Origin of the sequence: Hafnia sp. (genome assembly GCF_036648275.1) — a bacterium.
Taxonomy (GTDB): domain Bacteria; phylum Pseudomonadota; class Gammaproteobacteria; order Enterobacterales; family Enterobacteriaceae; genus Hafnia; species Hafnia alvei.
In genome coordinates, this window is the sequence record NZ_JAVXIQ010000003.1 from 115,343 (window position 1) to 173,013 (window position 57,671).

A 57,671-nucleotide genomic window follows, 5' to 3' on the forward strand; every position below is an offset into this window, starting at 1 on the left:
AACCGGTTAAGCAGTTAAATACCGTGGTTTTTCCCGCTCCGTTCGGCCCAATAAGAGAGACGATTTCCCCCTCATTAAGCATCAGCGCAACGTTATTCACCGCCAGCAATCCGCCAAAGCGCATGCATAAATTATTCACTAGCAACAGAGGTTTTGCGCTCATGCTTGGCCTCCTTTGCGTGGGGCGAATTTCAGCTGTGGACGTTTCATTGGCAGTAATCCTTGCGGCCGCCAAATCATCATCAGCACCATCAGCGCACCGAGCAACAGCATGCTGTATTCATTTAAATCACGCATCAGTTCACGAGACACCACCAAGATCACCGCAGCCAGAATCACCGCAAACTGCGATCCCATCCCGCCTAATACCACAATCGCCAGCACAAAGGCCGACTCCACGAAGGTGAACGATTCAGGGCTAACAAACCCCTGCCGCGCCGCAAATAAGGTTCCCGCAAAACCAGCAAACGCCGCGCTGATAGTAAACGCCGTAAGCTTGATCCGCGTTGGGCTCAGGCCTAATGAACGACAGGCAATTTCATCTTCACGCAGCGCTTCCCACGCTCGCCCAAGCGGCATTCGCAGCAGTCGGTTGATCACAAACAACGTGATGACCACCAGCAGCAATGCCACGAGATACAAGAAGATAATGCGATCGCTTGGATCATATTTCAGGCCAAAGAATTCATGGAATGACCCCCAGCCACCGTCGCGCACGCTACGGTTAAATTCCAGCCCGAAGAAAGTCGGTTTTGGGATCTGGCTGATGCCGTTTGGGCCACCGGTAATCTCCGTGTTGTTAAGCAGCAAAATACGTACAATTTCGCCGAAGCCTAACGTAACAATCGCTAAATAGTCGCCGCGCAGCCGCAATACAGGAAATCCCAGCAGCAGGCCAAAGGCCGCGGCAACGATCCCAGCAATTGGCAGGCTTTCCCAAAATCCAATGCCATAATAGTGATTGAGCAGCGCGTAGGTATAAGCGCCGATGGCATAAAAGCCACCGTACCCTAACACCAGCAAGCCAGACAGCCCGACCACGACATTCAGACCCAGCCCCAACATGACGTAGATAAGCGTCAGCGTGGCAATATCCACGGTGCCACGTGATACCACGAACGGCCAAACCACCGCAGCGATGAGGATCAGCGCCAATACCAGTTTTTGCTTTGGCGTAGAGCCATCCAAGCTTGGCAACACTAAAGAAGGGCCAGAAACTTTCTTGAGGCCTTGTTGGATCATCGGGCGCATCAATTGGAAGAAAAAGACCACCACGCAGCCTGCACCAATCCATTCCCAGCGCACAGAATCCGCCAGATTAACCACCAAATGGGTGCCATCTAGGCCAAGCTGAACGCCCATAATAAATGACGCTAGAACAAACATCGTGACGGTGGAAATAATCGCGTTAACCAGATTGAGCTGTTTCATACTTTCTCAACCTCCGGGCGCCCCAAGATGCCGGTAGGCATCACCAGCAGCACCACAATCAGCAAGGCAAAAGACACTACGTCTTTATATTCCGTACTCAGATACGCCGAGGTTAGCGCTTCCGCCACGCCTAAAATCAGGCCGCCAATCATCGCGCCAGGAATACTGCCAATGCCTCCCAACACCGCCGCAGTAAAGGCTTTCATGCCCGCCATAAACCCAATATATGGGTTAATAACGCCGTAAAATTGCCCCAGCAATACGCCAGCCACAGCCGCCATAGCGGCGCCAATCACAAAGGTCAGAGAGATAACGCGATCGGTGCTGATGCCCAACAGGCTCGCCATTTTGAGATCTTCGGCGCAGGCTCGGCAGGCACGCCCCATACGGGAATAACGAATGAATAACGTCAGCGCCAGCATGGCGAGGAACGTCACTATCCAGATAATGATTTGCATGGTGGAAATGCTGGCGGCAAAGCCGTTGCTTTCCCCTAGCGTCCATTGGCCAGTCACCAAGCGCGGCAGCGCCAGATCGCGCGAACCCTGCGTAAGGCTGACATAGTTTTGTAAGAAGATGGACATCCCAATCGCGGAGATCAGCGCAATGAGGCGTTTTGACGAGCGAACGGGCTTATAAGCCACGCGCTCAATGCTCCAGCCATAGGCACTGGTGATGACGACCGCCACAATGAATGCCGCGCCAATCAATAACCAACTGGCATCAATGCCGAGCATCATCAGCGCTGCAATCACAATAAAGGAGACATAGCTGCCGATCATATAAACCTCGCCATGCGCGAAGTTGATCATGCCGATAATGCCGTAAACCATAGTGTAACCAATGGCGATCAGCGCATAGGTGCTCCCCAGCGTTACGCCGTTGAACATCTGCTGAATGAAATAAAGGAACTGTTCTGACATACCCTATCCTTATAATGCAAGGGGGTGGCATCGATGTTCTACGCCTCTTCTTCGCAGGGAAGAGTTGGGGTTTAACAGGTAACGACTTCTGGTAACTGCTTCTAGTAATTTAGTTCAGCTATCTTCTTTCTCCCCTCCCCGCCGCCGCTTTGCCGGAACAAAACACCGTTCGGCTCCCTCCCCTGACAAGGGGAGGGTTGGGGTGGGGTTAGCGATCAGAACTTACTTCACCGCGGTGGATGAACCATCAGCGTGCCATTCAAAGATGCCGAACTCGAAGCCTTTCAGGTCGCCTTTGTCATCCCAGCTCAATGGTCCCATCACGGTATCAACCGGTTGAGCTTTGAGATTTTTGATGATGTCAGCAGGCTCTTCGCTTTTGCTGCGCTCCATGCCGGTAGTCAGCGATTGCAGCGCGGCATAGGTGGTCCACACAAACGGGCCAGTTGGGTCCAGTTTTTTGGCTTTCAGCGAGTCCACAATAGCTTTGTTAGCCGGAACCTGATCGTAGCGCTGTGGCAGAGTGACCAGCATGCCTTCGGAAGCATCCCCCGCGATGTTAGACAGCGAAGAGTTACCCACGCCCTCTGGCCCCATAAACTTAGCCTTCAGGCCTGCTTGCTTAGCCTGACGCAAAATCTGCCCCATCTCTGGGTAATAGCCACCGAAGTAAACAAAATCGACGTTCTCTTTCTTCAGTTTTGCCACTAGCGTGGAGAAATCTTTGTCACCTGCCGTCACACCTTCAAACAGCACGGGCTTCACATTGGATTTTTCCAACGCATCTTTAACCGAACGAGCCAGACCTTCACCATATTGCTGTTTGTCATGCACTACGGCGATACGCTGCGGTTTAATGGTGTTGAGAATATATTTCGCCGCCGTTGGCCCCTGATCGGAATCCAGCCCGGTAGTACGCATAATCAGCTTATAGCCGCGAGTGGTGAGATCGGCATTGGTCGCAGCTGGGGTTATCATCAACACGCCTTCATCTTCATAGATATCCGAAGCGGGCTGAGTGGAAGAAGAACACAGATGGCCGATAACATAGCGAATGCCATCGTTAATCACCTTGTTTGCCACCGCTACCGCTTGTTTTGGATCGCAGGCATCGTCATATTCCACACCGACCAATTTGTCGCCGTTCACGCCGCCTTTGGCGTTGATATCAGCAATCGCCTGCTTAGCACCGGTAAATTCCATATCGCCATATTGCGCCACTGGGCCAGACATCGCGCCCACGATGGCAATTTTGATGTCCTTCGCCATCACGCTGCTGCTCATCGCTAACGCCATACAACCCGCCAGAAAAACCTTACCCTTATTAATACTCATCCGCTCATCCCCGCCTGTTGTTATGTTTGTTGTGTTTGCTTTGATGTGTTATCACGCAACATATTATTAACATTAAACACTTTTATGCATAAGAAATAATGAATTATGTGATTTCACAGCAATATTTTCTAATAAGACTTTATTTTTCATATCATTAAACAGGAGAATTATTCTGCAAATCAAATCAGAAGACTAGAAACAAGCGGTGTAAACAGCACAAAAACCGGAGTGTTAAGGCGATATTTATCACTAGGTAAGCACGTTCATCTGTTAAACAATTCATTTACTAATTTTTTACTCTGAAAATAGCAGATCGATAAAAATAATCCGCTCAGATTTTGTACACCAAAAGTTACACCGCCAATGGATGCAGATCACTTACAATGCTTATCAATTATTCTCGGCAGAAGATAAAACATGAAACTCACCATTGAACGCTTAGTAGAATTAAATTCAGACGACATCCGTGACTTGGGAAAAGTGTGGCCAGAACAGCAGCCAGAAGCATGGCAAGCTTGGCTCGAAGCGGGAAATGCCCTCTTCGCCGCCCGTTTCAATGACCGTCTATTGGGTGCCGTAAAGGTATTTGCCGATAAAACCAAAGGTTTCGCCACGCTGCACGACCTGCGCGTACGTGAAGTGACGCGCCGCCGCGGCGTAGGTTTATATCTGATTGAAGATACTCTGCGTCAGTTGCCCGATATCAACGTCTGGCAATTGGCTGCAAGCGAGGTCCCAAGCGAGAACCGCGAAGAGATGGATGCTTTCATGAAGGCGTGTGGGTTTAACTTCTGTGAGCTGAGCAGCGGTGAACAGGGTTGGCAGAGTTAGGATGAAGATAATAAACAAAAAAGGCGATGCCAAGCATCGCCTTTTGTCGGACTGTCGTGCGTTTAAAGCTTAGGCTTCAATTGCTGCACGCAGTTTTTTCATTGCGTTCTTTTCAAGCTGACGCACACGTTCTGCAGACACACCGTATTGATCGGCCAGTTCTTGCAGCGTTGCTTTGTTGTCGTCGTCTAACCAGCGGGCACGGATAATGTGCTGGCTACGCTCATCCAAGCCTTCCATCGCCAAGCTCAGTTTGTCGGCGGCGTGGCTATCCCAGTTGTCATCTTCGATATCGTTGGCGAAATCAGAAGATTTATCCTGTAAGAACAGCACTGGCGCAGCAGGTGAGCTGTCATCGTCATCGTTAGACATGTCAAAAGCCATGTCCTGCGCGGCCATACGCGATTCCATTTCCAGCACGTCTTTTTCAGACACGCCCAGCTCGCGAGCAACCAGTTCCACTTCGTCCTGATTGAACCAGCCTAAACGCTGCTTGGTTTTACGCAGGTTGAAGAACAGCTTACGCTGGGCTTTGGTGGTCGCAACCTTCACGATGCGCCAGTTACGCAGCACATACTCGTGAATTTCAGCTTTGATCCAGTGAACCGCAAAGGACACCAGTCGTACGCCCATTTCTGGGTTAAAACGACGCACAGCTTTCATCAGGCCGATGTTACCTTCCTGAATCAGGTCTGCCTGCGGCAACCCGTAGCCGGCATAGTTACGGGCAACATGAACAACAAAGCGCAGGTGCGACAGAATCAGCTGTTTTGCTGCATCCAGGTCACCCTCGTAATGCAGTCGTTCACCCAGTTCTTTCTCTTCCTCTGCTGTCAGCATCGGATAGGTGTTGGCCGCACGAACGTAAGCTTCCAAGCTACCTTGAGGAACTAAGGTTAAAGTTTGCATCTCTTTGGTCATTCAAACCCTCTCAATATTCAATCCAGCCGTACTAGTAACGCCGTAGCAATTCTAACGATATAACAGCGCGGACACTAACACGATTCTGCAAAATTTGACCGTGAGTTACCCCACAAGTTCAATGTTGCGTGCATAAATTTAGCACAATTCTACAACAAATATGAACTCATTGGGAACGTGATGGGGGGAGTATAGGATGGAGAACCGGTATCGGGTTTAACCAGAATGGCTCTTCCCCCGTCAGCAACTCAACGAGGGAAGAGTATAACACTATTTCACTATTGTGGTGTAAATCGGCGTAAATGTTGGACGGTGGCCAGCCACGCGGCAATCCAGCCAATCATGGCGGAAACCAGCACCAACAACAGGCACTCGTCCCAACCTAAACCGTGCAGCACAAATGTGGTGCCAAATACCGAGGCGACTTTGGCAACCGCGGAGCCCAGTTGCCAGACCATCGCCTGAGACAAAATCAGCGATAGAATTGCACCACTAAAGCCTAACAGCGCACCGCCATTAAGGAAGGGCCGGAGAATAAATCCGTCGGTCGCCCCAATCAGCTTCATCACATTGATGGTGTCGCGACGGCTGAATATGCTCAGACGCACGCTGTTACCAATCACCAAGAACACGGCCACAATCATCAAAATACCGATCATCGCCGCGACCTGCCCGACCAGCCCCGTTAGCGCAGCCAAACGCGCAAACCAACTGTCGTCCATGCGAACTTCATCAACCCCTTTCACGGCCGCCACGCGATCGCGCAGGGTGTTGAGAGTATCGCTGCTTTCAAAATTCATTTTTGGCGTAATGATAGCTACGGCAGGAAGCGGGTTTTCTTCCAGCATATCAAGCGCGCCGCCAAAGCCGGACCAGTTGCGGAATTCGCCCAGCGCTTCTTCTCGCGAGAGGTAGTTAACTTTATCCACGCCCTCTTCGCCTTTCAGCACCGTCATCACTTGTTCGGCAGCGTCGTCATCGAGCGCTTTATCCAGATAAACCGTCAGCTGCGGCGTTGGATACCACTGTGAAGCCGCTTCGCTGACGTTTTTGTAGACCAGATAACACACGCTGGGCAGCGTCAGTGAAATAGCAATGACCATCACCGTAAGCAGGGTCGCCAACGGCTGGCGCATCATATCAGCCAGCGTGTTAACCCATGCATAGCGCCACTGTTCACGCCAACCGCCACGCAGCGCCTTGGCTTTGTCCGGCATTTTCGCGCGCGAGGCCGAACGATTTGGAGCCTTAGCCATGCGAAATACCTCCGTCCATACGTCCCTGACTGAGCGTCAACATACGGTAGCGACGGCGCGCAATCAGCCCCATGTCATGGGTTGCCATCAGCACCGTAACGCCCACTCGGTTGAACTCTTCGAACAGGCGCAAAATACCTTCTGACAGAGCCTCATCCAAGTTACCGGTTGGCTCATCCGCTAACAGCACGGCAGGCTTGTTAACCACCGCACGGGCGATCCCAACGCGCTGCTGTTCCCCGCCGGAAAGCTGGATCGGGAAGTTTTTGGCTTTGTCCAATAACCCCACTTTATCCAGCGCAGCAGAGACACGGCGGCGAATATCTTCGCTGCTGGCACCTGAAATAATCAGCGGCATCGACACGTTGTCGTACACCGTTCGATCCATCAACAGATGATGGTCTTGGAAAATCATGCCAATCTGGCGACGCAGAAACGGAACTTCTGAGTTCCGTAAGCGGCTGATGTCATGACCACCAAAAAGAATATGTCCTGCGCTCGGGCGCTCAATGCCACATATCAGTTTAAGCAGGGTACTTTTCCCTGCGCCTGAGTGACCGGTGAGAAACGCCATCTCGCCCTGACGTAGATGGAAATCTACGCCTTGCAGAGCCTGACGCCCGCCCAGATACGCTTTACTGACCTGTTCGAAGCGAATCATCCGTATTAATCCTCACGGGCAAAAAGTGCCTCAATAAAATCGTCGGCCTTGAATGGCCGTAAATCTTCGATACCTTCACCAACCCCGATATAACGGATTGGAATGCCAAACTGATCGGCCACGGCGAAGATCACCCCGCCTTTAGCGGTGCCATCCAGCTTGGTTAACGTAATACCGGTCAAGCCAACCGCTTCGTTAAACAGTTTTGCCTGACTCACCGCGTTTTGTCCGGTGCTCGCATCAATCGTCAGCATAACCTCATGCGGCGCATCTTCGTCTAACTTTTTCATTACACGAACGATTTTCTTTAACTCTTCCATCAAGTGCGACTTGTTCTGCAAGCGTCCTGCGGTATCTGCCAGCAACACATCGATATTACGTGCTTTAGCGGCTTGAATCGCATCAAAGATGACGGAAGCAGAATCAGCACCGGTATGCTGTGCAACCACGGGAATATTGTTTCGCTCACCCCAGACCTGCAACTGTTCAACCGCCGCCGCACGGAAGGTATCGCCCGCCGCGAGCATTACCGATTTGCCTTCGGCTTGGAACTGGCGAGCCAGCTTACCAATCGTGGTGGTTTTACCCACGCCGTTAACGCCAACCATCAAGATAACAAACGGCGTATGACCACTGACGTCTAGCGGTTTATCGACGGTGCTTAAAATCTCACCCATCTCTTCTTTCAGTTTGCCATACAGCGACTCAGCATCTTTGAGCTCTTTGCGGCTAGCGTGTTCCGTCAGAGATTTGATAATTTTGTTGGTGGTTTCAACGCCCACGTCGGCAATCAGTAGCTGCTCTTCCAGCTCTTCAAACAGATCGTCGTCGATTTTCTTACCACGGAACAAGCCGAAAAATCCGGAACCCAGATTTTGCTTGGTTTTCAGCAGACTGCGTTTGAGGCGAGCAAAGAAACCTTCTTTCGTTGGGCGTTCCTGCTCATGTTGAACAACCGCCACGGCTTCTGGCTCTGCTTCAACCTGAGATTCATCCTCATCGATGTCATCAATGTCTGTTTCGTCAGTATCTGTTTCATCAACGACGTCGGTATCCAGATCGACAACTTCTTCCGAGCGCGCAATCTCAGCGATTACGTCGATGGCTTCAGGCTCAGGCTCGGAAACGGATTCCCCCACCACTGGCTCATGTTTAATCGCATCATCTTCAGCGATTTCCTGCTCAACCAGCTCTTCGATGTACGGCTCATCAATTACCGGCTCTTGATGAACATGCGGATGTGCTGCTTCAGTCAGCGTAATCACTTGTTCGGCAAACACTTCCGCATCATGTTCGAGATGCTCACCGCCGTGGTGATTATCGTGCTTGTTCACCAGTGGTTCACTGGCATGAATAATATTTTCAGCGGTTGTCTGAGCGGAAACTGGCGTGTGCTCAGGTTCGATCTGTTCCGGTTCAGCGATAGCTTCCAGCGCAGGTGCTTCTTCGTGATGCGCCTGAGTAAGCTCTACAATTTGCTCAGCAAAAACTTCGGCACCTTGCGCATCGGGACGATGCTCGTGGCTTGATGCTAAATGCTCCGTCGTTTCAACCAGTTCATCAGCTAATACTTTAGCTGGCGCTTCTCGCTGGGCATGCTGCTCCGCCAACGGCAGATTTTCAGCGGCATGCTCTGGTGCAACGGTGGCATCCCATTCGCCGGGAGTTTCCACTGAAGCCGCATAGTCAGATTCACGCTCAGGCAGTTTGTCATCCAGCGATTCTGGCGTAGTTGTCTGCTCTGATGGCGCATCAGCTTGATGTTGTTCTGTTTCTTCTACCACTGGTGGTGTTTGTTGTTCGTCTTCTTGCGCCTTTTCCGGCTGCTCTTCCTGACGACCAAACCCTAACCAGGAGAAAAAACCACGTTTTTTATCTTTTGCCATAGTGCGACGACTCTCCCGCCTGAAATTCAAAATTGTTGATAAACTGCAATTGAACAAGTTTATCACTTAACCCCTTATCGCAACATGCATGCCGATGGGTTTCAAGTGGCATTTCCATCAATAAACGGTTACCTTGCACGGCAACAATGAAGATTGGCCTGTAATGGCACCGTCTAATACTGCAACCCAAACAAAAAATACCGCATTCATGGCAAAAAAACCTGCATCCCAATCCAGCGGACAAATCCGCATCATTGGCGGCCTATGGCGTGGCCGAAAACTTCCTGTGCCAGACAGCCCCGGCCTGCGCCCCACCACGGATCGCGTGCGTGAAACGCTGTTTAACTGGCTGGCTCCCGAGCTGAATGGCGCTCGCTGTCTCGATTGTTTTGCCGGCAGCGGTGCTTTGGGCTTTGAAGCCGTTTCTCGCTATGCCGAGCACGCTACGCTGCTTGAAGCCGACCGCACGGTGGCTGCGCAGCTCAAAAAAAATGTCGCGCTGATTGGTACCGACAAAATCACGGTGCAAAACACCGATGCGCTAAAATGGTTATCACAGCCGGGTACGCCCTATCAGGTGGTTTTTCTCGATCCTCCCTTTAGAAAAGGGCTGTTGGAAGAAACGATTACGCTGTTAGAAGCGCATGGTTGGCTCGCGGATGAAGCCTTTATTTACGTTGAGGCCGAAGCGGAAAGTGCTGCGGCTGACGTCCCTGCAAACTGGACATTGCATCGCGAAAAAGTGGCGGGTCAGGTCGCTTATCGTTTATATACGCGCAGCGCGTCATAATTCGAGGAAATCACAATGGGAATTAATATTGGCCGCTTGCTCATGCTGTGCGTATGGGGATTTATGCTGGTTAACATCATCCATCCTTACACCCGCCCGCTGAATATTTTTATGAACGTAGCGCTGGTGTTTATGGTGTTGATGCATGGCTTGCAGGTCACGATGCTGAAAACTACGTTAACCAAAGACCAACCTAAGATCGGCAAATGGCAGGAAGTCCGTATTTTCCTGTTTGGCGTTTTTGAGCTGCTGGCTTGGCAGAAAAAGAATACTCCGCCGAAGAAATAACGACTGGCTGAATAATCCTCCCCAACAGGGGAGGTTTTGGCTATTGCGCCTGTTGTTCAAAACTCACAAAGCGCGTGCCCTGCGTGCTGAGTGTACCGCGCGAACCTTTATCTATCTGATGATAGGTTTTTTCCGGCACAACAAATTTCAGCTCACTCCCCCCCATTATTGGCTGGAAATAAACCTCATAACGCATATCTTCCCCCGCTATCACTTCACGCTGGCGTGAACGTCGGTTAGGCGCAGGAAATTCGCGCTTAGCGCTCACTTCAACCTGTTGAGTGCTCAGAGGTGCGGCATCGTTGATAGCATTTTGACGGCGTTGCTGCATGAAACGTTGAGCCGCAAATACCACAATAACAGCGACGATCACGACAAATATCAGCGGTGGTTTACTCATGGTTTTTTGCCGGAAAGATAAGGGAAGACGGTGACATTATCGCCTAAATCAGAGATTCGTGCGCTGCCGCGTTCGGTGACGGCATCAATGCGAATAACGGCCTGAATAGGAATATAGCTGCGCTCTACGCCAGAGAATTCGTTCTTCAACCTCTCCTCTGAGGGATCGACCAACACGGCGCTTTGGGTATCAAAAACAAAATCGGCGATTTCGAGAAAACCAAACAAATTGCTTTGTACAATTTCACGCACATAAAGCTGATAGTTTTTACCGTTGTTCATAAACTGAATTCGGTACAAAGGCGCTTGACCAGACATGACGTTCCTCATCACTGCCAATGGGCAATTTCAAATTCAATAACTTTATGGCGGCCACAACGCCTGCTCAGCAGCATATGCGCTATGGATACAGCGGGTTAACATAACATGAAGTTGTTTACACTTCATCCGCACCGATAGCAGGTAAAGTGATTGTCGTCGCCCGCGGTGATCCCCTACACTCAGAAGATAAGTGACTATCTATTTATTCTTATTCTTGATGTGACGTCAGCATCATAAGAATCAGAAAATTAACCTGCTAATTAAAAAAAGGATAAATGATGAGTTGGGCTTTTCTTGCAGTCTTATTTTCTGGTTGGCTATTTGTTGATGCCAGCTATCGTGGCCCGCGCTGGCAACGTTGGGTCTTCAAACCCGTCACCCTACTGTTACTGCTTTTGCTGGCATGGAGTGCGCCCAATATTCAGGCCAGCGGCTATCTGATTCTACTTGGCCTGCTCGCCACACTTGCCGCCGATGCGCTGTTATTGCTGCCACGCGAGCGAGTGCTGTACGCCATTGGCGCGTTTTTCTTATCACATCTTCTGTACACCATCAGCTTCGCCAGTGCCTTAACGGTCTCGTTCTATCTGCCTATGTTGGCGGTATTAATCGTTATCGGGATTGCTTTGATAGCCACCATTTGGACGCGTTTAGACGATATGCGCTGGCCGGTTGTGACCTATATCGCGATGACGCTATTGATGGTGTGGATGGCGGGCGATCAATACTTTGCTCGCGGTACTGATTATGGTTTCTCACTGTTGGTGGGGGCATCGCTGTTGCTGCTGTCGAACGTGGTATGGCTGGTCAATAGCTATCGCTTCACTTTCCGCGCTGCCGACGCCATTATTGCCGCCAGCTATTTTGCCGGTCATTTCTTGATTGTGCGTTCGTTGTATTTGTAGGATCCGCTGATAATCCTCAGATAGATATAGAAACGGGGCAATTCGCCCCGTTCGCCTATTGATCACGCTAGAAACTAGATTTTTGCCGCCGCGAGATATTTCGCCATCTCATCTGCTGGCACCATGCCCCCACCCGTTGCCCATACCAAGTGAGTCGCATTTTGCATTTTCTGTGTGTCTAATCCGTGGCTCTGTAGATATTGAGCATCCCCACAGACTCGTGCTGCTCCCGGCATTCCCGCCAGCGCCGAAGGTTCTAGCTGAATACCTTGCTGCTGATTTAAAAGTCCCAACAGGTTATACATTTCCTGATCGCTTAAGGTATATAAACCATCAAGCAGGCGCTCCATCGCTCGCCCAACAAAGCCGGATGCACGGCCAACGGCTAAACCATCGGCGGCGGTGATGTTGTCGATCCCAATATCCTGAACTGAAATTTCATCATGCAGACCCGTATGAACTCCCAGAAGCATACACGGTGAATGTGTGGGCTCCGCAAAGAAGCAATGCACGTTGTCGCCAAAGGCTAATTTCAGGCCAAATGCGACTCCGCCAGGGCCACCACCTACGCCGCACGGCAGATAAACAAACAACGGATGTTCAGCATCTACGTGAATATTCATTTGGCTAAACTGTTGGCGTAAACGCCCACCGGCAACGGCATAACCTAAAAATAGCGTGCGTGAATTTTCATCATCAATAAAGAAACAATGAGGATCTGATTCCGCCTCTTTGCGTCCTTGAGCAACGGCCACGCCATAATCCTGCGCATACTCCACCACATTCACGCCGTGCTCACGCAGTTTTTGCTTTTTCCACGCCCGCGCATCAGCCGACATATGCACACTAACGCTGAAGCCAAGTTTGGCGCTCATAATGCCGATCGACATACCTAAATTACCGGTAGAGCCTACCGCAATGCTGTATTGGCTAAAGAATTGGCGAAACTTATCAGAGTACAGCACGCTGTAGTCATCTTCTTCTGACAGCATTCCCGCTTCAATGGCCAGTTTTTCAGCATGAGTAAGCACTTCGTAAATCCCGCCACGCGCTTTGATCGACCCAGAGATAGGCAAATGACTGTCTTTTTTCAGCATCAGCTGACCAGCAATTTTTTGCTGATAGCGCTGTTCCAGCGCAGCCTGCATCTCAGGAATCGCAACAACTTCAGACTCAATAATACCGTGCGTTTTTTGCGTTTCTGGGAACGCTAAGCAAAGGTAAGGGGCAAATCGCTGAAGGCGCGCCTCCGCCTGCGTAACGTCATCCTGCGTTAAACCAACGTAAGGAAGCCCCTCCGCCAACGTGGTGGTATTTGGGTTGAACCACGTAACTTCATCTAAGCTAATCAGCTGTTTAACCAATGGATATTGTTCAACCAAATGTTCAATTTCAAACGTATTCATAAATAGTATCTTCTCGATTAAACGATATAAGAGAGTAGGAAAGTCGTACCTAAAGCGATCAGCGACGCGATGAAAGTCGCCACTGTGTAATATTTAAATGTCTCACTCAGCGTTGCACCACAGTATTGCTTAACCAGCCAAAACAGGGAGTCGGTGACGATGGTGCAACCAATCGCGCCAGAGCCAATGGCGAGCGTGATAATTTCAGGGCTCACGTTGGGATAAAGCGGCAATACCGGCGCAACAATCGCCGTGGCTCCCATCATGGCCACCGTGGCAGAACCCACTGCGGCATGAAGGATGATCGCCACCAGCCAAGCCAACAAAATCGGATGCATATGCATATTGGAGAGCAGCACAGCCAAAGTGTCAGCAAGGCCACTGGCTTTAAGAATGCCGTTAAATGCCCCACCCGCACCGATAATCAGCAAAATGTTAGCAATTGAAGAGAAACCATCTTCCGTTTTGCTCAGCAGTTTACCCATGCTCATATGCTGGCGGATGCCTAATACGTAATAGGCAACGAAGGCGGCGATAAACATCGCAGTAATCGGATTACCAATGAATTCAAAGAAGTTATATAGCGCCGAACCCTTGGTCATATTGAGTTCGGCCGCCGTCTTGATCAGCATCAGTACAATTGGCAGCAGCACGGTAAATAACGTGGCGCCCAGCGATGGCAGATCCTCTTCTCGGCGCACTTCCAGCTCAGAAAACGCGGCGGGGACGTGTTTAAACGGAAGGCGATGACCGACAAACTTCAAAAATAACGGGCCACCGATCAGCGAAGCCACCAGCCCCACCAACAGACCATATACAATGACGGTACCAATATCCGCGCCTAACGCATTCGTTACATACAAGGCCGCCGGATGCGGAGGGACAACGCAATGCACCGCCATTAGCGCGGTACACAGCGGGATCGCCAACTTTAGCAAAGAAGTATTGGTCTTTTTAGCAATTGAAAATGCCAGAGGGATCAGCAATACCACGCCCACTTCCACAAACAGCGTAATACCGCAAACCAAGCCAACTAAAACCATAATGACGTCTGGTGATAACCAACGGCATTTTTGCAACGTAATGCCGATACGCTCAGCGGCACCGGAAACCTCCATCATTTTGCCCAGAATAGTTCCCAGACCAATCACGGCGGCTAAAAAGCCTAAGGTTCCACCGATCCCACCTTCAATGGCATTCACCATTTCCAACGGGTTCATTCCCATTAACACGCCGACATAAAAACTGGCCAGCAGTAGTGCTAAAAATGGGTGAATCTTAAATTTAACGATGGTTAATATAATTATTATGATGCTTGTTAATAGCGTTCCAACGACCCAAATTTGCGAGCTCATTTCCAACCTCACCCTGTAATAAATCACCTGTCTATTGGATAAGAAGTGAACATCGCTGACAAACGATCAAATTCAGCCTTCACATGAGCCAGATTGAATCAAATGGGTGATATTGGTCAAAACAGAGAGGAATTATCGCGATTGAATCACATTAACTCATCTGTGAGCACGCTAAAACGCTCCGCTAGCGTATGCTGATGCTCTGTCCAAACGAGGTCGCTATGTTCGAGCATTCAAAATACATCGCACGTAACAAACTGCTTAATGGCTATCAGCTATCAAAGCTCTATACCTTTGAAGTTGCGGCCAGACATGAGTCTTTTGCGCTCGCGGCTGAAGAGTTATCGATAAGCCCCAGCGCCGTTAGCCATCGCATCAATCAGCTTGAAGAAGAGTTGGGATTTAAGCTATTCCAGCGATTTCATCGCCGCATTGGGCTAACGCCCGAAGGAGAGCGGGTATTTTGGGCGCTAAAATCCTCTCTCAGCTATCTCAATCAAGAAATTCTTGAGATAAAAAGCCAAGAGCTGTCGGGAACGCTGACGGTTTATTCTCGCCCATCAATCGCACAATGTTGGCTAGTGCCGAAACTGGCTGATTTTGCTAAACAATATCCGGCGATCAGCTTAAACATTTTAACCGGCAACGAGATGGTTAACTTCAACGGCGCGGGAATCGATCTGGCGATTTATTTTGATGATAAACCACCAGAAACCCTGTCATGTCAGCACCTGATGAATGAATCAATGATACCGGTGTGTAGCCCCGAATATGCCAAACAGCACGATCTCGTCGGGAAACCATTTAATCTGCGCCAAAGCACGTTGCTGCACGATCGTCAGGCATGGAGTTACGACTCCAACGAAAGTGAATGGCATTCATGGGCACGGAATTTTAACGTTGATATCGCTGAAGATCAGCGAAGTATGGGGTTTGATCGTTCCGATCTGGCGGTAATCGCTGCAATGAACCATGTGGGTATTGCGATGGGACGTAAAAATCTGGTGAATAAGCGGCTTGAGAGCCAAGAGTTAATTGCGCCATTCCCAGAGTTTGAAATGCAGTGCGAGCAACGCTACTACATCTCAACTCTTTCGGAGCGCCAGTGGCCAAAGATCAACGCTTTTATTCAATGGCTTAAAACGATGGCTGGCAATACTGAGGGTTAAATACTAGGGGTTAAACCCCGAGCAATCTTCGATTCATATCTTCAATTTTGCCGTTGAGAACCCGCATTTGGAGCGTTTTACTCCAGCTGGCCGAGATCCCTGCCGCACGCATCAGACGGCGATACTCTTCTTCATCAAACGGCATATGGAAGCAGATGGAAATCGCTTCTGCCACGCTGATATCGCTGTTACGTGACACAAGTTCCAGCGGCTGATCTTCACTGACCACGCCTTCGCCAACGATGCGATACAGCCAGCCGCAGCGGCCAGTTTGTTGCATCTGCACGGAGAATTCATCGATATCCATGTGATAGTTGAGTTTATAGCACGGCGAACGCGGCTGAGTGACCTGAATCAGCGCCTCTCCCCAACGGTAGATATCACCGATAAAAACATTCTCTTCGGTCATCCCTTCAGTGGAAATATTTTCGCCTAAGGCCGGAGCGCAAAATTGCTCAGCCTGCTGGGGATACTGCTGTTGCCAAAACTGATAATGCTCACGCGGATACTGACACAGCGCCCGATCGGGACCGCCATGGACTTTCTTCTCTGCCTGCTCATCACCTTCCAACCCAAGGCGATTAAGCATCACGCCTCCGGAAATCTGACGCTTGCCAATTGCACTCGGCTTGCTGCCTTCATAAGGAATGATGGTACCGGTGTAAATCGTTGGATAGTGCATGCAGAGCTCCCCAAAGCAGATTCATCAAGAAAATGATAATACCCTTACTATACCGTTCCCATGGGGTTTAAAAACAAAAAAAGCGTGGGTTTCCCCACGCTCCGATCACAGCTGTCTCACGATGGACAATGACTACAGCCGATTACTTTTTCGCTTCAGTAAAACGTTTTGCAGCTTCGTCCCAGTTCACCACGCTCCAGAACGCTTTGATGTAGTCTGGACGACGGTTCTGATATTTCAGGTAGTAAGCATGTTCCCAAACGTCCAGACCCGCAATTGGGTAACCGGAAGCACCAGAAACCGCTTCGCCCATCAGCGGGCTATCTTGGTTTGCAGTAGAAACCACGGCCAGTTTGCCATCTACTTTCAGCACCAGCCACGCCCAGCCGGAGCCAAAGCGCGTTGCCGCTGCTTTTTCAAATTCTTCTTTAAATTTATCAACGCTGCCGAAATCGCGTTCGATAGCCGCTTTCAGATCGCCTTTCAGTTCAGTACCAAGCTTTAAACCTTTCCAGAAGAAGCTATGATTTGCATGACCGCCTGCGTTGTTACGCAGCGCAGTACGTTTTTCAGCAGGGACTTTATCAAGCTGAGCAATCAGCTCTTCGGCGGTTAATTTAGCTAATTCTGGCAGAGACTCCAGTGCGGCGTTCGCGTTGTTGACGTAGGCCTGATGGTGCTTGCTGTGATGGATTTCCATCGTTTGCTTATCGAAGTGAGGCTCTAATGCGTCGTAGGCATAAGGTAGGGATGGCAGGGTATAGCTCATATTCATCTTCTCCAGATTTCAAAGGAGCAAAACATCCGCTCCGGTTAAGCAGTCTGGTCATTATAGTTAATTAAATGATATTGAAAATGATTATCAATCGCTTATAAGCGGTAAGGGTATGATAAAAACTGGCAGAAAAAGAGCGCATATTCAGCCCTAGCAAGGCTCTCAGCCCGATGTTCGCGTTCAATTTTAGCACCATCGTTAATATCAATAGTTGCGATTGCCAGCACCAATGACCACACGATGTGGTGGTAACGAGTTAAAAGTGAGCAAAAAAACTGTGACTTCTTTTGCAACTCTTAACTGCTATCTTAAACATTGTGCAATTGCACAATGTTTACCGGTATCCGCCTCGGTATGCTCGGAATATTCTACTTAACATATACGGAGCGCAGCATGGCGACCTATCACCTCGATACCCGACTTGCTCAGGATATCGTGGACCGCACCATGAAAATTATCGATAGCAACGTTAACGTCATGGACGCACGGGGCAGAATAATAGGGAGTGGCGCTCAAGAACGCATTGGTGAATTGCACGAAGGTGCATTGCTGGCTATATCGCAGGAAAGAATTGTTGATATTGATGAAAACATGACCCGCCACCTGCACGGCGTTCGCCCCGGCGTGAATCTTCCTTTGCATTTCGACGGTGAAATTGTTGGCGTTATTGGGCTCACCGGCGATCCCTCTGAGCTGAGGCGATATGGCGAACTGGTGTGCATGACCGCAGAAATGATGCTGGAGCAAGCGCATCTGATGCACATGCTGGCACAAGACACTCGCCTGCGCGAAGAGTTAGTGCTTAACCTGATTCGCGCCGAAAAGCTCTCTCCCGCGCTTCAGGAATGGGCTCAGCGCCTAGGGATAGATCTCAATCAGCCACGCGTTGTGGTGGTGGTGGAAGTGGATAGCGGCCAACTTGGCGTTGATAGTGCCATCGTCGATCTTCAGCAGTTGCAGACATTACTCACTACCGCCGAACACGATAATCTTGCGGCGATCGTATCGCTTAATCAGATGGTGGTTCTCAGACCTGCATTTAGCTCGCTCGGGCGCTGGGAGCCAGAAAGTCAGCGCAACCAAATTAATCTTTTGCTCAAAAAATTAGCCAAAAATAGCCAGCTGAAAATCAGAATCGCATTGGGCAACTACTTCCCAGATGAAAGCGGCATTGCTCGCTCATACCGCACGGCCTACACCACGATGATGGTGGGCAAACAGCGCACGCCAGAACAACGCAGTTATTTTTATCAAGACCTGATCCTACCCGTTTTACTCGATAGCCTGCGTGGCGGGTGGCAAGCCAAAGAGCTGGTTCGCCCACTGTCACGGCTTCGAGCCATCGATAGCAACGGCGTACTAAGAAAAACACTTACCGTATGGTTTATGAATAACGTTCAGCCAAGCGCAACCGCCAAGGCACTGTTTATTCATCGAAACACCTTGGAATATCGCTTACACCGCATTTCTGAACTTACGGGGCTCGATCTCAATAGCTTTGACGATCGCTTGCTGATTTATATCTCATTACAGCTAGACAGCGGCTTCCTTTACCCTGCTGGCGATTCAGACTCAATTAGTCACTTCCCTCAAGCAGGACAATAAAAAAAGAGCAATACGATCCAACGTATTGCTCTTTCATGAGCTCATGTCTCTAAAGCTTATTACATGCGAGCGATCTTCAGCAGCCTGCCAATATTTTCACAGGTTCGTTCAACGTTGGGGCAGCCATTCTTAAGCAGCGAATCAATGTTTTCTGCGCCTGGCACGATACCAAAAATGGCATCAATACCTTCGTTATAAAGCTCACTCACGCCTTCACCGATATAGCCAGCCAGAGCAATAACCGGTACTCCCTGTGCTTTAGCCGCCTGAGCAACACCATAAGGTGTTTTGCCAAACTTGGTTTGAAAGTCGATGCCACCTTCGCCAGTAAAGCAGTAATCAGCACCCACCAGCTTTTCACTTAAGCCAGAGTATTGGGTCACGATATCAATGCCACGCGCCATTTTGCAGTGGGTGAATGCCATCAAACCGGCGCCCAAACCTCCAGCCGCACCCGCCCCCGGTACGTCTTTCACTTTGCGTCCCAGCTGTGCATCGATCACATCAGCATAATGAGCCAACGCGCTATCCAGAATCGCCACGGTTTCTGGTGTGGCACCCTTTTGCGGGCCAAACGTTTTTGATGCGCCCGTATCGCCACACAGCGGATTGGTCACGTCGCTGGCAACCAAAAACTCTACGTCAGCAAGTCGCGGATCTATGCCATTCAGATCGATTTTGCATAGCGAGCCTAACGCACCACCGCCCGCAGGCAGTGGTAAACCGTTTTTATCTAAGAAGCGAACCCCGAGCGCAGCAGCCATGCCTGCCCCGCCGTCATTAGTAGCGCTGCCGCCGATACCCAAAATGATCTTGTTAATCCCTTTATCAAGACAGGCTTTAATCAGTTCGCCGGTTCCGTAGGTCGTCGCCGTTAGCGGATTCTTGGTTTCTTTGGTAGTGAATTGAATGCCGCTCGCCGACGCCATTTCGATAACCGCCGTTTGCTGGCTCCAAATAATCCCGAATTGTGCATCAACTGGCGAACCTAACGGCCCAGTGACCGTCTGGTGATAAATTTCGCCATCGGTGGCATCAATCAACGATTGAACCGTTCCCTCACCGCCGTCAGCCATCGGAACATGGATGAACTCAGCGTCAGGGAATACGACTTTGAGCCCCGCCTCCATTGCCTTACACACTTCTTTAGCGGTCATGCTTTCTTTAAACGAATCTGGAGCCAAAACAAACTTCATTCTTTTCATGGTTATTCCCTTAGATGAATCCATACATAATTGTTGCCACAATCGTCATTGTTCCGCCCACCATCGCCTCATAAGGGATTAACGCCATACGCTGTCTGATCGACATATGCATGCTGTCAGCGGTGACATGGAAATAGTTGCCTTGTGGTAAAGAGTCAATGACGGTGGCCCCCGTATGAACCATCACCGCAGAGGCCAATGGAGATAGCCCTACCTGCGAAATGGCGGTCCCGAAGGTACCTGTTGCTAAAATGACGCCGGTTGACGTTGAAGCCGTGGCGGCAGCCATGAGTATCCCTGATATTGGCGCTAAGAAAGTGCCTGAAATGCCTGAAATATCGATTAATTTAACAACTTCCATTGAAAGGTTTGACGCACCAATTAGCCCGGCAATTGCACCCGCGCCAATCAGAATTAATACCGTCGCCGTCATTTTTTCAACGCCAGAGGTTGTATAAGATATTATTTTATTTTTTTGTCCCATCGCGATCATGCCAACAATACCGGCAAACGGCAGAACATATAATGCATCAAGCTTAAAGTGAGATAACGCGTCAATATTAAGAATAGAACCAATCGGGTTAACCATCAGTAATACAATCGCAATCACCGGCGTAATAATGGCTTTATTCAACGGTGGTCTTGTTTGGTCGTCACCCTCTGTTTTAGACGAAATTAAATTAGCTTCTTTATCTGTGACCATCACCCCACGATGTTTAATCATAGAAGCGACAATAACGGTCATCGCGAGGCCAAAGAGTGCAGGAATAAAGCCGCCAATCATCACATCGCTCAGGCTAATATGAAAACCGTTTGCTGCGGCAATGGTATTTGGGTTTGGCGAGATAATATTCCCTGCCTTACCACCACCGGAAAGCGCCAACAGCAGCGCCAGCTTTGAGATCCCCATTTTATTGCCCACTTCCAGCGCAATAGGCGCCACGATAAGTACAGCAACAGGGATAAAGACGCCAACGGCGGTGATTACCATCGTTGCTAGGGCAAGCGCAAGAATCGCTTTTTTCTCACCCATTTTTTTAACGATAGCCTGCGCAATAGTACCCGCCGCGCCCGACTGCATCATCACGCCCGCTAACACTCCCGCGGCTAATACGCGAATAACCGTACCCATCACGCTTTGAGTACCGGTAATAATAATGCTTATAGTCTTACTTAAATCAGCGCCACCAATTATACAGCCAACAATGGCGCCGAAAAATAATGAATATACCGGATTGAATTTTTTTAGAATAAGAAATATTGCAACGAACAGCCCTATTAGGGCGCCATACCAACTCAGTAGGTCTTCCATTTTTATTCCCCAAGATGTTCTATTTTCACCCTAGATAATTCGAGTTGTAGGAAGGCGGCAAGTGAGCGAATCCTCAGTCGCTTACTCAAGTAAGTGACTGAGGTGAACGAGCGTAGCCAACGCACATACAACTTGAAGTATCACGGGTATATATATGTATTTTATAAGAGTAATATTCACCAATATATTGGTGCTTTAATAGTAAGGGATTAATCAACCTGAAGGTATGTGCTATTGCCTAGAAGATAGAGAGCAAAAGTTTTATTTTTTGGATAAGTGCACAACGCAAAGTGACGGCGATCGTACTTTTGGCCTATCGAGATAAAAAAGATATTCTTAACGGTTTCTAAACCCGCCTACGCAAGGACTCAAAAGGCAGCAACATAGCGATAGTTAACATACAAGACTACAGCCATATAAATAGCATCGATTAATCTGCCCAATCCTGCAGAAAGTAACGATAACTAAAATCATCAAGCAGGCTTACTTCCTTGTCTCGGCGTTGATAGTGTTGCAGTTCGCGCAAACGCCCTTTTTTTCTTTCTGGTAAGTTTAGCCCGTAGTGCTCAATGGTCACTTGTGCACGTCGCTGATGGTTTGAATCTACTGCCGCAGAGGGCTCAATGGCACCAGTGCTGTAATTGAGCATAAAATAGCCATCAAATTGGTAGGCCATATCATCGGCGATAAGCAAATCAGGATCAAACCGCTCGCGTTTTTGGCTTTGGCATTGATCACAACAAGGGTAAAGATTTTCCCACTTATAGGCTAAATCTGGATAAAGGCTTTTAGGTTTAAAATGTTCAATGGTCTTGCGGCTTTGTTCGCCAATTCCACCACCGTCACAAAACGCACAATGGCCGACATTCATTGTGAATAATATGTCTAATGTCGTGTCATATTTAAAACCCGCATACCAATAAAACTTATGCTTAGGGTTATTTTCTTTGGCTTGACGGTGTTGAACAGTAAGTGACTCCCAACATAAGGCTAAGTAGTCTGGGCACTCACTGCGGGTAAATTTATACATATTTGGCTCTTAGCCTTTCTTAGCAAGCCGCGTTATTTGACGCAGTTCCATACTCACGATGGTTGCAACTTCAGAGCCTTTGCTGCTTAATTCTGCCGCCAACGCAACGAGCTGGCTATCATCTTGTGGATTGGATAAATAGGCCTTTTTTAGCTGATAGAATTTTTCAAGCAACGCTTCAGTTTCAACGTCAAATTGCTCTTCAATGCCAAACACTTCATCTAAAATCAGCTGATAGCTTTTACCTGCGGCAGACGGGGTTGGCGTTATCACCTCTGCCGATGCAGGATCTCTACATACCGTTCTCTGAGGATCTGGCAGGCGGTAAACAAAGGCATCCTCAACGGAGCCCACTACAAAAGGTGAGTGAGTTGAGACAAACACTTGTGCATTTGGTAGCAGTCTTTGAATGGCAGGAAGGATTCGGCGCTGCCATTTAGGGTGTAGATGAATATCAACCTCGTCAAGGAATAAGATAATAGGCTGAGAAAAAATATCGCGATTTTCTTGCCAAGGAATAGCGTCCAGCCTGCGAGCTAAATCGGCAACCCAACTTATAATAGACTTCAGTCCATCAGGAAGAACCTCAAAACTAACTTGCTCATCCCCAATAAGCATTTCAATATCTAAAGATTGAACCTGTAGTTTAAAATCAATATCTAAATCGCAAATGTCTTTTAAAAAACCCCTCACTTTAGTGATTGCACCATCATATAAAAGTGCAACATTAGAAGCGTCATTAATTGATGAAAGAACGCTCTTCATTCGATTTCTTGCAACCCAATTTAAAAACCCCTCCGTATTTACAGGATTGAAAAAAGATAAAGAATTTTCAAATGGTGATAATTCAATATCTTGTGAAATATCTATTTTATTTTGAACATGACTATGCTGATAGCCGGAGTATGCAAATACAGAAAACGGAAATGTTATCATCTTATCAGATGTAAAATTCCGGATTGAGTGATGCCTTTCCTTTATTACTTCATGATTGGAGCCAATCCAGACACTGTAATCGGTACCGACAAAATCCTCATCAAAGTGTCTGCCAATATAAGAACCTTGCTCCTCATTGAACAGATAATTTATCCTGCCCTGAGATGAACGAAATCGCTTAACAATGGGAGATTGCCCAGTAAAGTGTCCTTCAAACACCGCCGCCAACGCATACAGCAGAGTACTTTTCCCACAGCCATTTGGACCGGTGAAAATATGGATTTCCGCTTTCTCAGCGTCTTTTTCTTCGCTTTTGATCTGTGGAAAATCAAAATGGGTATGCTCAAACACGCCAACATCGCGCAGTGTTATGCTTTCTAATCGGTATTGTTGACGCATCTGATGTTCCTTGCCGTGTTTGAGTATAAACGCTGCTTATTTTATACAGCAATTGCCTTCAAAGCACCGCTCTAGCGTGACTTCTGCGCAGCGCTTCGCAAACTACCGCAGCCGCTGCGGGTGAGTAAATACCGTCCCACGTCCCGGTTTGCTAAAACCAACCAGCGTGAGATTGCATTTTTCGGCAACATCGATCGCCAGCGTAGTGGCTGCCGATACGGCAAACAAAATTTCGACGCCGCACATCGCCGCTTTTTGTACCATTTCATAGCTTGCTCGGCTGGAAACCAGTACCGCGCCTTGCGTCCACGGCTGCTTAGCACGTATGCCCAGTAGTTTATCAAGCGCCACATGGCGACCAATATCCTCGCAGCCTCCGAGCAATTCACCTTGCGGATCAATCCACGCCGCAGCATGAGTACAGCCGGTGAGGTCACCGATTTGTTGCACGCTACGCAGCTGGCGCAATGCCTGATCCAAATTTTGTAGATCAAACGTTTGAGTGAACGGTAACGGCTCTAGCGGACGAACGACATCGGTGATCTGCTCGACGCCACACACACCGCAACCGGTTCGCCCAGCCATCGAACGCCGACGCTCTTTGAGCGCCATAAAACAGCGGCTTGAAAGCTCAATTTGCACTTCTACTCCGTTACAGGCAGGCACCACGTCCATACCGTAGATATCCTGCGGAGTACGAATAATGCCTTCTGAAAGCGAAAATCCGAGCGCAAAAGCCTCAAAATCCTTCGGCGACGCCATCATCACCACGTGAGAGATGCCGTTATACACCAGCGCAACCGGGACTTCCTCCGCCACCCAATCAGGCTGAGAAGTGTGCAGTTGCCCACGTTGTTGCACCATTGTCTGACGAACGCCATTAACTGGATTATTATTTAAAAAACTCATCTTATTCACGTCTTTGATACCTACCTGTAACAACCACAGGATTCATGTGGTAGTATTTAAGCACAAAGCGACTCCGCTCGCCGCTAAGAGTGAGCAAGTCCGTTAAGTTCTTATGACTCTAAACCTGCCATATCGAAAAATTGCGCGCGGGTTTAACGATGAATTTGCAAACAAACCAAATAAAACACACTTTTTGAAGCAATGTGATAGGAAGGAGATCACCATGCAGGTCAGCAGAAGACAGTTCTTTAAGATCTGCGCTGGCGGTATGGCAGGCACCACGGCTGCGGCGCTGGGCTTTGCTCCAGCGGTAGCGCTCGCGGAAACTCGGCAGTACAAACTGCTACGAGCACGCGAAACCCGTAATACCTGTACATACTGTTCTGTCGGCTGTGGGCTATTGATGTACAGCCTCGGCGACGGCGCAAAAAACGCAAAAGAAAGCATTTTCCACATTGAAGGGGACCCGGACCATCCGGTAAACCGTGGCGCTCTGTGCCCGAAAGGCGCAGGTCTGGTGGATTTCATCCACAGTGAATCTCGTCTGAAATACCCTGAATACCGCGCTCCCGGCTCTGATAAATGGCAACGCCTCACTTGGGACGATGCTTTTGAGCGCATCGCCAAGCTGATGAAAGCCGACCGTGACGCCAACTTTATTCCCACTAACGATCAGGGAACCACGGTTAACCGCTGGCTCTCAACCGGTATGCTCTGCGCCTCTGCATCGAGCAACGAAACAGGTTTATTAACCCAAAAATTTAGTCGCGCCCTCGGCATGCTTGCCGTGGATAACCAAGCGCGCGTCTGACACGGACCAACGGTAGCAAGTCTTGCTCCAACATTTGGTCGCGGTGCGATGACAAACCATTGGGTTGATATTAAAAACGCCAACCTGATCGTCGTTATGGGTGGCAACGCCGCCGAAGCGCATCCCGTAGGGTTCCGCTGGGCGATGGAAGCCAAGATCCATAACAAAGCCAAGCTGATTGTTATCGATCCACGCTTTACCCGAACTGCCTCGGTGGCAGACTTTTACACGCCGATCCGCTCTGGTACCGACATTGCCTTCCTGTCGGGCGTATTGCTGTATCTGATAACCAACAACAAAATTAACGCTGAATACGTTAAGAACTACACCAACGCCAGCCTGCTGGTGCGCGAAGACTATGCCTTCGACGACGGTTTATTCAGTGGCTATAACGAAGAAAAACGTACCTACGACAAAACGACCTGGAACTATCAGCTCGACGAAAACGGCTTCGCCAAACGCGATGACACACTGCAAGATCCGCGCTGTGTGTGGAATATGCTGCGTGAACACGTCAGCCGCTATACGCCGGAAGTGGTGGAAAACGTCTGCGGCACGCCAAAAGCCGATTTCCTCACCGTTTGCGAATATATCGCTGAAACCAGCGCCGTCGATAAAACAGCCTCGTTCCTGTATGCCTTGGGCTGGACCCAGCACTCCGTCGGTGCGCAAAACATTCGCACCATGGCGATGATCCAGCTGCTGCTGGGCAACATGGGGATGGCCGGTGGTGGCGTTAACGCCCTGCGCGGTCACTCCAACATTCAGGGTCTAACCGACTTAGGATTGCTGTCCACCAGCCTGCCGGGCTATCTCAATTTGCCGTCAGAAAAACAGGCCGATCTGCAAACCTATCTTGCTGCGACAACGCCAAAACCAACGTTACCGGGTCAGGTGAACTACTGGGGCAATACGCCTAAGTTCTTCGTTAGCCTGATGAAATCTTTCTACGGTGATAAAGCGCAGAAAGAAAACAACTGGGGCTTTGATTGGCTGCCGAAGTGGGACAAAGGCTACGACGTTCTGCAGTATTTCGAGATGATGTCGCAGGGCAAAGTGAATGGCTATCTATGCCAAGGCTTTAACCCTGTGGCTTCGTTCCCGAACAAAAACAAAGTGGTGAAATCACTCTCCAAGCTGAAATTCTTGGTGACGATTGACCCTCTGAATACGGAAACCTCGACCTTCTGGCAAAACCATGACGAATTCAACGACGTTGATCCGTCACAGATTCAGACAGAAGTCTTCCGCTTGCCTTCAACCTGCTTTGCCGAGGAAAACGGTTCGATCGTGAACTCTGGCCGCTGGCTGCAATGGCACTGGAAAGGAGCCGACGCCCCAGGTGAGGCGTTAAATGACGGTGAAATTCTGGCCGGTATTTTCCTTCGTCTGCGTGAAATGTACGCCAAAGACGGCGGCGCCGTGCCTGAGCAAGTGCTTAATATGACGTGGGATTACCTCACGCCAGAAAATCCTGCGCCGGAAGAAGTGGCAAGGGAAAGCAACGGTAAAGCGCTGGCTGATTTGATTGACCCAGCTACCGGTGCCGTTCTGGTGAAAAAAGGCCAACAGCTTAGTTCTTTTGCTCAGCTGCGTGACGACGGCACCACCTCAAGCGGCTGCTGGATCTTCGCCGGAAGCTGGACGCCAGAAGGTAACCAGATGGCGCGCCGTGACAATAGCGATCCGTCCGGTTTAGGCAATACTTTAGGTTGGGCATGGGCATGGCCGCTGAACCGCCGCATTCTGTATAACCGCGCTTCAGCCGATCCATCGGGTAAACCGTGGGATCCAAAACGTCAGTTGCTGGAGTGGGACGGCGCAAAATGGTCAGGCATTGATATTCCTGACTACAGCACCGCCGCGCCAAACAGCGGTGTCGGCCCGTTCATCATGCAACCGGAAGGTATGGGACGACTGTTTGCGATTGATAAAATGGCCGAGGGCCCATTCCCTGAACACTATGAACCGTTTGAAACGCCGCTGGGAACCAACCCACTGCATCCAAACGTGGTGTCTAACCCTGCTGCTCGCGTGTTTAAAGACGATCTGGCTGCCATGGGTAAAGCCGATAAGTTCCCCTACGTGGGCACCACTTATCGTCTGACCGAGCATTTCCACTACTGGACTAAACATGCCCTGCTGAACGCCATTCTTCAGCCTGAGCAGTTTGTCGAAATCGGTGAAACGCTGGCAGAGAAAAAAGGTATCAAGCATGGCGATACTGTGAAAGTCAGCTCCAACCGTGGCTACATCAAAGCCAAGGCGGTGGTGACCAAACGTATACGCACGCTGAAGGTGGACGGCAAAGATATCGATACCATCGGTATTCCAATCCACTGGGGCTACCAAGGCGTGGCAAAGAAAGGCTTTATCGCCAATACCCTGACACCGTTTGTCGGTGATGCCAACACGCAAACGCCAGAGTTCAAGGCGTTCCTGGTCAATGTGGAAAAGGTGTAACGGAGACGCATTATGGCTTATCAATCTCAGGACATAATCCGGCGCTCTGCCACCAATTCCCTGACGCCGCCTCCCGAGGCGCGTAACCATCAGGAAGAAGTGGCAAAGCTGATAGATGTGACCACCTGTATAGGCTGCAAAGCCTGTCAGGTGGGCTGTTCCGAATGGAACGACATCCGTGATGAAGTTGGTCATAACGTCGGGGTGTACGATAACCCCGCCGATTTAACCGCTAAATCTTGGACGGTGATGCGTTTTTCCGAAGTTGAGGAAAACGGCAAGCTGGAATGGCTTATCCGCAAAGATGGCTGCATGCACTGCGCCGATCCGGGCTGCCTAAAAGCCTGCCCATCGGAAGGCGCAATCATTCAGTATGCCAACGGCATTGTCGATTTCCAGTCAGAGCACTGCATCGGCTGTGGTTACTGCATCGCAGGCTGCCCGTTTGACGTACCGCGCATGAACAAAGAAGACAACAGGGTGTACAAATGTACCCTATGCGTCGACCGCGTGACCGTGGGACAAGAGCCCGCCTGCGTGAAAACCTGCCCAACCGGCGCCATTCATTTTGGCACCAAAGAAGCGATGAAGAATCTTGCCGCAGAGCGTGTTGCCGAGCTGCAAACCCGCGGCTTTGCAAATGCAGGGCTGTACGATCCTGCTGGCGTCGGCGGTACTCACGTAATGTACGTATTGCACCACGCCGACAAGCCAGAGCTCTACCATGGTCTGCCGAAAGATCCGACCATCAGCCCAACCGTACAGTTCTGGAAAGGTGTTTGGAAACCGCTGGCCGCCATTGGCTTTGCAGCCACGTTTGCCGCCAGTATCTTCCACTACGTAGGCGTTGGCCCTAACCGCGTTCACGACGAGGAAGAAAACGAGGTGGATGGCAAAGTCGACGATATCCCGCCAGATACCGAACAGCACGATAAGGAGGAGCGCAAATGAAGAAGGAAAAGCCGATTCAGCGTTACTCAGCGCCAGAGCGGATTAACCACTGGGTGGTGGCGTTCTGCTTTATTGTGGTATCCATCAGCGGCTTGGGGTTCTTTTTCCCCTCGTTTAACTGGCTGATGAATGTCTTTGGTACGCCGCAGCTCGCACGCATCCTGCATCCCTTCTTTGGGGTGGTGATGTTCGCTTCGTTCCTGATCATGTTCTTCCGTTATTGGAAACATAACCTGATCAATCGCGAAGACATCACATGGGCAAAAAACATTCATAAGATCGCGATGAATGAAGAAGTGGGTGATACCGGTCGCTATAACTTTGGGCAGAAGTGTGTGTTCTGGGCCGCCATCGGTAGCCTGCTCCTCCTTTTGGCCAGCGGCATCGTGATTTGGCGTCCTTATTTCGCCGATGCGTTCTCCATTCCAGTGATCCGTTTGGCGCTGATGGTGCATTCATTCGCCGCAGTGCTGCTGATTATTGTTATTATGGTACATATCTATGCGGCGCTGTGGGTGAAAGGTACGATCACCGCGATGGTCGAAGGCTGGGTACCTGCTGCATGGGCCAAAAAACATCATCCGCGCTGGTATCGAGAAGTGAAAGCCAAAGAGCAAGAGCGGAAGTAACCTTATCTCCTCCATACGCCAGCGTCGTTTTGCGCAGGCATCTCCCCCTGATAAGGGGGAGAACGAGAGGAGGTCTTAACACTGGATCAATTTCATGAGCATTAAAATCGTCCCGAAAGAACAGCTAGGTGCAGAACGCGAAAAATCAGGTGGTTTAGACAATATTCCTCCCGTGCTGTTTGCTAACCTCAAGAGCCTCTATTCCCGCCGCGCGGAACGTCTGCGTCAACTTGCGGAAAATAATCCTCTGGGCGACTACCTGAATTTTGCAGCGGCGATTGCTGATGCTCAGCAAAAAGCATTGCACGACAATCCATTAACCATCGATTTAACCCAAACGCTAACTAACGCAGCCGCCATGGGCAAACCGCCTCTGGACACGAGCATTTTCCCACGCACTCATCACTGGCACACCCTGTTGCAGGCGCTGATTGCCGAACTGATGCCTGATGCGCCAGAGCATGTTCAGCCGGTGCTGGAGAACCTATCTAAGACATCTGACTCTGAGCTGGAAATCATGGCGAAGGATCTGTTTGCGGGTAACTACGGCGTCGTCGGCAGCGATAAAGCCCCATTCATCTGGGCTGCGTTATCTTTATACTGGGCGCAAATGGCAACCCAAATTCCGGGCAAAGCCAAAGCCGAATATGGCGAACATCGCCAATTCTGTCCGGTATGCGGCAGCATGCCGGTAGCCAGCGTCATTCACATGGGCACCACTAACGGCTTGCGTTATTTGCACTGCAATCTGTGCGAAAGCGAATGGCACGTAGTACGCGTAAAATGCACCAACTGCGAACAAACGCGCGATCTGAACTACTGGTCACTCGACAGCGAAAATGCCGCCGTTAAAGCAGAAAGCTGTGGAGATTGCGGGACTTACCTGAAAATGGTTTATCAGGAAAAAGACCCGAAAGTTGAGCCTGTAGCCGACGACTTAGCAACGCTAGTGCTCGATGCAAAAATGGAAGAAGAAGGCTTCGGGCGCAGCAGCATTAACCCGTTCCTGTTCCCAGGGGAATAAACCCCACCCGTTCTATTTCTTCATAAAAAAACCCGCCGATGCATGGCGGGTTTTTTATTGCAGAGGAGCACGATTGATGTTTTCCCAACTTAAAAATCAGCTCTCTAAATACATCTTCCGCAGATAATGCGGTACTGCATCGTCAACGTTGCTGCCAATCACTTCCAGATTTGGCAACGCGTCTTTCAGGCGCTGATGAGAATCGCGCATGATGCAGCCTTTACCCGCCATCGACAGCATTTCCATGTCGTTCATGCCGTCGCCGAAAGCGATACAATCTTTAAGCGTATAACCCAAGAGCTTTGCCACATATTCCAGCGCGTGGCCTTTTGATACGCCACCCGCCATCACTTCCAAGCAGGTTGGCAGTGAGAAGCTGACGTTTACACGGTCGCCCCAGCGTGCATTGATAGCTTCTTCCAACGGCAGCAGTTTTTCATGAGTATCGCTGGTGAAGTAGACTTTACAGATGCCGTCGGTAGGTAAAAATGCCGGTTCAAATAGCTGATAGTGGAAAACAGACTCTTGGAAAAACTCTTTCTGCTCAGGGCTTTCACGGTTCATAAACCAATCATCATTACGATAGACGTTGGTCAGAATGTCTGGGTCGTTATGCACGATGTTATAAAGATCGCGGGCGATATCTTCATCCACGTTATGGCTGAAAATCAGTTCACCGGCGGTGTTATGTACACGCGCACCGTTTGACGTGATCATGAAAGCGCTGATACCTAAACTGTCTCTAACCTGTGCAATATCAATATGATGACGGCCTGTGGCAAACACAAAGTTTACCCCTAGCTGGGTCAGCTGTTGCAAAGTTTCACGGGCAAACGGAGTCAATGTATGTGCAGGTGACAGCAGGGTGCCGTCCATATCAGAAGCAACAATGTGGTACATAAAGTTTGTTCTAACCTCAGCTGGGGTTGGCGGCAGTTTCTGCCGACGAATCGGAGTGAAGAGCGTAAAAATGCAAAATGGCATTTAACGCCTCAGTGCGCATTGCGTCCCGTTCAAACAGGATCTCATGGCGTGCGCCCTTAATAATATGGGGAGCCCCACCGTAAGGTGGATTCCCCGCTTTCGTGAGTGACTGACAAAAAGCAAAATGCGATGCGTTTGCAACGACCCGATCATCACCCGCTTGTAATAACAGCAGCGGCGCGGTGATATTTTCAGCGCTGGCGATGGCACGCTCTCCCGCCTGAATACTTTCGCGCACCCAGTGGTAAGTCGGCCCGCCGACCTGTAATTCAGGATAATCAGCGTAATAGCGTAAAAAACGGCGATATCGAACCCGACTATGAGTGAGTTCATTAACAATAAAAGGCAATGGACGCCAATGCCCGGTGCCTAATGCGTAATTATCCCGCATTTTAGGATAACGTTCTGCCCAGTCCGCAATTCGCTTGGCAGCCCATAATGGCATGGGCAATTTTATCCCTGTCATGGGCGCACACAGTGCGGCGGCGGTAACGCCCTGCGGCTTACGAGCCAAAAACAGCCCGAGTATCGCACCGCCCATGGAGTGGGCCAGCGCAAAACGCTGTTTGTAGGGTTTAGATAAAATTTCTTGCTGCCACAGAATCTCTAAATCATCGACGTAATCATCGAAACGGACAACGTGACCGCGGTGATGGTCGTCCAACATTCGCCCTGATTTTCCCTGACCACGATGATCAATAATCACCACGTCATAGCCGCTGTGAAACAGATCGTAGGCGAGTTCGGGATACTTCATGTAGCTTTCGATGCGCCCTGGAGAAACCAGTACCACACGGGAATGCTGTTTTGACGTAAAGCGGACAAACCGAATCGAAACATCGTCCACGCCCATAAAAACCTCTTCCTGACGCTGTTGCCAGAAATCGAGTAATGGACCGGTGGTAAATGCGGCGAATTCGTTCTCGCGCTGTAACCAGCTTTGGTTCAGAGGAGGCATAGGAGCCGTTATTGTCCTTTGGTAATTTTGTGAGCAATCGCACAAGAAATAGCTGTTTCGTATTGTGGCATAAAAGCGTTCGTTCAGGGAGTGATAACCATATTGTCGGCGGAACATGAACCAAAAAGGTGATTATTAGTTACACACATGAATACATTCTCCCATATCGAATAAATTCACTTGCGCATCGTCACACATTTTGTAAGTTTGGTTAATGGGGCAAGCCCCACCGCACAGACAGGCGGCTTTAATTTCTTAATATAAAAACTCCAAGGCAGGACTACATATGAAAAACGTTGGTTTTATCGGTTGGCGCGGGATGGTCGGCTCTGTGCTCATGCAACGCATGATTGAAGAACGCGATTTTGACGCCATTCGCCCGGTTTTTTTCTCCACATCTCAGCACGGTGAACCTGCGCCAACCTTTACTGGTCAGCAAGGTACCTTGCAAGATGCGTATGATATCGACGCGTTGAAGGCGTTGGACATTATCATCACCTGCCAGGGCGGCGATTACACCAACGAGATTTACCCTAAGCTGCGCGCCAGCGGCTGGCAAGGTTACTGGATTGATGCCGCGTCTTCGCTGCGCATGAATGAAGACTCAGTCATTATCCTCGATCCGGTTAACCGCGATGTGATTCATGATGCGCTCAACAAAGGTATTAAAACCTTCGCGGGCGGTAACTGCACCGTAAGCCTGATGCTGATGTCTCTGGGCGGCCTATTTGCCAATAATTTGGTCGATTGGGTATCCGTGGCGACTTATCAGGCAGCCTCCGGCGGCGGTGCGCGCCATATGCGTGAGCTGCTCAGCCAAATGGGTATGCTGCATAACAGCGTTGCCAAAGAGCTACAAAACCCAGCTTCCGCCATTTTAGATATCGAACGCAAAGTCACTGAACTAAGCCGCAGCGGCACGCTGCCAACCGATAATTTCGGCGTACCGCTAGCGGGTAGTCTGATCCCTTGGATCGACAAAGCGCTGGATAACGGTCAAAGCAAAGAAGAGTGGAAAGGTCAGGCTGAAACCAACAAGATTTTGGCCACCAAAGAGATCATTCCCGTCGATGGTTTATGCGTGCGCGTTGGTGCTCTGCGTTGTCATAGCCAAGCTTTCACGATCAAGCTCAAACAAGATGTCTCCCTGCCTGAAATCGAGCAAATGCTGGCCAGCCACAACGACTGGGTGAAAGTGGTTCCGAATGACCGCGAGCTTAGCATGCGAGAGTTAACGCCTGCCGCCGTCACCGGTACGCTGTCAACGCCAGTCGGGCGCTTACGTAAGCTGAACATGGGGCCACAGTACCTTTCTGCATTTACCGTTGGCGATCAGCTGCTATGGGGCGCCGCGGAACCTCTGCGTCGCATGCTGAAGTTTGTACTGTAAATGATTAGCCCTCTCCTTCGTTGGAGAGGGTTTCCATTCCGTCACTATCACGCCTCGACCACCACCTTCGGCACGCGAATCACAATACGGGTAAATTTATCAGCCTCTCTTTCCACGCTCACACCAAACCTATCGCCATAGCGAGCTTTGATCCTACGATCGACCAGGTTCATGCCTAAACCATCGCCGCGTGGTTTGGACTGATAGAGACCCGCATTATCTTCAACGCTAATCAGAATATCGTCGCCCTCTCTCCAGCTATGCAAGCGAACCTCGCCCACACCGAACAGCTGCGACGTGCCATGCTTAATCGCATTCTCCACAATCGGCTGCAACGAAAACGCGGGTAAACGTATGTGCAGTAAGGACTCATCGATATCAAAATCAATCATTAGGTGATCGGAGAAACGCGCTTTCTCTATTTCCAAATAAGCTTTTACATGTTCAATTTCATCACCCAGCGTCACTTCGTCGCTGCTGCGTTTTAGATTTTTGCGGAAAAACGTCGACAGTGAAAGCACCAGCTTGCGCGCATGGTCGGGGTCACGCCGGATCACCGCTGATAAGGTATTCAGCGCGTTAAATAGAAAATGGGGATTCACCTGCGCATGCAGCAGCTTAATCTCAGACTGAGCTAATAATTGCTTCTGCTGCTCATATTTGCCCGCCAATATCTGTGCCGAAAGCAAATGAGCAATACCTTCACCCAATGTACGGTTAATACTGGAGAACAACTTATTCTTTGGCTCATACAGTTTGATGCTGCCTACCACGCGGTTATCTTCACCGCGCAGCGGGATCACCAGCGTCGAGCCAAGCTTACAGTTCGGCGTAACCGAACACTGATACGCCACTTCGTTGCCATCGGCATAGACCACCTGATCAAGCTCAATGGCGCGATGCGTGTGATGGGAGGTAATGGGCGACCCCACTAGATGGTGATCGTCACCAATGCCTATAAATGCCAACAGCTTTTCACGATCGGTGATCGCCACTGCGCCAACCCCTAATTCTTCATACAGCACCTTGGCAACTTTCATGCTGTTTTGCGGGTTAAAACCTTGCCGCATGACACCTTCAGCTCGAGCCGCAATTTGTAGGGCTTTGGAGGAGAACGCCGAAGTGTACTTTTCAAAGATCGCCCGCCGATCGAGCAAGATCTGCATAAACATGGCCGCACCAACGGTGTTGGTGATCATCATCGGCAAAGCGATATTTTCCACCAGCTCTTCGGCCTCCCAGAACGGGCGCGCCACGATCAAAATGATCAGCATTTGGAAACACTCAGCCAAAAATGTAATTGCAGCAATCACCAGCGGTTGGAACAGCAGATCTAACCGATTATTTTTCAGCATATAGCGATGTAACAACCCACCGACCAAGCCTTCCACCACCGTGGAAATCATACAGGCCATTGCCGTCATGCCGCCCATCGAATAACGATGTAGGCCACCGGTCAATCCCACCAGAAAGCCCACCGATGGCCCACCAAGAACCCCACCTAAAACGGCGCCTATGGCACGAGTATTGGCAATCGAATCATCGATGTGCAGGCCAAAATAGGTACCCATGATGCAAAACATCGAAAAGGTGAGATAACACACCAACTTATGCGGTAAACGAATAGTGACCTGCATCAGCGGGATAAACAGCGGGGTTTTACTCAACAAATAGGCGATAACCAGATACACGCACATCTGTTGAAGCAGGGAGAGAATTAAATCGATCTGGCTGACACCCATGGAAAATATCCTTCATTCACATGGCAGGTTTCACATGGTAAATAGTGTAACTGATCGAGGAGCAGCGACCGTGCTTTTATCCCCAAAAATCATAGGCGATACTCGAAGCACTGCCGAATTTAGGCAAAAAAAAAGCCAGCACCCGAGCTGGCTAAAAAAACACTGGAAGCAATGTGAGCAATGTCGTGCCTTCTCGAAAGGACTCCTTGGATAGCGTGAGTCAAATATGAGCTACTTGACTGACGTTTCTCTAAGGTTGTCTTCCCTAGAACGCACGGCAATGATAATCATTATCAATATCACTTGTAAAGCGTTTTTTTATCTATTAATAACCCTACTAAAATAGTTTTTATCCTTTATATTGAATGGGTTATTTGCTAACTCGTTGACAGGAAAAACAAATGGCCGAGATTATAATTCGCGCAGCAACGCCAAAAGATGTCGAAGAATTGCACAAATTACATACTTATCCGCAGGTCTACGCCCAAACGCTACAGCTTCCGTATGCCACGACAGAAGTTTGGGAAAAACGACTTAATCAAACGCCGGCTGGCACCTATCATCTCGTGGCGGTGCATGAAAATGACATCGTGGGATGTGTGAGTTTAGACGCCTATCAGCGGCCACGTATGCGCCACAGCGGAACATTTGGCATCAGCGTTAGACATGATTTTCAAGGGCGCAGCGTGGGAAGCAAATTGATGACAGCGATGCTGGAACTTGCCGACAAATGGCTGGATTTAAAAAGAATTGAGCTTACGGTGTTTACCGACAACGTCGGCGCCATCGCGCTATATAAAAAATTTGGTTTTGAAATGGAAGGCACCAGCCGTAGCTACGCTTATCGTGATGGTGATTACGTTGATGCATTCCATATGGCGAGACTACGCGTGCTCCTGTAGCAACCCTTCCTTGTGGCTGACCAGATAACGACAGAAATTGGCGTGGTTGGTTAGCCCAAGCTTGCGCATTGCGCTACGCTTATGACCACTAATCGTTTTCTCACTCACCTTCAATTTACGCGCAATTTCTCCGAGCGTTTGTCCCTGCTGCAAACAACTCATTACCCTTTCTTCGCTACGCGTTATCTTAACATCGGCTTGTTTTCCTCGCTTTTCAAGGAAGCCTCTAATGGCATCGCTATGATCAATCACGCCCGATAATAAACGAGCCAAAATCGCCTCACGCAGCGACGAAATTGGTTCCTGCTTAGACAGTAATGTATAAGTGTTATGTGAGATGACTCTCGACAAAACATAAGGATCTTCCGAGCGCGTTAAGACGATCACTGGAAGTTTAGGAAAAGCCGCCTTCAGAAAATGCAACGTATCTAATGCGCCTGATAAGCCATATTCAAAAGGAACAATTTCGATAATTAATGCATCAAATGGTTTTAGCGTGTGCTCAAGAACAAACTGAGAACATAGATTGAAGGGCTGACATTTGATATCCATGCCATCCATGCAACTATATATTCCCATCGCATCAACATGAGAGGTTTCAACTAATGCAATTCTTAACATTTTATCCCTAATGATAATTATATGAGGAAAAATCTTCAAATTATCCTGCAAATTTGCAATGCAATGTATAAATTCCTAAAGCAGTGAAAATAATTATTCACAAACCTTAAAGAAAACTATAACACTCTAAGTTGTTATCAATACATGAACATTTCTGGTATGTTTTGTATATAATTTCATCGCTTTTTGCGAAACAAAAAACCAAAAATTTATAAAAAACCAGAATTATCACCTACTAAAATGAAGTTTAGCATATTGAAAAAGTTATTTTATGGCTGTATTTTACTCAATCAAATAATAGGTTATACAATTAACAAATAGCATTGACATCATGACTTTGCGCTTAATCTAGATATAATGAATCTGGGACACTAACCTAAATTTTTACACACAGAGCAAATACCTCAATCGTGGTAATTGCCATCAATATAAAAAAGAGAAATATGCAAAAAAACAATTTAGCAAAAGAACTATTTCTTTATAGTTCAGTTATACAAACACTGCCTAATTTTAGGCAGTCCATCGGGCGGCATTATGATTTGATGTTATCAATGTGTAACACTCATCCTTTATTCTATAAAACGATGTTTAAAGACACGCGTTTCAATATCGCTATAACGATATTATGCTTTTATTTTACGCGTAAAGACCCCACATTATCCGATGTTAAGAACTACTGTGTTAGCCACGGCCTTGGTAGTCATAACAGCCTAGAATCATTGATGTTTTTCCTTCGCGTTGGTGGAAGGCTTAATGTTAAAAAAAGCGAAAAAGACAAACGAATTTTATTGTTCAGCCCAACGGAAAAAGGTTTGGATGAGACTCGTCGTTATTTAGCAAATTCTCTCGCTATTTTTCCCGATCTTCTACCGGATTATCGATTAAAAAAAGATCACCTTGAAAATTATGAGGGATTAAAAAATTTCTTCATCCGCTGTGCTGACCTGATGTTCAATGATGTCATAGTGAGCAATATTCTTCCTGACTCTCAAGTGTTTTTATTAAAAGATGCAGGACATATGATCTTTATACGTCTTTACATCGAATCGTTAAAACAAAAGGAAAATCATGGCGTCACTGCCAATATATCCTATAGCCAAATTGCCAAAGAAACTTCTGTTTCACGTACTCACTTACGTAGGATTGTTGATGCCGCAGCCAAGAAAAATCTCATGACGCCTCATGAGAATATGACGCTGACATTGCATGATTCTTTCATTACATTAGCAGAAGAATACATGGGATTATATTTTGCCTTTGTGCTGTATTGTTTAGATATCGACCCTACAAATTCTGTATTAATGTAGAGCGATTACAACCATATATATTTAAAGCTAATCACATCTAAAATAGCGCCGATGAAAAATTGTCACCTAAATGATTAGTTGATTATCTGGTTGTAATCCCAGTAGTTCCCTTCATCGTTTATTAGCGAGAAGGATATCTTCTTGCTCGTATTTTCTATGCCCGAAGGCAACGTAATTTGATGATGGCTTTTGGGCGGTAACGTTCCTATATCTAAAGGAATATTATTTATTGTCACACCAATAAGACTTAAATAAAACTCGGTTGGATTTTCAATTGTTAGGCTCTCGTTTTGCCGCATAAATGTGATCTTTTGACCAATCGACTTCTCTGGCTTACCCAGTCCTTTTGGGCGTAAAAAGAGCTTCATTTGAGTACGTAGCGCAATCGTAATTTTCTGCACAGAGTCCCCGGCCAAACGTGGAGGGATCTCATAAATATTCAGCCAAAACATCGATTCACGATCCTTTGGAAGCTGATTGTTCATCACCATTAAGCGTAAATTCGTCATCTCTTCGGGTTGCAGCTTAAATACAGCGGGCAATACCAAAACAGGGGAAGCGCTTTTATCCGGCGTTGCCTGTGGATCTCCATCGTCAGACCAAGCCTGAACGACCACGGGATAGGTATTTTTATTCACCAGCTGTAGCGACGCTTCTGTTTCGCCATCGTTAAACACAACGCGAGTCGCCTCTGCGTTCACCGCCGCCTGCACATTGGCTACGCCGAGCAGAGCAAAAATAATGCAGCCAATGCTACTGAATGCGGATAAGAATCTGTGCATGCGCTTGATAGCTCCCTGCGGTGAGTTCATCCGAGCCAAATTTCTCTAGCTGCGCCATAAAGGTTTCGGTGTAGCTATCAATTCCCTGAGCCGTATTTGAATCCACTTTTGTTTGATCACCGCCAAGAATCGGTGACCAGCCGGTCGTTTTAGTGGTATCGGTGGTTAAAAATTGCATCGGTTGGTTATTGCGGTAGATCTTCACCCCCACACCACGGGCATGACCCGGTGTACCATACTGTTCATCCAGCAAATAGTTCGCTGCACCTGACGTTATCAGCCCATATTTGGTTGCAGCCGCAACACTGGCCGGCGGGGCTAAAAACCCTAATGCTATCTGGCCAGTTTTCAAACCCGAAGTTGCGGCAGACTGGCATTTGAAATCCAGCGTAAACGGCGACTGGCTCACTTCACCCGTCTGTAGCGCACTGATATTGATCGCGGGCAATGTCACCACCGGTGTGAAATTACTGACCTTACAGGTCGCCCCACGGCGGAACGTCACGTATTGATACAACCCAATCGATGCAGGCCAAGTGCCATACCAACCGGGGAAGCTAGTCTGTGAATCCGCGCCATCAGCGGGGCCGGTAATCCCAGGACCACGAAATGCGATATACGCATTAGGCTGGGTATAGGCATATAAATAACTAGCTGAGTTATTAGTGCCAGCACGGGCATAGTTCAGACGAAAAACCTCAGTTTGTACCGCACTAAAATTTTTCGCTTTAATCAGCAAACGTCCTTGGCTATCGGTATCAAGCCCGGTAAGCAGACGTGATTTCCATATTTTGTCGTAGAATTGGCCGGTTTCCATATTGGTAAACCGAATCGCAACGTTGCGTACATAGGTGGCATAAGCCTTCGGTGCGACACCGGTAATGCTGCCGTCATCATATAGACCGGCATAAGCCGCATCACCGTTAGTGGCATACATCTCAAATATTTGGGTCGCATCTGCCGCATCGCAGCGAAATAACACCCGCTCGCTCTCATAGCCTGAGTTAATCGCGTAGGAGGTAAACGGAGCGACGCTAGAGGCTAACAGCGTGCCATCGGGCTGGAAGTCATTGCTGGTGCTGATGTCCACCACGCTAGGTAAGCCTAAAGATCCGTTGTTGTAATCTAAGCTACCAGGCCATGAACTCGCCACGCCATCACTGGAGCTGCTCAGCTGCGATTGGGCCGTTATTTTTATACAAGTAGCAAACGCAGATGAAGATATCATCAGCAGGAAAAGCGTTGATATTGCGCTAGTATTGGCTTTCATCCTGAACATTTCCTTCCCCTTAATGTACACATTGCCCAGAAACAGAAACCAACTCCTGCTCTTCAGACGACTCTGGTAAGACGTAGCTCACGCGACACATCTCTTCTGCACTCTCGCCCCAACGCACGGTTAACGTGCCTTGACGCTCACGCACGCGAGCATAAATCAGGCTCGCTTGACCAGACATCCCTACTACGTGATTTTGGTCATCCACCACGTTTGCGCCCATTGGCAGAGCATCCGTGCCATTGATTTTGGCTTTGATTAACACGCCATAACCACTCAGCGTATCGAAAGAGGCCTTCACGGCAGCACCCGCATAAGGGATCACGCGGCTTTGCGTGCTCTTAAGTTCGGTATGCTTGTTGATCCCTTTAGGATCAAGGCTGATCGTGTTGTAACGATAAGGCGTCAGCGATGGAATAATGGCGTAGCCATTGCCGTCTATTCGCGCGCCCTGCCCATTTTTCACCAATGCGCCTTTAGCGCCTTTGGCTTCAACCAAACCAAACGTCTCGCTCAGATAAGGTCCAACCGTAACGCCACCTCGATGGATCACGGCAGCGCCGCGTCCCCCGACACCCCATTGGGTGTATTCGCTCGAGGCGGAATAACTGCCGTTAAGCGTACCGAACGCAGAGTTCTTTTGCAGATTCGCGCCCCAGTTATTAGTGCTACCCGCTTGGTTTTCGCGGTTTTGCTGATATCCGGCATATACAGAATAATTCAGCGTTCCTTGCTCATCTAACATGCCAGAAAGGGATGTTTGCGCTGAGTTACCGGAGCTATCAGCATGGCTGAGCGACGTCGAAACGTAGTTTTCACGTCCGCCAAACGAAAGCGGGATTGAGAACGTTAATGTAATCAGGTTCTCAGTATTGCCCACGTAGGAAGAGGAATACCTGCGCTCAGAATCATCATCACCACCAATATCCATCTGGTTACGGTATACCGACTGCTGACGGCTGATCGCCAAGTTGTAGCTAATGCTTTTCCAACTGTTGGAATAACCCAGTTGAAGCTGCGTATTACGCGATTGATTATCGTAGTAATCCATCACCGATCCCGACAAATACAAGCTGCCGTAATCACCCAGCGTCTGGTTGATCATCGCGGTAAACTGATTACGCTGATTCAAGGTATCTGACTTAAACACATTGTTTGAGTCATGTTTTTTACTTGCTCGCTCGCCTAATACATCACTCAGCTCGCGATAGCCTTCCGTGGAATAGCGATAACCCGCCAGCGCAACGTTAGTGCCGGTGTAATCAAATGTTCGGCTATATGAAGCCTGCACTCGCCACCCTGACTGGCTTTGTTCATCATCAATTTTGGCATGCGACCATGTGGTGTTCACGCCAAATGCGCCTAACCAATGGCTCCATACGCCACCGGCCAAAATAGCCTGATAGTCATCTGCAACACGCAAGCCGAGGTTGCCGGTAAGGCTATTGGAAACCCCGCGCTCATAGGTGAAATCACCAAACAGATTCTGCGTACCGCCGTAATCACGCGCTTTACCGATGAGAGCGTTATAGCGACCAACGCCAGGACGCATCGAATCAGGTACCGCAGAGAATGGCACGGTAAACGTTGAGCTACGCCCATTCGCTTCGATAACTTCAACCTTCAAGTCACCCTCATAGTGGGTGCTGCTCAAATCATCAATAACAAAAGGCCCCTGAGGGACATTGGTTTCGTAGATAGTACGGCCATTTTGGCTCACCACTACGCGCGCGTTGGTCTGCGCTGTTCCCCGGATCTCAGGCGCATAGCCGCGCCGCGACTGTGGCCACATACGCTGGTCGGTTTCCAGCTTGACGCCGTTAAATGCCATGCTGCCAAACAACGAGCCACCGCTATAGCTTTGGCCAATCATCAAGTTGCTGTTCAATGCCGCAATCGGCCTTTGCAGGTAAGTTTGCAGCGATTGCCACTGATAATGGGATTGGCTCGGCGACTGGCTATACGTTGCCGATGATTGCTGGCGTAGCTGCCATAAACCTAGGTTGATACCCGACTTCAAGCCAAGAAAACCATACTGACTGGTTCCACCAGAGCCTGAGCGATAGTGACTTTGATAATAGTTAGTGCTGTAGTTGAGGAACATTAACGATTCACCAGCATCCCAACTTTCCACGGGAACTGCGTCACGCGGTGAGCGCGCTAGCAAAGCCTGAGGAATATAGAGATCCAAACGCAGCCGAGGCTGGTCAAAAGCCCAACTGGCTCCCTTTAGCAGCTGTTCAGGCGCCTGACATACCGCTTTTTGTTGTGGATCGGCGGCTTTATCGACGGGCGGCAGCGAACTTTCGTTAACACCTGATTCCAAATAAAAATCGCGGCTAAGGCAAGGTTCGCTCTTTTCTTGAGCTGAGTTGTTAACAAAGTCAACGCTGTCTCGCTGCATAAAACGGCCATTCAGATAAATATCGACTGAATATTTTCCCGCAGCGGTATTATTATCCGTATTAAAACGCTTTAGTCCCTTAGCAAATCCACCACCTAAAAACAATGACTCATCAAAGGTATATTGGCTATTATCTGTCGCCCACGAATAAACGCTCATCGGGAATAATGCACAGGTAATCCACGAAGCTAATTTACGATTATTCATCTAAATACCCTCTCATTCCATGAGATGAATGAGGAATCCATCATAGTTGGTAACGGTGCGTTATTTTCGCTCCCTGATCGTTAATATAATTAATCGTTAACTCAGGATTTTTTGTTCTGCTTGGCACCGGCCATGCTTCAGTACTAAACGGGGCGATCATTTTATTGCCGAGTTGAATCACTTTATTTTCTGACAAAATGCTGGCCCCTGAAATAGACAGGTAATAGCCACTCATATTTTCTAATTCCAGCAAGTAAGAGTTTCCACGCTGAACTATTTTTGGTTTTACGTTTTGAGCAATCTCTGCAGGTGATGTCGTTATTCCAGTCGGGCGATAAAAAACCTTCACTCTGTTACGCAGCATTATCAACATTTGATTACTGCTGCTTTTTGCTTCTCTTGGTGGAATTTGTAAAAAATTAAGGTAATAGACAGACTCACGATCCTGAGGTAATTGTTCCCCAGTAAACATTAGCCGTACTGTTTGACCTGCTTTAGCCGCCATTTTAAAAAATGGCGGTGTAATAATGAATGGCGCTTGGCCTGTTTCAGGCGTTGAGTCTTCATTACCGCTGTCCATCCATACCTGAATCACATTAGGAAAATCATCGTGATTAGTCAGTTGGATATTTACCTCTTTGTTTTGTGCAGGATAAACCACACGGTTTCCTGTCATCACCACGCTTGCCTGCGCCGAAGCAATCAGGCAGAGCGCCAAAACACATCCAGTAAAAACATCCCTGACAGATAACATATTGTTGTTCCTAAAAATTTACAGACCGGTATCCCGGTCTGTATGGCTTACTGGTAAGAAATTGCGTACTGTAATGAACCTGCTACGGTGCCCGCTGTTGCTGCTGCAGTTGCGTAATACTGAACAGCGAAGTCATGCGTTGCTTCGGTAGCACCTTGTTTCAGTACCAGACCATCAACGCTTTGTGGGCTGGTTAAATTAATACCCGCCGTGTCTTGCGTGCTTTTCAGGATTTGTAATTCGACGTTTCCAGCACCACCGGTATTACCTAAATTGCCGCTATTGGTAACGTTATTACCAACGAAAACGGTTTTAATATTGGTGTCTGCCGCATCATTTTTGGTGCAGCCTGTTACGCCCAGAGTAAATATCGTTTGGCCAGCAGTGTCACCAGATGTAGCCAAATCAGTAGCAGCTACGGTTGGCAGTAAAACAATTGGGCTCGCATCATTTCCGTTAATAGAAACAGAGCAAGTCTGAGCGGTAACTTCACCTTGGAAAGTGATGGTATTCGCACTGATTGCCATTGCCGATGCAGAAACAAAACAGCCCGCCATTAATGCGATTGATAAAATAGATTTATTCATTAGGTTCTATCCTTTAATTTATACAGATGACTATCGTTATTTGTTTTAACGATTTTATTAATTTAAATATCCCTGTTTTTTTAGTCGCTAGAATAAAAACGGGCCATTTGGTGTTTACTGCAGAGTGAAGCGCGATCACTCTGGAGTAGAGACCTAAAGCAAGTTTTTAGTTATCTAAGGAAAACAAAAACGTCGAATTAAAAGTGCATTTCAAAACAAACAAAAATGTATTCATGATCCTTCACCTTATATATCGGCTAACACCACTTTTCTATGCGTTCACATAGCAGGAAGCGTTCCTCTTATCCGAGAGGAATATGCGTAATTAACCAAGAGATTTGTTATTTATTTTTTAATTCGATTTAGCTCATCCTTATAAACATGACCAGATAGAAAGTAAGAAAAAGATTAACAGACTGCTCAGAAGATTCCTATACCCACAAAGTGAATGAGGTGTTAAATAAATGTTACCTCATTCGAAAGTCAGATCTATTTCAGGTGCCAAATCGATAACATTTGTGAATGCAAGGTAAAAAAACACCATGGTTTACATATAATTAGCATGTTTATCATGAATCTGAACTTATTGGCCTGCCCAAAATCGCCCCATTTTTGTGCAGGGTGTACATTTTTGGGGTCATATCTAAAAACATGGTTTTTTACAAAAATACATAGATGCGTCATGATCAATTTTTGCAAAAATAGGATAAACCGTGTTTTTGCAGCCAAGTTACATCCAGACGCAATAAATCACTTACGTTGACTATTGGTTTATTAAATCAACCTTTACATAACCAATAACCACACTTATAGTTTGCGCAGTTAATCAGCGGAGATCCTTCCTTGGAAAGTCAGAGTAGTAACTTACATAGCAGTGACATATCACTGGCAAGCTGACTATCTCCCCAGATGCTTTGCTTGCCAGACTCGGCGGGCAGCATCATTTCTCATACCAGAACTGTTGCGTACCCATAAAAGACGTTATCAGCCAATAGGCTGATGGATTTGATGCGGACAGTTATCATGCAAATTTATACTCGCGCCCTATTCCCTCCGGGGAGAAACCTATCGATGTGAGTTGTCGGTAACGTTTAACGTCGCCTACTTTCTCGCGTCAGCTTTTCTTGTTGCTGTTGATTGCACCAAATCAACCTGCGCAGGAAGGCTTTCTCACGCCGGTATTTCGATATACGTCCACTTTGGACACACAGCAAACACTCTCGCCGCGAGGCGTAAGGAATCAATATGGACGAGCACCCCAGAAGCAACGTTATCCGCGTTGCACGGGCTGACGTGAGCGAACTCCGCCCCTAGTCTGCAACGCATACTCTTAGCCATTGGCTAATTAAGTAATTTAGCGAAAGAAAACTCCTCATTTTGGGGCGGATTTCTGCACGCAAAAAACAGTGATGAGTACTGTGTTATGACCCAGATAATCGATCAGGCCGCTGAAAAACGCAGCCGCAAAGACAAGAAAAAAGTGACCTATCTGATTGCAGAAGAATCTGCGGTCAGCTTGGATGCAACCCTATCAAATCTCTCTTCAAACCTCAGTGGACTTGAGGAAGAAGACGCACGCGAACGCCTGCTGGAAACTGGCCCAAATCAGGTGGCCCACGAAAAAGTGCCACCTGCTTTGGTGCAGTTGATCAGCGCGTTTAACAACCCCTTCATTTTTGTTCTAATGGTGCTGGCTGCGATCAGTTTCTTCACCGACTACTGGCTACCGCTACAACGCGGTGAAGAAACCGATCTCATCGGCGTCATCATTATTTTGATCATGGTGTCATTAAGCGGACTGCTGCGTTTCTGGCAGGAGTTTCGCACCAACAAAGCCGCTGATGCCCTGAAATCAATGGTGAGAACCACCGCAACGGTGCTGCGTCGGGCACATCCTGCGGCCAAAAGCGAGTGCAAAGAGATCCCTCTGCAAGAGCTGGTGCCTGGCGATATTATTCTGCTTTCTGCAGGCGATATGGTTCCTGCCGACGTTAAATTGATTGAATCGCGCGATCTGTTTATCAGCCAAGCCGTTCTGACCGGTGAGGCGATTCCAATTGAAAAATATGATGTTACCGCCAGCGTTAGCCAAAAATCATGCAGCGGCAATAATAGCGAAAGCGAGCTATTAGAGCTGTCCAACATTTGTCTGATGGGAACCAACGTAGCCAGCGGCACCGCGAAAGCCGTTGTGGTTGCGACCGGTGGCAAAACCTATTTTGGTTCTCTGGCTAAATCCATTGTTGGCACGCGCACGCAAACGTCGTTTGACCGTGGTGTTAACAGCGTAAGTTGGCTACTGATCCGCTTTATGTTGGTCATGGTGCCCGTTGTTCTGTTAATCAACGGCTTCACCAAAGGCGATTGGGCAGATGCCGCACTGTTTGCTTTGGCGGTTGCCGTGGGTTTAACCCCAGAAATGCTGCCAATGATCGTGAGCTCTAACTTGGCGAAAGGGGCAATTACCATGTCCCGTCGTAAAGTTGTAGTTAAGCGTTTGAATGCCATCCAAAACTTTGGTGCCATGGACGTTCTGTGTACGGATAAAACCGGTACGCTAACGCAAGACCGCATCATTCTTGAGCATCACATCGACATCAATGGGCACGAGAACAAAGAAGTGCTACAGCTGGCGTGGCTAAACAGCTACCACCAGAGCGGCATGAAAAACCTGATGGATAAAGCGGTGATCCGCTTCGGGCGTGCCCGTCCTGAAGTTGAGGCCATGGCTCGGTTTAGTAAAATCGACGAACTGCCTTTCGACTTTATTCGCCGTCGCCTGTCGATTGTGGTGAGCGATGAACAACGTCGCCATACGCTGATTTGTAAAGGCGCCGTCGAAGAGATGCTGGCCATTGCTACGCATATCAGCGATGACGGCAACATTTTGCCACTCGACGACAACGCGCGTGCCGAGCTGCTGAAATTAGCCACTCACTATAATGAGCAAGGCTTCCGCGTGCTGATGGTGGGTACCCGTGATTTAGGTATCGATGGCTGTGTTTTCCCACTGAGCAACAGCGATGAACGCGATTTGGTGATCTGCGGGTTACTGACGTTCCTCGATCCACCAAAAGAGTCTGCGGCTGAGGCAATCACCGCGCTGCGTGAAAACGGCGTGATGGTTAAAGTATTGACTGGCGATAACCCAATTATCACCAGCAAAATCTGCCGTGATGTGGGTTTAGAACCGGGCGAGCCTCTGCTGGGTAGCGAGATCGAAAGCATGAGCGACGAGCACCTTGCCTTGCTGGCCGAGCAACGCACCGTGTTTGCTAAGCTAACGCCGCTGCAAAAATCACGCGTACTGAAAGCGCTGCAAAGCAACGATCATACCGTCGGTTTCTTGGGCGATGGTATCAATGATGCCCCAGCGCTGCGCGATGCCGACGTTGGTATCTCCGTAGATACCGGCACCGATATCGCCAAAGAGTCCGCTGATATAATTCTGTTGGAAAAAGATCTGATGGTGCTGGAAGAAGGCGTCATTACCGGCCGCGAAACCTTCGGGAACATCATCAAGTACCTGAACATGACCGCCAGTTCTAACTTTGGCAACGTGTTCTCCGTGTTGGTCGCAAGCGCATTTATTCCGTTCTTGCCGATGCTCGCCATTCAGCTGCTGCTGCAAAACTTGATGTATGACATCTCACAGCTGACCCTGCCATGGGACAAAATGGACAAAGAGTTCCTGCGCAAACCGCGTAAATGGGATGCCAAAAACATTGGACGTTTCATGCTGTGGATTGGGCCGACATCATCCATTTTTGATATTACGACCTACGCCATTATGTGGTTTGTCTTTGCCGCCAACAGCATTGAACATCAGGCACTGTTCCAGTCTGGCTGGTTTATTGAAGGCTTGCTGTCGCAAACATTGGTTGTGCATATGTTGCGTACACAGAAGATCCCGTTCATTCAAAGCACGGCGGCGCTGCCGGTCATGCTCACTACGGGCATCATCATGGCACTTGGCATATATATTCCATTCTCACCGCTCGGTGCGTGGGTGGGCTTAGAGCCGCTGCCATGGCAGTACTTCCCATGGTTAGTGGGTACGCTGTTCAGCTATTGCGTTGTCACTCAGCTAATGAAACGTTTCTATATTCGCCGTTTCGGACAGTGGTTCTAATCTCAAATTCTGATTAAACCTCAAAGCCGCGGTCATCATGCCGCGGCTTTTTCTTTTTTATGTTAAGAACAGGCTTTAACTAAGGTATCGCTGATCCACTGATTCACACTTTTACCCGCAACCTCTGCCGCCACATTGATCTGTGAATGCACATCCGGCGGTACACGCAGACTAATTTTGCCGCTCGCGGGACGCTGTGGCTCACGCCCTCGTGAGGCGCAATATTCCAGATAATCATCCACAGAAATCTCAAACTCTTTACGCAAATCAGCCACGTTGTCGGCATGAAAGCTAATTAAGTCGCGAATACCAGCCAAACGGCCAACTAAGCAGTTGTCTTCATGGCTATATTCGATACGTGCGGTATATCCTTTGTAAGTCATTTCATTCATGGAATCACTCCCACCACTTCAAGAAAGGCTCTCAATTCTGTTATTTGATAGATCTTCGCCTCCTTCCTAGGATGCGGACGGTGGAGCAATACAACAACACCACCAATTTCAAATTTAACGCGCGAGCCTTGACCTTCAGAAACCACGGCACCGAGGGCGATTAACAAGTTTTCAATCTTCCGCCACTCTAGCGTTCGTATCGGCGGGTTAGTGAAAATGACGTATAGCGTTCGTTGGTGTCTGGCACTGAGCTTATGAGTCGACATCCTTGCACCTCATCCGTGTCGCTCACGCGATAACGATATCAAATTTTGATATCATGGCAAGCGTTTTGCGATGAAAATTTGAGCGCAATGTAGAGCGAATTGAATGAAGTGGCTAACCGCTAAACGCCGTTATTTACCCTGCTTCGCAAACAAAAAATGTATCCCCAGCGGCGTGGAATAATCTCTGCGGCACTTCTCGCATAATTAATTTAAACATCAGCAGCCTATACTGATTTCTAGTGCCATTCGTGCGCCAACAACACAATCAGCGACATGCTGCTCATCCTACTTAGAGACATCACATGACAAATTCTTGGGAAGACCGTTTAATCATTGCCGATTTAATGACGGGTTGGATGCACAGAGATCTGGCAGAGTGGGACAAAATGCTAGAGCTGTTTCACCCAGACGGAACCATCGAGGTGACATGGTTTGAAGGCTTATTTACCGAGTTCGTGAAAGGCTCTCAACGTATGGAAAGTTCACCGCTAGTCACCAAACATCTTATTGGCTCACCGATGATCCAGTTTAACGGAGACAAAGCTATCGCTGAAACCAACGCCATGATCGTGATTGAAAATGCGCAAATGAAACTCGGTGCCAGCGTTCATAACCGTTTTTACGACTGGGTGGAAAAACGTGACGGCGTGTGGAAAATCACCCACCGCCAGTCTATCTATGATTTTGGCTCGTTCAACTTCCCACAGGGCATCGTTGAAATCGATAAAGCCACGGCAGAAAAATTCCCTATCGCCTATGCGCCACTGGCATACCTGTTGGAAAAGAGCGGTTTCCCACTATCGCGTGAATTTGCCAGCAAAGGCAGCGTGCTAGAAACAGAAATGAAAGCCGAAGGGCAAGCGTGGCTGAAAGGGTAACACTCAACGCTATCCGCCCCGGTTGGGGCGGAAGCGAGATGTTATCGTGCTACGAGCGCCTGCGCACAGGCCCAAGCCGAGCTCCACGCCCACTGGAAGTTATATCCTCCCAGCCAGCCGGTTACGTCTACCACTTCACCAATAAAGAACAGCCCTGGAGCTTTGTGCGCCTGCATGGTTTTCGACGACAGCTCATCGGTGTCAACGCCGCCTAGCGTCACCTCTGCGGTACGATACCCCTCAGTGCCGTTTGGGATCACCTGCCAAGTTTGTAATGTTTCCACCACCTGCATCTGCTGCGCAGCGTTTAACTGTTTTAGCGTGACATCAGGGATTTGCCCTAAAGTTTGTAAGCACTCAACTAAACGTTTAGGAAGCTGTTTTGCCAGCGTATTTTTCAGGCTCTGATTCGGATGTTCAGCGCGTTCTGCATCGAGAAAAGCAGACAGATCGCAATCCGGCAGCAGGTTAATCGTCACTTTTTCACCGGCCTGCCAATAGCTGGAAAGCTGTAGAATTGCCGGACCGGACAAACCACGGTGGGTAAAGAGAATACTTTCGCGGAAGCTAGTGCCTGATTCTGCGGTCACGACCGAAGGAACAGCCACGCCCGACAGTGTTTGCAGATGATCTAACAGCGGTTTATGCAGCGTAAACGGCACCAACGCCGCACGCGTTGGCAATACATTAAGGCCAAACTGCTCGGCAATTTTGTAACCGAAAGGCGTCGCGCCAAGGCCCGGCATAGAAAGACCGCCGCTGGCAATCACGAGCGAGCGGCAGTTAACCTGCTCGCCGTTTAGCTGTAGAGAAAACTCGCCGTTCTCCATCCGCTCAACGTTTAAGATTTCACTGCGCAAGCGAATAACTACCTGCCCCAGCTCACACTCTTTTAGCAGCATATCCACGATCTGCTCGGCGGAGTCGTCACAAAAAAGCTGGCCCAAGGTTTTCTCATGGTAGGCAATTTGGTAGCGACTCACCAGCTCGATAAAGTCCCATTGGGTATAACGCGCCAACGCTGATTTGCAGAAGTGTGGATTCTGCGACAAATAGGCCGCAGGTTCGGTATACATGTTAGTAAAGTTGCAGCGACCGCCACCCGACATCAGGATTTTGCGTCCTGCTTTTTTGCCGTTATCAACAACCAGCACGCGCAAACCAAGTTGCCCTGCCTGAGCAGCACAAAACAGGCCAGCGGCACCAGCGCCAACGATCACTACATCAAAATTTTCCACACATAACCTCTTATTTTGCGGTTTTGAACGCAACCGCGAACGTAAATACCGATTTTTCCAATATGAGCTAATCTGGTAATAAATGACGAAATAATCCCAGACCAGCGGCGGGGGATTGTAAACGGGGTAATTCTTCACCGCCAGTGTCAGAAAAAATTAATCTTAAGATATTCACTCAACATACTGAAATGATAGGACTAATCCGAGATATGTATTGATAACCAATGTAAACAAATCAAAAAAACGTCATATTTTGCTTTTCCCCAGCACGCGTTCTCGCAGATAATGCGCCGCGTTCATGACCACTAACTGGCGTAACGCTTATGCTACATCTATTTGCAGGGCTGGATTTTCACACTGGCCTTATGTTAGTCCTCGCACTGATGTTTGTTTTGTTTTATGAAGCCATCAATGGTTTCCACGACACAGCAAACGCAGTCGCAACAGTTATCTATACTCGTGCACTACGCTCGCAGATCGCGGTCGTTATGGCGGGTGTTTTCAACTTCTTAGGTGTGATGTTGGGTGGCCTCAGCGTCGCCTACGCAATTGTGCACCTCCTCCCAACAGATTTGCTGTTGAACGTGGGCTCGACTCACGGTCTGGCAATGATGTTCTCTCTGCTTCTAGCTGCGATTATCTGGAACCTCGGCACCTGGTATTTTGGTCTGCCGGCATCCAGTTCTCACACGCTAATCGGCGCGATTATCGGTATTGCACTGACAAACGCACTGATGACCAACACTTCTGTGGTGGATGCACTCAACATTCCGAAGATGCTGGAAATCTTCCTATCGTTGATTCTCTCGCCACTCATCGGTCTGGTTTTGGCCGGCCTGATGGTATTTGTACTGCGTCGTTACTGGAGTGGCACGAAAAAACGTCGCCGCATGCATATGACGCCTGCTGAACGTGAAAAGATTGATGGCAAACGTAAGCCACCGTTCTGGACACGTATTGCCCTGATCCTGTCTGCTATCGGCGTGAGTTTCTCTCACGGCGCTAACGATGGTCAGAAAGGCATTGGTCTGCTGATGCTGGTATTGATTGGTGTGGCTCCGGCCGGCTTTGTGGTTAACATGGACGCCACTGGCTATGACATCACTCGTACCCGCGATGCCATCACGCATCTGGAACAGTATTATCAGAAGCATCAGGAAGCACTGCCGCATATCGTTGGCATTGAAGAACACCAGCCCGTTGCACCAAGCACCGGCAACAATGATTTCCATTGTGATTCTTCACGCGCACTGATTGCTATCGACCACAGCAAAGCCCTGCTGAACAACCTGCAACGCTACGATGAGCTGACCGTTGATCAACGTAATCAGATGCGTCGTTTGCTGATGTGTGTTGCTGACACAGCGGGTAAAGTTGCCAAACTGCCAGAGACCGATGCTCAGGATAAGCGCTTCCTGAACGACCTGCGCAAAGACCTGCTGGAGACCGTTGAGTACGCACCGATGTGGATTATCGTTGCAGTCGCTCTGGCGCTGTCTCTGGGTACCATGGTTGGCTGGCGTCGCGTAGCGACCACCATCGGTGAGAAGATTGGTAAGAAAGGCATGACCTATGCGCAAGGCGTTTCTGCGCAGATGACTGCCGCCATCTCTATCGGCGTGGCAAGCTACACAGGTATGCCGGTTTCCACCACTCAGGTACTCTCTTCTGCGGTTGCAGGTACCATGATTGTGGACGGCGGCGGTGTACAGAGTAAAACGATCAAAAGCATTCTGCTGGCATGGGTTCTTACCCTTCCAGTCGCGATTGTGCTTTCTGGTGGTTTGTACTGGCTGGCGCTGACCTTCGTGATCTAATGTATTACCACAGTCTAAAGCCCGTTCATTGAACGGGCTTTTTTTTTGCCTTACATCAGCCCTCGCACCAAAATCACACCGATAAACAGCGGGCCAATGTAGCGCCAAGTGATACGCAGACTGGCACGCCAGAAAGGCGAAATATCCGCTGGCATCAGCGTTGCGGCACGCGGCGACCAGCCAAATACCAAGCAGATAATAATACCGAACAGCGGCATCATCAGATTCGACGTTAAGAAATCCAGCACATCAAACAGCGTTTTGCCACCCAGCGTAAAGCCACTTAATTCGCCAAATGATAAGGTCACAGGAATACCCGCCAGCATAATACTCGCGGTGATAATCAGGCTCGCGTTGCGGCGCGACCAGCCCCAGCGCCCCTGAGTAAAGGCAACGATATTTTCCAGCAGAGAAATCGACGAAGACAGCGCAGCCACCAGCAACAGCAAGAAGAACGCGACGGCCAATACGGCACCACCCGGCAAATGCGCGAAGAACACGGGCATGGTCATAAACGTCAATCCGGGACCAGCGGCAGGGTCCAGACCCGCCGAACTTAACGCTGGGAAAATCATCAAGCCCGCCAGCACGCAAACCAGACACGACAGCGTGACAACCCAAACGCTTGAGCGCGCAATGCCTTTGCTATCCGGCAAATAAGCCCCGTAGGTCACATGAATGCCCAAGCCAATCGACAGCGAGAAGAACGCCAGCCCCAGCGCATCCAAAACGCTTTTTCCGCTCATATGGCTAAAATCAGGATACAAGAACAACTTCAGCCCAGCGCTCGATCCCGGCAGCGTCATACCCACCACAATCAACACCAGCATGATTAAGAATAGCAACGGCATCATGATCTTAACCGCTTTCTCAACGCCGCGCTGCACTCCGCCTAACACCACATAGCAGGTCAGCGCCGCAAACAGCAGATGGGTAATAACCGGCAAAAACGGATTGCTAATAAAATCGGTAAACAGTGAGTTCAGCTGGCTTGAGTCGGTAATATTCAGCTTGCCCGCCGCCGCCATGAACGTATATCCCACCGTCCAACCGCCAACCACGCTGTAGAAACTGAAGATGCACCATGAGCACGTTACGCCCAATACGCCAACCCAGCCCCAATGACGCCCTGCTAGCTGTTTAAATGCCTTAACCACGCCCTCGCGGGTATGGCTGCCCAGCAGCGTCTCCGCCATGAATACGGCCAGACCCAGCGTAAAACTGAACACCAAAAACACGATCAGAAATGCGCCGCCGCCGTTGGTGGCAGACACATAAGGGAATTTCCAAATAGCACCAATGCCAATCGCAGAGCCTGCGGCAGCCAAAATATGCCCAATTCGAGATGACCACTGCTGACTCATGCGAACCTCCAAGGGGAGGTAAAAATGCTGAACTTCATGTTGATGCTCCGGTGTTGAATAAATGCTGCCGGAGGGTGCTAGAAACAACAAGGCCGCCCTTCCGGCGGCCTTGTGAAATTTGAATGCGTGCAGGCCACCTAGATGATAAGGAGAAGGAGGCTGAGTTGGAGGTTAACTGCTTGCACGTTAGGATTTCCTAAAATTGAATACCTTTTCAAACTAATCAATGTGCATCGTGCCTGCAATCATTATTTTTCACTTTTACCTTTCGGCAACATCCCGTTGCGCCAATGCTTCCCTCACCGGCTAATACCAAACGGCCATGGCGCACAGGCTAACCACCACCAGACCACATAGCCCACTGGTTAAAATAAACTGCCGGCGTAGCCGTTCGCAGCGGCGAATAAACTCATCGTCATGGTGATCGAGATAGCGCTGAGCTTGAATATAACGCACCAAACGCACCTGTTTGCTCGGCTGCCCGTGCGAAGTAAAGAAACCACCGCCATCAACATATTGATAAAGCAGCGGATCGCAACCACGCAATACCACCAGCAACACACGCAACGAGGAGTAATAGCGCAGCATGTTAATCACGCACACAAAAAACAGCGCCCAAAAAAGCGCGACAGTATTAATCATGATCTCCTCCCGGCATCTTCTCTAGCTAAACATCAGCGATGAGATAACGGTGCCTTTCTATTTTCTCGCCAGACAACCTTAGCCTGACAGGCGTCATCAGGCTAAACCACGATGGTTATTATCAACGTCGGCAAAATTACGCGTCACACTCCGCAACAGTGCCCATTAATCAGTTTAGGAAAGGAACGGAGAAACGGTATGGGGATCACAAAATTAATTTAGCGGACTAAGCGTTAAAGCGCAGAATACGCTGGCGAATGATTTTACCTCGCGATTAATCCCTATAAGAAATCGCCCCAATAGAGATAAACCAGATAACAAAAGCAAAAAAAGGTGAAAATCTTTCCTCACAAGATAATCAACTCTTGCTTTACAGCCACGCTATCCTTATAAAAAACGGGTCTACTATTTTTAGCCACAAGCTGAAACGTATGGTTCTGAGGACCTAATAAGACGATTTTTTCGCCGTTTACGCAGTTTTAACGTGTAAAACCGCGTCTTTTGTGACGAAAGCATGTTCAGCTTAGGCTCAAAAGAGTAAAACATTAGATAGAAGCAATATGTTAAGGATTTGAGTGACGAGTGTGAGCAAAACGACACCCTCGTGATCAACACCCGGAATAATTCGAGTTGCATTGAGTGGGCATAGCCAACAAAAATGTCGCTTGAAATATGATGGGTATAAACGATGCTAACATGCAGGCATGCAAGAAAAGCCAGGTAGCGACACCTAATGCCTGCTACCCCGTTAACCGGCTTTATGGAAGGAGTAAACTTATGGCTTATAAACACATTCTGGTTGCTGTAGACCTTTCCCCAGAAAGTAACATCTTGGTTGAGAAAGCAGTATCTATGGCGCGCCCTTATGACGCTAAAGTTTCTCTGATTCACGTGGATGTTAACTATTCTGACCTGTACACCGGCCTAATTGACGTGAATCTGGGCGACATGCAGAAACGTATTTCTGACGAAACTCACCACGCCTTGACCGAGCTTTCTCAAAACGCAGGCTACCCAATTACCGAAACCCTGAGCGGCAGCGGCGATTTGGGTCAGGTACTGGTTGATGCCATTAAGAAATATGATATGGACTTGGTTCTGTGCGGACATCATCAGGATTTCTGGAGCAAGCTGATGTCTTCTGCGCGCCAGTTAATCAACACCGTACACATCGACATGCTGATTGTTCCACTGCGTGACGAAGACGAAGACTAACGTTTTCGCTCTTCTGCTCAATTAAGCTTTCAACGCCCGCTCTGCGGGCGTTTTTGTTTTTACCCTACCAACCCCCCTCCCAGCCTCCCCCCTTCACAGGGGGAGGGGCCGAACGAGATTCTTACAAGCATCACAGCACAGTTCCCTCCCCTGCCAAGGGGAGGGTTAGGGTGGGGTTGTTTTGCCAACTTCACCTCTTATCCCGCGAGAAACCTAGAGTCGGGTCATTGAATTCTCTACAAAAAAACCACGAATCATCTTTTAAATAGTGTGATCAACCACTAGGATCGCAATCAGTCCATACAATAATCTACATCATCACCAAAAATTGGCATTAACACGGCATCAGAACATATAAAAACGGAATTCTATTTCATCAGGGATGTATCTTCGGCAGCAGGCTCCGCGCATGCCTACACTTAATTAATCAATATTCGAAGGCGAACTAATATGAATAAGCCCGCCCCAGTCGGTTTATTGCAGCAACCTAAACCGTTTTTCATGATTTTCTTTGTTGAGCTATGGGAACGCTTTGGTTATTACGGCGTGCAAGGCATTCTGGCTGTTTTCTTCGTTAAACAGCTAGGCTTCTCACAGGAACAGGCCTTCATCACCTTCGGCGCATTTGCTGCTTTGGTTTATGGACTGATCTCCATCGGCGGCTACGTCGGCGACCACCTGCTTGGCACCAAACGAACCATGGTACTCGGCGCAATTGTCTTGGCGCTCGGCTACTTCATGACCGGTCTGTCACTGCATAATCCCGATATGATCTTTATCGCTCTAGGGACTATCGCGGTTGGTAACGGCCTATTTAAAGCCAACCCGGCCAGCCTGCTATCAAAATGCTATCCGCCAAAAGATCCCCGTTTAGACGGCGCATTTACCCTGTTTTATATGTCTATCAATATCGGCTCGCTGCTGTCATTGTCACTGGCTCCGATTATTGCCGACAAATATGGCTACGCCGTAACCTATAACTTATGCGGCATTGGTTTAGTCGTGGCCTTGCTGGTTTATTTCTGCTGCCGTGGCATGGTGCGTGACATCGGTTCTGAGCCTGATGCCAAACCAATGAACTTCAAAAACCTGTTGCTGGTGCTCATCGGCACCGTGGTTATGGTGTACGTTTGTGCATGGCTGATGCATAACGTCAAAGTCGCCAATATCGTGCTGATCGTGCTGTCGATCATCGTGATTTTCTT

General features: G+C 48.8%; 51 protein-coding genes (2 of these 51 running past the window's edge). 18 read left to right on the plus strand and 33 right to left on the minus strand.

Going from position 1 to position 57,671, the window contains the following annotated elements:
• From livG to RSC70_RS04675, 4 genes are all read right to left on the minus strand, one after another.
• A protein-coding gene (gene livG / locus RSC70_RS04660) for a high-affinity branched-chain amino acid ABC transporter ATP-binding protein LivG (protein ID WP_332541844.1) crosses the window boundary here: on the minus strand, positions 1 to 163 show its beginning. Its footprint begins 608 nt before the window's first position; 163 of the gene's 771 nt are visible here — the first part of the coding sequence; the start codon lies at positions 161 to 163; its stop codon lies off the left edge, out of view.
• Positions 160 to 1,431, minus strand: coding sequence for a high-affinity branched-chain amino acid ABC transporter permease LivM (locus tag RSC70_RS04665; RefSeq protein ID WP_130985195.1), 1,272 nt, complete (start codon positions 1,429 to 1,431; stop codon positions 160 to 162). Before RSC70_RS04665 ends, livG begins: the two co-directional genes overlap by 4 nt.
• Positions 1,428 to 2,354 (minus strand): high-affinity branched-chain amino acid ABC transporter permease LivH, encoded by a 927-nt coding sequence (livH, locus tag RSC70_RS04670; protein ID WP_234618320.1) that lies wholly within the window; start codon positions 2,352 to 2,354, stop codon positions 1,428 to 1,430. The genes RSC70_RS04665 and livH overlap by 4 nt, the downstream gene beginning before the upstream one ends.
• Positions 2,355 to 2,576: 222 nt before the next feature.
• Complete coding sequence (locus RSC70_RS04675) at positions 2,577 to 3,689, minus strand: branched-chain amino acid ABC transporter substrate-binding protein (protein WP_040046461.1); 1,113 nt, start codon at positions 3,687 to 3,689, stop codon at positions 2,577 to 2,579.
• 417 nt (positions 3,690 to 4,106) lie between these two features.
• Between RSC70_RS04675 and panM the strand changes: the two genes are divergently transcribed.
• The gene (panM, locus tag RSC70_RS04680) at positions 4,107 to 4,520 is read left to right on the plus strand and encodes an aspartate 1-decarboxylase autocleavage activator PanM (protein ID WP_234618321.1); all 414 of its coding nucleotides are present in this window, start codon (positions 4,107 to 4,109) and stop codon (positions 4,518 to 4,520) included.
• 69 nt (positions 4,521 to 4,589) lie between these two features.
• Here panM and rpoH read toward each other — a convergent pair whose 3' ends face one another.
• The 4 genes from rpoH to ftsY all read right to left on the minus strand — a co-directional run bounded on the left by rpoH (position 4,590) and on the right by ftsY (position 9,244).
• Positions 4,590 to 5,441, minus strand: a complete 852-nt coding sequence (gene rpoH, locus RSC70_RS04685; RefSeq protein ID WP_025799396.1) for an RNA polymerase sigma factor RpoH — start codon at positions 5,439 to 5,441, stop codon at positions 4,590 to 4,592.
• Positions 5,442 to 5,719: 278 nt separating this feature from the next.
• Positions 5,720 to 6,697, minus strand: coding sequence for a permease-like cell division protein FtsX (gene ftsX / locus RSC70_RS04690; protein WP_025799398.1), 978 nt, complete (start codon positions 6,695 to 6,697; stop codon positions 5,720 to 5,722).
• Positions 6,690 to 7,358, minus strand: coding sequence for a cell division ATP-binding protein FtsE (ftsE, locus tag RSC70_RS04695; protein ID WP_004090701.1), 669 nt, complete (start codon positions 7,356 to 7,358; stop codon positions 6,690 to 6,692). The genes ftsX and ftsE overlap by 8 nt, the downstream gene beginning before the upstream one ends.
• A gap of 5 nt (positions 7,359 to 7,363) precedes the next feature.
• Positions 7,364 to 9,244, minus strand: a complete 1,881-nt coding sequence (gene ftsY, locus RSC70_RS04700; RefSeq protein ID WP_332541847.1) for a signal recognition particle-docking protein FtsY — start codon at positions 9,242 to 9,244, stop codon at positions 7,364 to 7,366.
• Positions 9,245 to 9,452: 208 nt separating this feature from the next.
• On the opposite strand from ftsY, the gene rsmD reads away from it, so the two are divergent.
• Positions 9,453 to 10,034: a 16S rRNA (guanine(966)-N(2))-methyltransferase gene (gene rsmD / locus RSC70_RS04705; protein ID WP_130997915.1), complete on the plus strand. Its 582-nt coding sequence runs from the start codon at positions 9,453 to 9,455 to the stop codon at positions 10,032 to 10,034.
• A 15-nt stretch (positions 10,035 to 10,049) separates the two neighbouring features.
• Complete coding sequence (locus RSC70_RS04710) at positions 10,050 to 10,322, plus strand: DUF1145 family protein (protein ID WP_025799404.1); 273 nt, start codon at positions 10,050 to 10,052, stop codon at positions 10,320 to 10,322.
• Positions 10,323 to 10,362: 40 nt separating this feature from the next.
• Here the strand turns inward: RSC70_RS04710 and RSC70_RS04715 are convergent, their stop codons facing one another.
• Both RSC70_RS04715 and RSC70_RS04720 read right to left on the minus strand, forming a co-directional pair.
• The gene (locus RSC70_RS04715) at positions 10,363 to 10,722 is read right to left on the minus strand and encodes a DUF2500 domain-containing protein (protein ID WP_115104262.1); all 360 of its coding nucleotides are present in this window, start codon (positions 10,720 to 10,722) and stop codon (positions 10,363 to 10,365) included.
• Positions 10,719 to 11,039 carry a DUF1820 family protein gene (locus RSC70_RS04720; RefSeq protein WP_332541850.1) on the minus strand — a complete coding sequence of 107 codons (321 nt, stop codon included), beginning with the start codon at positions 11,037 to 11,039 and terminating at the stop codon, positions 10,719 to 10,721. Before RSC70_RS04720 ends, RSC70_RS04715 begins: the two co-directional genes overlap by 4 nt.
• 281 nt (positions 11,040 to 11,320) lie before the next feature.
• Between RSC70_RS04720 and RSC70_RS04725 the strand changes: the two genes are divergently transcribed.
• Positions 11,321 to 11,947 (plus strand): lysoplasmalogenase, encoded by a 627-nt coding sequence (locus tag RSC70_RS04725; RefSeq protein ID WP_332541851.1) that lies wholly within the window; start codon positions 11,321 to 11,323, stop codon positions 11,945 to 11,947.
• Positions 11,948 to 12,021: 74 nt separating this feature from the next.
• On the opposite strand, the gene RSC70_RS04730 is transcribed toward RSC70_RS04725, so the two are convergent.
• Both RSC70_RS04730 and dsdX read right to left on the minus strand, forming a co-directional pair.
• Entirely contained in the window at positions 12,022 to 13,353 is a 1,332-nt protein-coding gene (locus RSC70_RS04730) for a D-serine ammonia-lyase (RefSeq protein WP_332541852.1), read from the minus strand.
• Between the two features lie 17 nt (positions 13,354 to 13,370).
• Positions 13,371 to 14,708 carry a D-serine transporter DsdX gene (gene dsdX, locus RSC70_RS04735; protein WP_282807587.1) on the minus strand — a complete coding sequence of 446 codons (1,338 nt, stop codon included), beginning with the start codon at positions 14,706 to 14,708 and terminating at the stop codon, positions 13,371 to 13,373.
• A 221-nt stretch (positions 14,709 to 14,929) separates the two neighbouring features.
• Here dsdX and dsdC point away from each other — a divergent pair, with 221 nt between their 5' ends.
• Entirely contained in the window at positions 14,930 to 15,877 is a 948-nt protein-coding gene (gene dsdC / locus RSC70_RS04740) for a DNA-binding transcriptional regulator DsdC (protein WP_063586217.1), read from the plus strand.
• A 10-nt stretch (positions 15,878 to 15,887) separates the two neighbouring features.
• Here the strand turns inward: dsdC and yiiM are convergent, their stop codons facing one another.
• A complete protein-coding gene (gene yiiM / locus RSC70_RS04745) occupies positions 15,888 to 16,559 on the minus strand; it encodes a 6-hydroxyaminopurine reductase (protein WP_040046452.1) in 672 nt (223 codons plus the stop codon).
• Between the two features lie 142 nt (positions 16,560 to 16,701).
• Complete coding sequence (gene sodA, locus RSC70_RS04750; RefSeq protein ID WP_332541853.1) at positions 16,702 to 17,328, minus strand: superoxide dismutase [Mn]; 627 nt, start codon at positions 17,326 to 17,328, stop codon at positions 16,702 to 16,704.
• A gap of 399 nt (positions 17,329 to 17,727) precedes the next feature.
• Between sodA and RSC70_RS04755 the strand changes: the two genes are divergently transcribed.
• On the plus strand, positions 17,728 to 18,939 hold the full coding sequence (locus RSC70_RS04755; protein WP_304183011.1) for a CdaR family transcriptional regulator: 1,212 nt from the start codon (positions 17,728 to 17,730) through the stop codon (positions 18,937 to 18,939).
• A 59-nt stretch (positions 18,940 to 18,998) separates the two neighbouring features.
• On the opposite strand, the gene RSC70_RS04760 is transcribed toward RSC70_RS04755, so the two are convergent.
• From RSC70_RS04760 to fdhD, 5 genes are all read right to left on the minus strand, one after another.
• On the minus strand, positions 18,999 to 20,135 hold the full coding sequence (locus tag RSC70_RS04760; RefSeq protein WP_442904251.1) for a glycerate kinase family protein: 1,137 nt from the start codon (positions 20,133 to 20,135) through the stop codon (positions 18,999 to 19,001).
• A gap of 19 nt (positions 20,136 to 20,154) precedes the next feature.
• Positions 20,155 to 21,456: a GntP family permease gene (locus RSC70_RS04765; RefSeq protein ID WP_063586213.1), complete on the minus strand. Its 1,302-nt coding sequence runs from the start codon at positions 21,454 to 21,456 to the stop codon at positions 20,155 to 20,157.
• Positions 21,457 to 21,886: 430 nt separating this feature from the next.
• A complete protein-coding gene (locus RSC70_RS04770) occupies positions 21,887 to 22,486 on the minus strand; it encodes a hypothetical protein (protein ID WP_332541857.1) in 600 nt (199 codons plus the stop codon).
• 9 nt (positions 22,487 to 22,495) lie between these two features.
• The gene (locus RSC70_RS04775) at positions 22,496 to 23,821 is read right to left on the minus strand and encodes an AAA family ATPase (RefSeq protein WP_332541858.1); all 1,326 of its coding nucleotides are present in this window, start codon (positions 23,819 to 23,821) and stop codon (positions 22,496 to 22,498) included.
• A 102-nt stretch (positions 23,822 to 23,923) separates the two neighbouring features.
• Complete coding sequence (gene fdhD, locus RSC70_RS04780; protein ID WP_038503067.1) at positions 23,924 to 24,730, minus strand: formate dehydrogenase accessory sulfurtransferase FdhD; 807 nt, start codon at positions 24,728 to 24,730, stop codon at positions 23,924 to 23,926.
• Between the two features lie 223 nt (positions 24,731 to 24,953).
• Here fdhD and fdnG point away from each other — a divergent pair, with 223 nt between their 5' ends.
• From fdnG to fdhE, 4 genes are all read left to right on the plus strand, one after another.
• On the plus strand, positions 24,954 to 28,004 hold the full coding sequence (fdnG, locus tag RSC70_RS04785; RefSeq protein ID WP_282814796.1) for a formate dehydrogenase-N subunit alpha: 3,051 nt from the start codon (positions 24,954 to 24,956) through the stop codon (positions 28,002 to 28,004).
• Between the two features lie 12 nt (positions 28,005 to 28,016).
• Positions 28,017 to 28,955, plus strand: a complete 939-nt coding sequence (fdxH, locus tag RSC70_RS04790; RefSeq protein WP_040046447.1) for a formate dehydrogenase subunit beta — start codon at positions 28,017 to 28,019, stop codon at positions 28,953 to 28,955.
• A complete protein-coding gene (gene fdoI, locus RSC70_RS04795; RefSeq protein ID WP_025799436.1) occupies positions 28,952 to 29,584 on the plus strand; it encodes a formate dehydrogenase cytochrome b556 subunit in 633 nt (210 codons plus the stop codon). The genes fdxH and fdoI overlap by 4 nt, the downstream gene beginning before the upstream one ends.
• Before the next feature lie 94 nt (positions 29,585 to 29,678).
• Positions 29,679 to 30,608 carry a formate dehydrogenase accessory protein FdhE gene (fdhE, locus tag RSC70_RS04800; protein WP_025799437.1) on the plus strand — a complete coding sequence of 310 codons (930 nt, stop codon included), beginning with the start codon at positions 29,679 to 29,681 and terminating at the stop codon, positions 30,606 to 30,608.
• Between the two features lie 96 nt (positions 30,609 to 30,704).
• Here fdhE and yigL read toward each other — a convergent pair whose 3' ends face one another.
• Complete coding sequence (gene yigL / locus RSC70_RS04805) at positions 30,705 to 31,508, minus strand: sugar/pyridoxal phosphate phosphatase YigL (protein WP_025799439.1); 804 nt, start codon at positions 31,506 to 31,508, stop codon at positions 30,705 to 30,707.
• Positions 31,509 to 31,524: 16 nt separating this feature from the next.
• Positions 31,525 to 32,550, minus strand: a complete 1,026-nt coding sequence (gene pldB, locus RSC70_RS04810) for a lysophospholipase L2 (protein WP_130997926.1) — start codon at positions 32,548 to 32,550, stop codon at positions 31,525 to 31,527.
• Positions 32,551 to 32,836: 286 nt separating this feature from the next.
• On the opposite strand from pldB, the gene asd reads away from it, so the two are divergent.
• Entirely contained in the window at positions 32,837 to 33,940 is a 1,104-nt protein-coding gene (asd, locus tag RSC70_RS04815) for an aspartate-semialdehyde dehydrogenase (protein ID WP_063586210.1), read from the plus strand.
• Between the two features lie 47 nt (positions 33,941 to 33,987).
• On the opposite strand, the gene RSC70_RS04820 is transcribed toward asd, so the two are convergent.
• Positions 33,988 to 35,682 (minus strand): sensor histidine kinase, encoded by a 1,695-nt coding sequence (locus RSC70_RS04820; protein ID WP_332541861.1) that lies wholly within the window; start codon positions 35,680 to 35,682, stop codon positions 33,988 to 33,990.
• A gap of 401 nt (positions 35,683 to 36,083) precedes the next feature.
• Between RSC70_RS04820 and RSC70_RS04825 the strand changes: the two genes are divergently transcribed.
• Positions 36,084 to 36,584 carry a GNAT family N-acetyltransferase gene (locus RSC70_RS04825; protein ID WP_332541862.1) on the plus strand — a complete coding sequence of 167 codons (501 nt, stop codon included), beginning with the start codon at positions 36,084 to 36,086 and terminating at the stop codon, positions 36,582 to 36,584.
• Here the strand turns inward: RSC70_RS04825 and RSC70_RS04830 are convergent.
• Complete coding sequence (locus tag RSC70_RS04830; protein WP_025799449.1) at positions 36,567 to 37,205, minus strand: LuxR C-terminal-related transcriptional regulator; 639 nt, start codon at positions 37,203 to 37,205, stop codon at positions 36,567 to 36,569. The two genes, RSC70_RS04825 and RSC70_RS04830, sit on opposite strands and share 18 nt — an antisense overlap.
• 443 nt (positions 37,206 to 37,648) lie before the next feature.
• Here RSC70_RS04830 and RSC70_RS04835 point away from each other — a divergent pair, with 443 nt between their 5' ends.
• Complete coding sequence (locus tag RSC70_RS04835) at positions 37,649 to 38,512, plus strand: hypothetical protein (RefSeq protein ID WP_040044463.1); 864 nt, start codon at positions 37,649 to 37,651, stop codon at positions 38,510 to 38,512.
• A gap of 74 nt (positions 38,513 to 38,586) precedes the next feature.
• On the opposite strand, the gene RSC70_RS04840 is transcribed toward RSC70_RS04835, so the two are convergent.
• Genes RSC70_RS04840 through RSC70_RS04860 form a run of 5 tightly spaced genes read right to left on the minus strand, consistent with a single transcriptional unit; the run spans position 38,587 to position 44,522 of the window.
• A complete protein-coding gene (locus RSC70_RS04840) occupies positions 38,587 to 39,294 on the minus strand; it encodes a fimbrial biogenesis chaperone (protein ID WP_040044462.1) in 708 nt (235 codons plus the stop codon).
• A complete protein-coding gene (locus tag RSC70_RS04845; protein WP_282814799.1) occupies positions 39,266 to 40,564 on the minus strand; it encodes a fimbrial protein in 1,299 nt (432 codons plus the stop codon). The genes RSC70_RS04840 and RSC70_RS04845 overlap by 29 nt, the downstream gene beginning before the upstream one ends.
• A gap of 19 nt (positions 40,565 to 40,583) precedes the next feature.
• Positions 40,584 to 43,181, minus strand: a complete 2,598-nt coding sequence (locus RSC70_RS04850; RefSeq protein WP_332541864.1) for a fimbria/pilus outer membrane usher protein — start codon at positions 43,179 to 43,181, stop codon at positions 40,584 to 40,586.
• A gap of 40 nt (positions 43,182 to 43,221) precedes the next feature.
• On the minus strand, positions 43,222 to 43,935 hold the full coding sequence (locus tag RSC70_RS04855) for a fimbrial biogenesis chaperone (RefSeq protein WP_282807578.1): 714 nt from the start codon (positions 43,933 to 43,935) through the stop codon (positions 43,222 to 43,224).
• A 47-nt stretch (positions 43,936 to 43,982) separates the two neighbouring features.
• Positions 43,983 to 44,522, minus strand: coding sequence for a fimbrial protein (locus RSC70_RS04860; RefSeq protein ID WP_130997932.1), 540 nt, complete (start codon positions 44,520 to 44,522; stop codon positions 43,983 to 43,985).
• Between the two features lie 1,423 nt (positions 44,523 to 45,945).
• Here RSC70_RS04860 and mgtA point away from each other — a divergent pair.
• Positions 45,946 to 48,654: a magnesium-translocating P-type ATPase gene (mgtA, locus tag RSC70_RS04865; RefSeq protein WP_332541865.1), complete on the plus strand. Its 2,709-nt coding sequence runs from the start codon at positions 45,946 to 45,948 to the stop codon at positions 48,652 to 48,654.
• A gap of 62 nt (positions 48,655 to 48,716) precedes the next feature.
• On the opposite strand, the gene RSC70_RS04870 is transcribed toward mgtA, so the two are convergent.
• Positions 48,717 to 49,046, minus strand: a complete 330-nt coding sequence (locus RSC70_RS04870; RefSeq protein WP_332541867.1) for a type II toxin-antitoxin system HicB family antitoxin — start codon at positions 49,044 to 49,046, stop codon at positions 48,717 to 48,719.
• Positions 49,043 to 49,312, minus strand: a complete 270-nt coding sequence (locus tag RSC70_RS04875) for a type II toxin-antitoxin system HicA family toxin (protein WP_046360051.1) — start codon at positions 49,310 to 49,312, stop codon at positions 49,043 to 49,045. Before RSC70_RS04875 ends, RSC70_RS04870 begins: the two co-directional genes overlap by 4 nt.
• A 302-nt stretch (positions 49,313 to 49,614) precedes the next feature.
• Here RSC70_RS04875 and RSC70_RS04880 point away from each other — a divergent pair, with 302 nt between their 5' ends.
• Positions 49,615 to 50,190: a nuclear transport factor 2 family protein gene (locus tag RSC70_RS04880; protein ID WP_282807577.1), complete on the plus strand. Its 576-nt coding sequence runs from the start codon at positions 49,615 to 49,617 to the stop codon at positions 50,188 to 50,190.
• A gap of 41 nt (positions 50,191 to 50,231) precedes the next feature.
• On the opposite strand, the gene RSC70_RS04885 is transcribed toward RSC70_RS04880, so the two are convergent.
• On the minus strand, positions 50,232 to 51,428 hold the full coding sequence (locus RSC70_RS04885) for an NAD(P)/FAD-dependent oxidoreductase (RefSeq protein WP_282807576.1): 1,197 nt from the start codon (positions 51,426 to 51,428) through the stop codon (positions 50,232 to 50,234).
• A 323-nt stretch (positions 51,429 to 51,751) separates the two neighbouring features.
• Here RSC70_RS04885 and pitA point away from each other — a divergent pair, with 323 nt between their 5' ends.
• On the plus strand, positions 51,752 to 53,245 hold the full coding sequence (pitA, locus tag RSC70_RS04890) for an inorganic phosphate transporter PitA (protein ID WP_040044453.1): 1,494 nt from the start codon (positions 51,752 to 51,754) through the stop codon (positions 53,243 to 53,245).
• A 50-nt stretch (positions 53,246 to 53,295) separates the two neighbouring features.
• On the opposite strand, the gene RSC70_RS04895 is transcribed toward pitA, so the two are convergent.
• Together RSC70_RS04895 and uspB are read right to left on the minus strand one after the other, a co-directional pair.
• A complete protein-coding gene (locus RSC70_RS04895; protein WP_063586200.1) occupies positions 53,296 to 54,609 on the minus strand; it encodes a sodium-dependent transporter in 1,314 nt (437 codons plus the stop codon).
• Positions 54,610 to 54,915: 306 nt separating this feature from the next.
• On the minus strand, positions 54,916 to 55,251 hold the full coding sequence (uspB, locus tag RSC70_RS04900; RefSeq protein WP_040044451.1) for a universal stress protein UspB: 336 nt from the start codon (positions 55,249 to 55,251) through the stop codon (positions 54,916 to 54,918).
• 777 nt (positions 55,252 to 56,028) lie between these two features.
• On the opposite strand from uspB, the gene uspA reads away from it, so the two are divergent.
• Both uspA and dtpB read left to right on the plus strand, forming a co-directional pair.
• Positions 56,029 to 56,466 (plus strand): universal stress protein UspA, encoded by a 438-nt coding sequence (uspA, locus tag RSC70_RS04905; RefSeq protein WP_008815546.1) that lies wholly within the window; start codon positions 56,029 to 56,031, stop codon positions 56,464 to 56,466.
• A 450-nt stretch (positions 56,467 to 56,916) separates the two neighbouring features.
• Positions 56,917 to 57,671, plus strand: the 5' portion of a protein-coding gene (gene dtpB / locus RSC70_RS04910) for a dipeptide/tripeptide permease DtpB (RefSeq protein ID WP_063586198.1). Its footprint extends 724 nt past the window's final position; only the first 755 of its 1,479 coding nucleotides appear in the window; its start codon is at positions 56,917 to 56,919; the stop codon falls past the right edge of the window.

Coding starts and splice junctions, on each gene's coding strand:
- RSC70_RS04835 (WP_040044463.1), top strand. CDS start 37,649: ATGCAAAAAAACAATTTAGCAAAAGAACTATTTCTTTATAGTTCAGTT.
- pitA (WP_040044453.1), top strand. CDS start 51,752: ATGCTACATCTATTTGCAGGGCTGGATTTTCACACTGGCCTTATGTTA.
- RSC70_RS04855 (WP_282807578.1), bottom strand. CDS start 43,935: ATGTTATCTGTCAGGGATGTTTTTACTGGATGTGTTTTGGCGCTCTGC.
- yiiM (WP_040046452.1), bottom strand. CDS start 16,559: ATGCACTATCCAACGATTTACACCGGTACCATCATTCCTTATGAAGGC.
- RSC70_RS04765 (WP_063586213.1), bottom strand. CDS start 21,456: ATGGAAGACCTACTGAGTTGGTATGGCGCCCTAATAGGGCTGTTCGTT.
- RSC70_RS04710 (WP_025799404.1), top strand. CDS start 10,050: ATGGGAATTAATATTGGCCGCTTGCTCATGCTGTGCGTATGGGGATTT.
- RSC70_RS04880 (WP_282807577.1), top strand. CDS start 49,615: ATGACAAATTCTTGGGAAGACCGTTTAATCATTGCCGATTTAATGACG.
- panM (WP_234618321.1), top strand. CDS start 4,107: ATGAAACTCACCATTGAACGCTTAGTAGAATTAAATTCAGACGACATC.
- RSC70_RS04820 (WP_332541861.1), bottom strand. CDS start 35,682: ATGGGTGTCAGCCAGATCGATTTAATTCTCTCCCTGCTTCAACAGATG.
- asd (WP_063586210.1), top strand. CDS start 32,837: ATGAAAAACGTTGGTTTTATCGGTTGGCGCGGGATGGTCGGCTCTGTG.
- RSC70_RS04770 (WP_332541857.1), bottom strand. CDS start 22,486: ATGTATAAATTTACCCGCAGTGAGTGCCCAGACTACTTAGCCTTATGT.
- RSC70_RS04775 (WP_332541858.1), bottom strand. CDS start 23,821: ATGCGTCAACAATACCGATTAGAAAGCATAACACTGCGCGATGTTGGC.
- fdhE (WP_025799437.1), top strand. CDS start 29,679: ATGAGCATTAAAATCGTCCCGAAAGAACAGCTAGGTGCAGAACGCGAA.
- RSC70_RS04665 (WP_130985195.1), bottom strand. CDS start 1,431: ATGAAACAGCTCAATCTGGTTAACGCGATTATTTCCACCGTCACGATG.
- dsdX (WP_282807587.1), bottom strand. CDS start 14,708: ATGAGCTCGCAAATTTGGGTCGTTGGAACGCTATTAACAAGCATCATA.
- rpoH (WP_025799396.1), bottom strand. CDS start 5,441: ATGACCAAAGAGATGCAAACTTTAACCTTAGTTCCTCAAGGTAGCTTG.
- ftsY (WP_332541847.1), bottom strand. CDS start 9,244: ATGGCAAAAGATAAAAAACGTGGTTTTTTCTCCTGGTTAGGGTTTGGT.
- RSC70_RS04730 (WP_332541852.1), bottom strand. CDS start 13,353: ATGAATACGTTTGAAATTGAACATTTGGTTGAACAATATCCATTGGTT.
- RSC70_RS04675 (WP_040046461.1), bottom strand. CDS start 3,689: ATGAGTATTAATAAGGGTAAGGTTTTTCTGGCGGGTTGTATGGCGTTA.
- RSC70_RS04830 (WP_025799449.1), bottom strand. CDS start 37,205: ATGTTAAGAATTGCATTAGTTGAAACCTCTCATGTTGATGCGATGGGA.
- fdxH (WP_040046447.1), top strand. CDS start 28,017: ATGGCTTATCAATCTCAGGACATAATCCGGCGCTCTGCCACCAATTCC.
- RSC70_RS04760 (WP_442904251.1), bottom strand. CDS start 20,135: ATGAAGTTTGTTTTGGCTCCAGATTCGTTTAAAGAAAGCATGACCGCT.
- fdhD (WP_038503067.1), bottom strand. CDS start 24,730: ATGAGTTTTTTAAATAATAATCCAGTTAATGGCGTTCGTCAGACAATG.
- RSC70_RS04720 (WP_332541850.1), bottom strand. CDS start 11,039: ATGTCTGGTCAAGCGCCTTTGTACCGAATTCAGTTTATGAACAACGGT.
- uspB (WP_040044451.1), bottom strand. CDS start 55,251: ATGATTAATACTGTCGCGCTTTTTTGGGCGCTGTTTTTTGTGTGCGTG.
- rsmD (WP_130997915.1), top strand. CDS start 9,453: ATGGCAAAAAAACCTGCATCCCAATCCAGCGGACAAATCCGCATCATT.
- ftsX (WP_025799398.1), bottom strand. CDS start 6,697: ATGGCTAAGGCTCCAAATCGTTCGGCCTCGCGCGCGAAAATGCCGGAC.
- RSC70_RS04725 (WP_332541851.1), top strand. CDS start 11,321: ATGAGTTGGGCTTTTCTTGCAGTCTTATTTTCTGGTTGGCTATTTGTT.
- dsdC (WP_063586217.1), top strand. CDS start 14,930: ATGTTCGAGCATTCAAAATACATCGCACGTAACAAACTGCTTAATGGC.
- sodA (WP_332541853.1), bottom strand. CDS start 17,328: ATGAGCTATACCCTGCCATCCCTACCTTATGCCTACGACGCATTAGAG.
- RSC70_RS04825 (WP_332541862.1), top strand. CDS start 36,084: ATGGCCGAGATTATAATTCGCGCAGCAACGCCAAAAGATGTCGAAGAA.
- mgtA (WP_332541865.1), top strand. CDS start 45,946: ATGACCCAGATAATCGATCAGGCCGCTGAAAAACGCAGCCGCAAAGAC.
- ftsE (WP_004090701.1), bottom strand. CDS start 7,358: ATGATTCGCTTCGAACAGGTCAGTAAAGCGTATCTGGGCGGGCGTCAG.
- livH (WP_234618320.1), bottom strand. CDS start 2,354: ATGTCAGAACAGTTCCTTTATTTCATTCAGCAGATGTTCAACGGCGTA.
- RSC70_RS04850 (WP_332541864.1), bottom strand. CDS start 43,181: ATGAATAATCGTAAATTAGCTTCGTGGATTACCTGTGCATTATTCCCG.
- RSC70_RS04715 (WP_115104262.1), bottom strand. CDS start 10,722: ATGAGTAAACCACCGCTGATATTTGTCGTGATCGTCGCTGTTATTGTG.
- RSC70_RS04860 (WP_130997932.1), bottom strand. CDS start 44,522: ATGAATAAATCTATTTTATCAATCGCATTAATGGCGGGCTGTTTTGTT.
- RSC70_RS04870 (WP_332541867.1), bottom strand. CDS start 49,046: ATGAATGAAATGACTTACAAAGGATATACCGCACGTATCGAATATAGC.
- uspA (WP_008815546.1), top strand. CDS start 56,029: ATGGCTTATAAACACATTCTGGTTGCTGTAGACCTTTCCCCAGAAAGT.
- yigL (WP_025799439.1), bottom strand. CDS start 31,508: ATGTACCACATTGTTGCTTCTGATATGGACGGCACCCTGCTGTCACCT.
- RSC70_RS04840 (WP_040044462.1), bottom strand. CDS start 39,294: ATGCACAGATTCTTATCCGCATTCAGTAGCATTGGCTGCATTATTTTT.
- fdoI (WP_025799436.1), top strand. CDS start 28,952: ATGAAGAAGGAAAAGCCGATTCAGCGTTACTCAGCGCCAGAGCGGATT.
- pldB (WP_130997926.1), bottom strand. CDS start 32,550: ATGCCTCCTCTGAACCAAAGCTGGTTACAGCGCGAGAACGAATTCGCC.
- RSC70_RS04875 (WP_046360051.1), bottom strand. CDS start 49,312: ATGTCGACTCATAAGCTCAGTGCCAGACACCAACGAACGCTATACGTC.
- RSC70_RS04755 (WP_304183011.1), top strand. CDS start 17,728: ATGGCGACCTATCACCTCGATACCCGACTTGCTCAGGATATCGTGGAC.
- RSC70_RS04845 (WP_282814799.1), bottom strand. CDS start 40,564: ATGAAAGCCAATACTAGCGCAATATCAACGCTTTTCCTGCTGATGATA.
- RSC70_RS04895 (WP_063586200.1), bottom strand. CDS start 54,609: ATGAGTCAGCAGTGGTCATCTCGAATTGGGCATATTTTGGCTGCCGCA.